A 46,724-nucleotide genomic window follows, 5' to 3' on the forward strand; every position below is an offset into this window, starting at 1 on the left:
CCCTTCAGTCGATGGCCTCGCGCACCGCATCCGATCCAACCGCGCAGCCCACGACCGGAGCCGACCTCGGGGCGGGGCAAGCCACGAAAGTGTAAGCACGCATGCAACATCACGAGCCGGGCGGCTGTCGCAGACGTTGTTATCGCAGCCGCCTAGTTCGGTTTCAAAAGCTAGGAGAAAAATTTGGCTACCGTCACATCCAAAGGGACCGTCGTCGTGCATCGCAGCCCGATTGACTGGGTCGTCGGCGCGCTTGTGATTATTGGCGCGCTGAACTGGGGACTTGTTGGTCTCGCGCAGATTGACCTTGTTGCAGCGGTTCTTGGTAGCGGCTCGTTTCCGGCAAGAGCGGTCTACGCGCTTGTCGGGGTCGCCGGGATTTATATGTTAGTGAGTGCCTTTCTCTGGCGAGATCAACGGCTCGCGAGTCGATAGGGTCGCAACGATAGCTCGTTCGATTCACCATTCACTATTTCAAGGAGGTCACGATGAAAGCGCTGACGTGGCATGGAAAGAAAGACATTCGCTACGACACGGTTCCCGTCCCGCAGATCGAACAGCCTCGTGACGCCATCATCAAGGTCTCGTGCTGTGCCATCTGCGGGTCAGACCTGCATCTGTTCGACGGCTTCATGCCGGGCATGGAATCCGGTGACATCATGGGTCACGAGTTCATGGGCGAGGTGGTTGAAGTGGGCGCCGAGAATTGTTCGCTAAAGATCGGCGATCGTATCGTTGTGCCCTTTACGATCACATGCGGCGAGTGCGATCAGTGCAAACGCGGTAATTTCTCGGTTTGCGAACGGACGAATCGCAATAAGGACGCGGCTGACAAAGTGTTTGGTCACTCGACCGCGGGACTTTTCGGTTATACGCACCTGACGGGAGGCTACGCCGGCGGTCAGGCGGAATACGTTCGTGTACCGTTTGCGGATACCACGCACGTCAAAATACCGGCCGGCCTTTCGGACGAACAGGTTCTGTTTCTTGGCGATATCTTCCCAACCGGCTGGCAAGCCGCTGTGAATTGCGACATCGAACCCACGGATACGGTCGCGATCTGGGGCGCGGGTCCTGTCGGACAAATGGCCATTCGCAGTGCCACCCTCCTCGGCGCGAGACAAGTCGTCGTAATCGATCATGTGCCTGAGCGCCTGGCCATGGCGCAGGCTGCCGGCGCCATCACCATCAACTTCAAAGATGAGAGCGTCCTCGATCGGCTGAAGGAACTGACGCAGGGCAAAGGACCTGAGAAGTGCATCGACGCAGTGGGTATGGAGTCGCACGCGACCCGCTCATTCGATTCGCTATACGACCGTGTAAAGCAGGCGGTCATGCTCGAAAGCGATCGACCCCATGTGCTGCGCGAGATGATTTATGTTTGTCGACCGGCGGGCGTGCTATCCGTGCCCGGCGTGTATGGCGGGCTCATCGACAAGATTCCATTCGGCGCGGCGATGAACAAGGGGCTGACCTGGCGCATGGGCCAGACACACGTCAATCGGTGGACAGACGATCTGCTCGCCCGAATTCAGGAAGGTCAGATCGATCCTTCCTTTGTCATCACTCATCGAGTTTCGCTTGCGGACGGACCCGACATGTATAAAACCTTCAGGGACAAGGAAGACGGGTGCATCAAAGTCGTCATGACGCCGTGATCCGCCTTAACCAAGTCACTTTCTTCATATTTGCAACACTTAAGCGAGGCTCACATGGCCAACCAGATTCCACCGCATTCCGATTCGTCCAGCAACGACCCCCAACAGAACGAAATTCTTGAAAAGGAGGCTAGCACAGCGCTCGAACAGGGAGATAAGGAAAAGATCGACCGAAAACTCGATGAACTCCACGTTTCAACGACCGACTCGGGTCGAGATCAATCGCACGACGAAGATACCGAGGGCTCAACCTCATCAAGTAAAAACCTTGATAAACAGAGCGAATGATCCCTTTCGTCCGGGTAAGAAACGGCCCGCTCGAAACAGGGGCGGACCTTTCCTCGCGAGTCGTCGAATTATTCACTCGCCGCCTGCGCATCCTTTGAAACCTCCAGTTTGGCAAGCTGCGTTAGCTTGTCATCAGTGGACTTCTCTTCAGCAAGCGTTTCCAGAAGAAGTTTGCTGGCGTCCGCAAATCCCAGCTGAGCAGCAAGGGTCGCCAGGGTGCCATAGGTCGCAATTTCATAATGCTCGACCTTTTGCGCGGCGCCGATCAATGCAGCATCTCGAATCGGCCCTTCCTCGAAATCTTCGATCTGCTCTTGTCCTTCTTCGACGAGCCCTTCCATCGCGACGCATTTGATCCGCTTGAGCTTGATCCCGCAGCTCTCGACAACTTGGTCGATGCGCTCGATCTGGCCACGCGTTTCTTCAAGGTGCGTTTCGAACGCTGCCCGGAGATTGGCGTTGTGGCTGGCACGGGCCATTTTGGGTAACGCCCGGGTGAGCTGCTTCTCCGCACTATACACATCCGACAGTGAGTGAATAAACAAGTCCTGCAGTGTCTTCGAGGCCATGGCGACTCCTTTGAACAAGAGGGGGAAAACAACGGGCTGTTGCGTGTGCCGCGATTCCAGTGCAATCAACGTTCCTAACTCGCCTGCTGTTGCAAGGTCGCGCAGCCGGCGCAGTGTCCCACCTCGGTACGGCGATTGCGCGTGCCCTGATCAGTGGTACCCGAAGGATCTACACAAGGAGACGACCATGAACGAATCACGCGCTGAAGATCGTATTGAGGAATTGGCGTATCGACTGTGGGAGGAAGCAGGTAGTCCGGATGGACGTTCGGATGAATTCTGGCACCAAGCGCAACGACAACTCGCTAAGGAGCCCGGCATCGGAAGTGAGGCAGAACGCGACGCAGTGAATCGTCGGCCTCCGACAAGCTAGTAAGAGCGCTATGCGCGCCCGTCGATGTGCGCCGGGCGAGTCAGGCCTTATTGGATGCCCTTCTTCGCAGCAAGTTGCTGCGCCATTTTCAAGTGTTCCTGAATCGTCGGCAGCGCCTTTTGAGCGGCCTTCTTCAAATCAGCGTTTTGACCTTCCTGTGCCTCTTTTTGGAATGCCTCAACTGCTTGCTGATGGCCTTCCAGACCCACCTTCTTGATGTACACTGCGTCGAATTCCTTTCCCCTGAGCGGCTTCAAGGCACTGATCACAGTCTCATCCGAGTTGTCCTTGGGAACTGTGACACCGTGCGGAGCTGCCATTTTCAACTGAACGGTCAGTTTCGTGTGATCCATCATCATGTGATGAGCAAAGTTTTTCACGTCCTTGTCTTGAGATTGACTCGTCGCAAGCTTCGCGGTATCGATTTCCGTCGAACTCGACTGAGACGCGGCCTGTACAAAAGCCTTGTCGGTCTGCGGAAGATCATTGGCTTGTGTAGTGCTGGCCGCTTGAGTCTGAGCGCTGCTCACGATCGGCGTTGCTGCGAATGCAGCGGCTGCAATGACTGACAGTCCAAAAGCGTGGTATTTCATGACGTCTCCTCGGGTGGTGTGTACAGACCGACACAGCAAGCGAAATGCCATGGAAGCCAGTCGCCGGCAAGAAGCGTCACGGCCGTCACTGCATTCGCAACATTCATAAAATGGCAATGCCGCATGCGTCCACGTCGCAACTCCTCGACGCGCGACCGAATTACTCATTGGCGCGGTCGAACCTGCAGAAGTAGTCGCCCCCTACTCGATTGAGCGATTGCCGCATTGGGCAAACGAGCATAACTACGTGGCAGGCTGCCGTTGTGGACGTCATCTAACTGCGGCGGGCGCACCGGCTATGTGCTATATGCCACTGGTATCGTGCCGATGGGTAGCCAACCTTGACCGTGCCTACAGAATGACCGCTGCCGAAAGTGAATGGGCCTTCCGCACGTCGCCGGGAACCGAGGCCAGCATCGCTGAATGGCCTCCTACTGCGTTATGCACAGCATGCGCATCGACAACATGGATAGACTTCGTCGCGTCGTCGGAAGCAGACGGCCAAGAGCCGCCCAAACGTATCGAGAAGCAGCAACGGTTGTTCTCGGAAGGGCTGGCCGGTGAGGACGGATGCCGGTCGGCGGGGTGGCGTGCTGCGGTGAGCGCAGAATGCCTCCAGCCCGGAGGAACCCGCATCGGGATCACGACGGTGTGCAGGGCAGGCACACGGTGAAGCGGGTGGTATGGCCGGTCGACTCGACTCCGATCGTCCCTTGGTGCGCGTTCACAATACAGCGGCATATGTAAAGACCCAGGCCCATGCCCGCTGCAGTGCCGCTACGGTTAGGAATGCCTGCACGTGTCAGTGGATCGAATAGCGTCGGTAACGCCTGCTCCGGGATCGGATTGCCTTCGTTGGAGACGACGAGCGTCATTCTTCCATCATGACTAGCGGCGTCCACGACAACGGGACCTGATCCATAGCGAACGGCATTCGTCACCAGATTGACGACCAGTTGGCCAAGCCGCCCGCCATCCCAGCGCCCACGAAGATCGCCTGCGACCTGCAAGTCGATATGCGCATCGGGGAAGGACGCACGGACCTCGTCCACCGCTTCGCTACAGATACGCCCCATGTCCTGCGGCGTGAAGCTGACTGGCATTGCGTCTCCCAGCCGGGAGCGCGTAAAGATCAGCAGATCATCAATCATCTTTCTCATGCGCATTGCGCCTCGCTGAACAAATGCGACCGCTCGCACGCTTGAGGGAGAGAGGGCATCGTCGCGCAGCAGCACTTCGCCCGCATTCAGTATGGCACCCAGCGGCGAGCGCAAGTCATGCGCCAACACGCCCGCGAACAGATCGCGAATGCCTTCAGTGCGGCGCGCATAGTGCCGCACCGATTCTGCGAGCACTTGGTCGATGGCTTCGTTGAAACGGATCATTTCCTGGAACGCCGCCGCGCCTGCGGGCGACGTTTTCTGCCAGCGGCGGAGCACGGTAGCGCGCAGCGCGCGGAACTCCGCAATCACATCGTTGATGTCAAATCCGTGAGAAAGACGATCCTCTGCGTGACATCGCGCGACGTGGTCGAAGCCAGACTCGGCCGTATCTTTGTCGCCGCGCGATTTGGTCCGCTGTTGAGCTGCACTCTGTCCCTCGCGCATGTCGACCGCGATCGCTGCCAGAATCTCGGCCGCTGAGTCGCGAAGCTGGGTCTCCGACAGCATGCTGTCCGGCTGGCTGAGCGCCAGGGCGTAGCTGGTCCAGTCGTCGATCAGACCTGGCAGATCACCCTCAATAAAGTCGGCTAGGTTCATCGGACCTCCAGTGGGTAACAGACAGGTTTGTGCGATCTCAAGCCGCGGCGGTTTTGCACTGGAGCCTAGCCGGGACAGCTGCCAGCGGGCAAGGTTCCATCTCCAAGTAAATCGGATGTCGCCAACGATTCTACTGGAAGCCGCTGTGCCACCGGCGTCGACTTATATAACCGTAATTAGCGGTTGACCCAAAAGCGCCATGGGTCGATGACCGGCTCATCTACATCTGATCGTAAAACTCGCCGCCCTTCACCTTGACAGGCACGATACTTACGGTCATTAGCAGCTGGCCGTGTCACCTTTGACGCGTCGGCATGACGTCGCGCGGTTGAGAACAGAGTTGGAGAGGCACGGCTCCTGATGGAACGTCAGGAGCGTTTTAACGCGGTGAACCCCGCCGTGATCTGGACCGAACAAGCGTTTGCTCCGACATCTCAACTCCTATAGGGAATTGACGTCAGCTTGGCTGTTCCTGTTGTTCGGCCAACACGCTGTTTCTGCCGACTCGCGGTGCACTTGCGATATCCGTCGCCGACTTGGATGGATTCCTTGCATAACCGCAAAGAGTGCTCCAACGGTTCAGCCAGAATAAAGACCAGGCGACCATCTCCGTAGAACAAAGAGATCTAAGATTCCATCGTGCGGACAGATTGCATACTGATTCCGTCCTCGCCACCGGCAGGAAGTCCAACCAGGCGGCGTACACGGGCAAGCGTAGCGCCGAATCCCGCAGGGGCTCTAAATGATTTCCGCGTACTTGTCGATACTTTGGTTTTTGCGGTCCAGCAGATTGAAGCCCCCGACTGCTCCAGCCGCCTCACTAGGTCGACATCCTCGTGACTTGCATAATGCTGGAACCCGCCTGCAAGCTGATACGCCAAGGCGGATACGCCGAGATTGGCTCCATGAATATGCCGGTGGCCTTCTTTTGGAAAGTAGACTTCGCTGAAATCCTGCCGGACAAACGTGTCTTCGGGGGTCCAGTCGTGCACATCAATTACGCCGCACACGGCATCCGATTGACAGGCAAGCTGGCTGGACAGCCAGTCGTTGGGTACCAGCGTGTCCGCATCAGAAAACGCGAGCCATCGCGCACCGAGTCCAAGTGCATATGCAGCACCTGCCGCGCGCGCAGCGCCCACGTTTCCCTCGAAAATTGTTAGGGTGATCACGGGAAACCGGGTCGCGATTCTTTCGGTTGCATCTGAGCATTGATCAGCGACGACGATAATCTGAACGGGCTCCCCTTCCAGCGCTGGATCAGCTGCAGCAGCCACTGCGGAACGCAGACACCGATGCAAAAAAACTTCTTCGTTATGGGCCGGAATGATGATTGCAAGCATGGTGGGTTCTCGTTGTTCGCTGGCAAGTCCAGAGCAAGTGCTGGGCCACCGACTGCAGGAGGGCAAAGCACGCTCGTCACAATCGCATCTGGACGAATCTCAAGATAGCCTTAACTGGCCTAGGCGGCTGATGGGGGGCGTAGCTAGCGTCGAAAACCCGCCAATTTCGATAGATGTCGCGTGGCTTGTCGGCGGGTTATCGGCCGGTCTGCCGAGCCGCGGGCGAAGCCTTGCTGGACCTCTCGGTGACTCGCTGCTCGAAGGTTGGTGATGCAGCCAAACGCTGGCAACGTTCAGCACGGATTCTGGGGCGGCGTGCCGAACAACTGGGCGGTTGCTTCCGCAAACTTTTGCGGTCGACTGCTAGTCGGCGCTGTCAAATCTTTTTTCGATCGATACAGGTCCAAACAGGCTTTGTCATGCCGCGTGGATGAGGGCTCGAATTCTAGGCAGCCACAGTCTTGAAGAATGCAGAAATCCTTGAATGGCCCGAGCCGCAAGCCCGGTAACTGGCCGCTTGTGGCCGCTGGCCGAGCACGTCGGATCGCGTCTTTGCATTGGCGCTCAATGATCGGCGTTCATCCACCCTGATGAGTCATTGACACGATCACTCGGCCCATTTTCGATGAAATCATCCTCGAAGCTCCGTCCGACCAAATCGTCGTAATGTGCGAAATCGCTACTGACGATGGCCCGGAACATTTGGATTAGCGCGTTTCCGTCCTGCAAATGTGCGACAACGACCCGGGCGGTTCGTAGAGATATCGATTCTCGGACGGGCGGAGCCGCACTTCCATCGCTCAATTCGAATGCGAAACGATGGATTTCTTCATGCCCTTCGGGCAACTTTGTGTAACCCCAAATCGTTGCTTTCATGCTGGTCGATTAACAAATTTTTTTTGGGGCTAGCAAATGGAGTGCCTGACGATAGACGCTCACGTCATTCACCTTCTCGCAGGCGCCCGCAGCGATCGCTTCATCGATGTTCTTGAGAGGCAGCGCCTTGTCGCCGCGCATCTGTTCGTCGGCGGTGATCAGCGCGATCGGGCCGACATCGACCAGACGCTCGTTGAGCGAGTTCGATGAGAAGCCGCCGAACACGACCGAGTGTGTGGCGCCGATGCGCGTGCACGTCTGCATCTCGACCGCGCCTTCCACCGACATCGACAGATAGATCACGACGCGGTCACCCTGGATCCTGTTAGCTGACGTTGGTGACGGCGCCGTAGTCGGCTTCGAAAATGATCGCGTGTTCGTTGCCGCGACCCACTTCGACATGACGGTCGAGACTGTTGCAGGATGCAGTCAGCTCGCCGTCTTCAAACCACGTGTAGAACGGCGCCTTCGCTTCATCCAGCACTTTGGTGAACCGAGGGCCTTGCGGACCTTCGTCGAGACAACACGGAGATTCGATGGCTCAAAGGCGTCGATGGAGAAGCGGGAATGATGAGACCTCTTGGCGTTCCAACAGAAGCTGCAGCAAACCAAATCGCGACGATCGGATTTCAAGTTGAGCGCGGGCGGACGCTCTTCGACGGCGGTATTGGTTACAGTGTATGCAATGCACACGTTCGTTTGAAGCTCCAGCCCACTTTTGCAACGTCAGAAGTCGCACGACGGTCGAGTTTCGTTTAGGTTTGTTCGACGCCTGCCCTCGACCAAAGGCTCACGAACCAACGACAACGCGTGTGGGCAGGCGTTGAATAAACCTAAACGACAAAGAGCATTCGGCTCGCCGCGTGCCCCGGAGGCTAACGCCGTCAGCCCGGCTGGTTTGTCATAAGTAACACTGGGAATGCGCCCAATAGTATGCATGCGAGCCGGTTCTGCCACCGTGCGCATATAACTAGGCGGGTGCATTGCCGTCGTTCAGCGGCTGATATTACCCACTTCGCTAGAACAAGCGGCGCGACTCAAATCGCCAACGCCGCATATTACCGCTGCAGATAATAGGCAGGCGTGTGATGACAACGCCTGAGAAGGCCCGGTTATCGTCCGTCACTTCATCGAAAACGGGGTCGGGGGAGGCGGACGAAAATAGGCATCTAACAGCGCACGGCGGAAGCGATCTAATGCCTGTTGATAGCGTTTCAAGACAATAAGGGATTCCACGACGAGAAAGTCGTTTCTTAGCCGGTCATCCACTCCTAGCGATTCCATCGCCACCATCAACCCGGCTAATTGATGGCCTGTCTGACTATTGGAAACCGATGCTTCCGAGAATTGCAGATTGAGACTTTGAGCGGCGATGAGAATTTCGTTTCGGTTCATACTCCAGTGTACGACTTAGCTTAATTGAACAGCCTGTCCGAAAGGGATCGGTTTACTCCACATAATAGGAACTCCGACGGCACGGGCGTCACTCATAACGCAGTGACCGCTTCTCTTCGTTACGTCATCTCGCTCTAGTACCCGGCGGGTGCCACTCCTGTAAGTGGCGTTTAGCGTGCTGGAGCCGGCCAGAAGACGGGAGATATATTGGTCGCGAAACAGCCAACGCATGGATAGCGGTTGGGCGACTGATTGTCGAGGGACACCCGTCGTCTGCGTGCCCGTGCGCTGGAACGGCCCAAAGTCCGATGACGGGCGCCCCCTTCCTGACGGCGATCGGCGGCACGCGACTCGGCCGGCCGTCGACCCAAAGGACTTCCGTGTCGCTTCTCGGTTGACCAACTTTCAATGCCGCTGATGCCGGAGAAATGCCTGCGCTCACGGCCGATGGTTTCGAGCCAAAAGTCGCGGCTTCACTATCAAACCATAACTCTTTTTCTGTAGCACCCGGACGGTTGCGTGCAGCCATCTAACAGCGACATCATCGGCGGCGAAAAGATGAACCGTCTTCGTGTTCGCGCTCGGTTACGTCTGCAAAAGTGATCGCCACACCGATTACCGCGCCTGTCTCCGAGAGATAGGGAAACACCTTTCGAAGAAAGCATCGGCCGCTGTCGTCGCTCATTGCCGCTTCGCGTGGCTCGCTTGCCTCGAGTACGAGGTGAATGTCAGCATAGAAACGCGGGTCGTGGAATACCGGGACGAGATCGTCGATCCGACGACCGGTATCGGTAGGCCTGAGCGGAAACACGTTCCGCATCGAAGGCGTGAACCACCGAAGCTTCAAGTCCGTATCGAGAAACATGGACATCACGGCCCCTGACAGCAGCACGTGGTTTTGCATGGCGAGCTGGGCGATATTTCTCTGCAGCGAGACGTTTGACTGGTTGAGGTCTTGGTTGCTGCGACTAAGCTCCTCATTCGATGCCTTCAGCTCTTCATTGAGGGCGAGCAGTTCTTCATGCGACGCATCCACCTCTTCACGCGAGATGCGGGCTTCGTTCTCCCAATCGACAGTCGCTCCGACGCCGAGATCATCGTGCAGGACGGAGGAGCCGCTTGCATCAGTTGCATCGACAGCATCGTCTTGCCGTATGAACGCTGCGAGTATGCGGTCCCATGAGGCGTCTGTTGACGTTTGGAGCGGGGTAAGTCGTATGCCTAGGCGTACGTCCCCCAGGAAATCGGCCTGTAGATTGCTCAACACCCTTGTTTCGTGTTCCGCCAGTACCTGCTGGATGGCGTGCCGCAGGGGTGCTGCCCATGCTCGTGGCACGAGATCGGTCAGATCGAGGGAGGGCGCGCCTGCGGGCAACCGTAGCAGGCCTTCGGCGTTACCGTAAATGCGCAGGACCCTGAATTGATCGTCTATGAGCACCGACGGAATGTCGAACTGCTCGTAAGCGAGGCGCAGCGCAGAAGAAGACAGCACTGCCTGATCCGGCACCGGTCTGCGCACGGACATTCGCTGTCGCCCTTCTTCCATCGGGCCGACCTTCCTGTATATGTTCCACTTGGCAGAGACAGCCGTGAAGCCCTGGACCTTGAGCGGGTGTGTCTCGCTCTTGCCGAGAAAGAGGACCCCCCCTTCCCTTAACGCTCCGTGCAGGACACGAAGTAATTCTGCGACCGTCTCTGGTTCGAGATAAATGAGGAGGTTGCGGCAGGTGACAAGGTCAAGACCTGAAAAAGGTGGGTCCGAGATCAGATCCTGCGGAGCAAATACAAGTTTTTCGCGCAGGAAACGTTTGATGCGAAGCGCACCGTCTACTCTGTAGAAATACCGGCTCTGACGCGCCTCCGTGACACCGGCCAATGACCGGGTGGGAAACAGACCACGACTCGCTTTTGCGACAAGCTCGGGCGCGGCGTCGGTCGCGAAGACTTGAAATTGAAATGGCTTCTCCCGTTCGTGGGCGAGCTCGTCGAGAAGCATCGCGACAGAGTATGCCTCCTGTCCCGTCGAACATGCCGGGGTCCATATACGCAATGTTCGTTGGTTATCGAATCTGGACACGAGTGGTCCGAGCACCTCGTCACGCAGGATTGGCCAAGCATCAGCGTCGCGAAAAAACTCTGTGACGTGTATCGGAATCTCGCGCACCAGTGATTCCAGCTCGACCGGATCATCTTCAATCAACAGTGCATAGTCATCGAAGGACCAGACCTGTCGAGCCTCCATGCGCTGCTGGATACGCCAAAGCAACGGCGCGGGCTTGTATCCGCCCAAGTCGAACCCGACGCGCTGGCGAACGAGGCCGATAATTCGCTCGAGCGTTTCGGACGTATCATTTATAGAGCTGGCAGATGGTTCGGGGCGAACATAGTCGTGGCGCGTACACGCCACGATTTGTTGACCAATGGCGGCAACAGGAAGAACATGATTGTGAATGCCGCGTCGTATCACCGCGTTAGGCATGCCATGGTGCAGCGCCGTGAGCGGGTCTTGAACGATGACCACGCCACCTGCCTGCCTGATGCGCGCCGCGCCGGCGGTACCGTCCATGCCTGTTCCGGAGAGAATGACCACGACCGGATGCGGCGTCTCGCGCTGCGCAAGACTTTCGAAAAAAGAGTCGATCGTGTCAAGGCCGGGGCGCCGGCTGCCGCCTTCCGCTGGTCTCGTGCGAAATATGTTGTCCTCAAGCGTCAGAACGTGATCTGGGGACGGAATGTAGACGCAGCCGGCCTCCGGCAGGGTCCCGTCAGCGGCGGGGAGAACAGGCAAGCGTGTCCATCTGGCGATGAGATGCGCAAGGCTGCTGGACTGTCTGGCCGGCAAATGCTGCAGCACCACCAGAGCGAAAGTCAACGAGGGCGGAAGCCCTTCGAAGAGTTTCTGCAAGGCGGTAATACCGCCCGCCGACGACCCAATAGCGACAATCGGTACGCCGTCTGCCCCTCCCTCGAAGAACCGCGAGTCGGCCATGGTCCCCTCCCGTAAAGTCGCTCGACTGTCCAGACGACTTCCTTGTCGAACGATTTTTTTGCCGCTTGCTGCCCAGTGCGGCGAGTCTTTTGTGTTCGAGGCGATTGGCGTTCTGCCACACCTCGACGCCATCGACCCGGTCACTGGGACCATTCTCCATGAAATCATCCTCGAAACTTTGTCCGACCAATCGATCGTAGTCTGCCGGCTTGCTGTTGGCGATTGCTTGGAACATCTGGATCAACGCATTGCCACCTGGTAGATGTGCGCCGACAACCCGCGCTGTGCGCAAAGAAACAGTTTACCGAACAGGCGGAGTTGCACTCCCGTCGTATAGTTCAAAGGCAAAGCGATCAACCTGCTCACGCCTTTCTCGTAGGACATGTCGCCGAACTGTGTCTTTCACCCTGGCGTCCTTCAATTTTTCCACGCTGGAGCTACCAACGGTCGTGCCAATAGGCACTGACTGAGCCACGGTCTATTCTATTAAGCGCGCGGTTTGGCGGTCTAGAGTCCACTGATGGCCGGTATGTCGACTAAGCGATTATGGCTGGACCGCGTTACAGACGCGTATCTGCGTCAAAGCCCTCGCGTTACGCCTTGATCTTCCAGTTGTTGTTCGCTACATAACGACCGTGCTGCCATGCCCGACGTTCGCAATCGTCCGACCGTAAGGATACCTTGGTCTCTCCGGAAAGCCGGCCGTCTCGGCAAGCAGACCTGGCGAAGGAGACGTTAACGAAATTGTTGACTCAGCAAAAGCACACCTTATGCTCCACCAAACGCAGACGAGAACCCACCGTGGCCAAGGACCCGACGACAGACGATGCGCGGCTTCAGCAAATCGATGAGCAGATAGTCGAAGCCTCAGAGCGCCGTCGATCATCAGCAGCGCCAGTACACCGAAAGCGATCATTTCTCACAGGCTAAAGGCGTACATACTAAATGTGCGGCGTTCCAATCGTGAATCTCTCCAATACCTACGTCTGCTACGCACAGCACTTCGCGATAACGCGCGAATCCGCGCCTTGCGAAAGAAGCCCATCTGACAAGTCGCACCGACAAATCCAACACAGTCCCGGCTTCGCCAGTTAGCGGTTCGTATATTCCCGATCCACATGGCTCAGACGAGCTCCGAGCGGAAGGACGGCAGCCGACACGAACGGCGATCGTTGCCGACTGGATCACGCAATCGCGGGTTTTTAGTGGCCAAACCAGAGGACGAGGCGTCGGTCGGCACCGAGCTTACGCCAGCCGTTTGTCACACATCGCGCCGACCGTGTTCGGCCGGGTATCTCGTGCCGTCTGAACGACTTGGGCACGCGAGTGGGCAGTCAGACTCCACGGCTCCAAGGCTATAATCGACACGTCCGTGGGACCATTTGCGCGCGTGTTTGGGAAGCATACGGAGTTCCTCGGTCGATGCATCGTACAGCGCCGAGAAGGACTCGCAGACAGCTTCTTAGCATCTCTAACGCTGTTAGTCGGGAGACGGTCGCAAATGCATACCGAGTTCCGTGAACTAAGTGCCGTTGAAAGAGCTATCAGTGAATGCTGCGAGCAGATTGCACGGGAGACCGATTGGCTCATGCAGCAGACAAAATTGGGGTTGGACCCTTCGTCATCACGCAAATTGCTCTTTGCATACCATGAAAGCCTGATGGCGCTAAAGTGCGCAAAGCAGCTTTTGGAAAGCCGGTGAGGGCTCGCCGTTTCGTCGAACTAACTCAACAGCAGATAGGGAATGATTCAGCGCAAATACGAATCGTTTGACGTCAGCATTTCGCATGCTCGGAGGCAAGGAGACAACAACTGGGCCTCCCCAGATGGCCTAGAACACCGAATGAAATTCTCGTCGCGATCCAACTCCTACACGCACAAATCGAAAGCTCGTTAGTGACTGAACATCAGTCGCGAAGCCGACTCTGCGAAATGATCGCCGCAACAGAGCTCTTGGAATGGACGATGTTCTGGCTCACGAACTTTCTTGGTGCGGTCTTTGATGTTCTAACGCGCCACCAAAGGGCCTTAGCCCGTCTCAAAACCGCACTGAAAGATTCGTTCTTTCGCTCACCTGGTCCGCCAGTCTAGCCTACTTCGTCGACTCCGCGACCTGCCGCGATAGTGTGTTCGATCGGGTTTCCTTTCGACCGCTCGCCAGTTGCCGTACCCGCATCGTCACGTGTTTCAGCGTCTTGTAGTTCACCGCCGTCCGGTCGTTTTCACTGGTGACAATCGCAACGGGCTGCGTCGGTCTATGCAGGATGGAAGCGGCGTGCGCGCCATTGACCGGGCGCAATCAAACCGTGAGGTGTGCGAAGCCGGCAGGTATTCATGGCGAACAGGGTCAAGTCCCTAAGTTCTGACAAAGATGCTGGATCTTGACGCTGACCTTAGCGGCCAGCTTCGGGCTGTCATGGGCCCTCCTGAATCCCCGAAAGATATTGTCCACCAAGGCCCTTCCGAAACCCGTGCTTACCACCTTTGGCATCAGCAAGATACCTGGACCGCGCGGCAGGCGATTGGAACCGCAATTTGCGCGTCGAGCATCCTCACGCTAGTCATCACGCAACTGCTCGACGGCCGCACGAAGAGAAAAAGAAGCGCGCGGCGGGCTCAGAAGGACGCCTCGCCGAAGACTATCCTGCCGCCGCAGTAGGAGCGATTGACTGACTGGGGAGGTTTTCATTGGTGAAGTGATTGGCCCAGAATCCACTCAGCCGTTACGGGGCGCGAGCCTTGTATTCCGCTGGTGCTCCAAGAGCGTTCCGCCTTCGCACGCTCGCGAGTCATGATTCGAGCTGGTGTAACGAGAGCAGTTGGGGCGCGGCATGTAAAGCAAGCGCTGACGGGGGAGGTGCGTAGGGGACGGCCGCTTCCGGCGTCGGCGAGCCGCTCGAACGTCTTTGCTCCTCTACAATGAATGACCGAAACTGGCGCCGACTTCGGAAGGCTGCCCGCTTCACGCCTATGCTGTGGAGCGGGCACCGGCTTAGGCCTGCACGAAAGCCAGCAGGTCAGCGTTCAACACGTCCGCATTGACGGTCAACATACCGTGCGAATAGCCGGGATACGTCTTCAAAGTTCCGTTCTTGAGTAACTCGATCGACTTCTTCGCCAAATCACCGATTGGCACGATCTGGTCGTCCTCACCGTGCAAAACGAGTGTGGGTACGGTTATGGCGCGAAGATCTTCTGTCTGGTCCGTTTCGGAAAAGGCCTTGATGCCCTCGTAATGTGCCTTTGCACTACCCATCATGCCTTGTCGTCACCAGTTCTGAATGACGCCCTGGTCTCCGTTCCGTCACTCGCAGCCAAGTTGCCTCACGCACTTGTGACCGATGATCGTGTCAAGCAAGTCCCCTATGACCCAAATCAGGTCTATGAGGTGGTGGGCACGTATGGATATCAGACTTCCATTGAATTTGCCAACGACGAGGTCGTCAAGGTGGTCTCTCTGGGCGATTCGATCGCGTGGCAAACGGTCCCTTACCAAAATCGGTTGTTCATCAAACCGGTCGAGCCGAACGCGGCAACCAACCTAACTGTCGTTACCGACAAGCGGACCTACTACTTCAAACTCACGAGCTCAAAGGCGCGAACGACGCAGACGTTTCTGGTGCGCTTCATTTACCCGAACTCAGCCTCGAACATGAACGCGAGCATGAGCGGCTCTGCCGGCGCTGCTGGATCCGACGCCAGTGCGAGCAATGGAATTGATCCTGCACGGCTCAATATTGACTATGGTGTTTCGGGAGACAAGATCGCGATTCCGCTCAAGCGCGCATTCGACGATGGACAGTTCACTTACTTCCTCTTCGACCAGAATGCTGAGATCCCGTCGTTCTACACGGTCGGTCCGGACGGCACCGAATCTGCAGTGAGTCCACGTCGGGAAGGCCCGTACATGGTCGTCAAGCGCACAGCGAGCCTCTTTACCCTGCGCAACGGCAATGCCCATCTGTGTGTGCAGAACAACGCGAATCCTTATCGCCGTGCTGACATGAGCACCGCTTCAGCGTTCAATGCTGAGGGACACTGATATGGTGGATCCGAACATCAACCCTGCCGAGGACCGCGAAGCAGCCGTTCGGGAGTGGGAAAAGCAGGCCAACACCTCGATGGTGGCCGACAACCGCAAAAAGCGGCTTGGCGGTGTCGCCATCGCTGCGATCGCGACCGCCGCGATCTTGGCGGTGTGGCTGGTCAAGCATAGCGGCAATGACTCGGCCAAAACTACAGCCAATAGCGAACTTTCCATCCCGGACCGAAAACCCGTCCCGAAGCTCAAGGATCAAGAGCCGGCCAGCGCTTCCTCCGTCACCGCTGCACCCGCGGCAACCCCGTCCAGCACCATGCAAGCCGACGACCCAATGAAGGCGCAGCGCGAGCAGATGGAGATGCAGCGTCGCGAACAAGCGCGACGTTTGCTCGAAGCGCGCATGAAGTCGGCCATCATTGCGCCGAACAGCGGAAATCAGCCTGCGGGCGTTCAGACACAGGCAGGGCCTGATGCAGGCGGTCAGGCGCGGCAGAATGCCGGGATGATCGGCGGTGGCTCGGGCGACCAAGGCCCCCAAGATGCGAATTCGCGCTTCGCACGCGCGGTGAGCGGCAATGGTGTCCCGGTCAGCATGGCAAGTCAAATCGACAATCTTCCCTACAAGGTTTTGCAAGGCGAGTTTATTGAGGCGGTCCTGGAACCTCGTGCCATCTCCGATCTGCCGGGTCAGCTGTGCGCGCTTGTGCAACGCGACGTGTATGGCGCACAGGGTCGGCTCAAACTGATTCCATGGGGCTCGCGCGTATGCGGCACGTACAACGCCGAACTGCGCAAAGGAAAAGATCGTCTCTTCGTCGTGTGGAACGCGCTGCGTCGACCTGACGGCGTGCAGGTCGCCATCGACAGCGCGGGCAGCGATCAGCTCGGTACGGCAGGCATGGGCGGTATCGTCGACACCCATTTCGCCGAGATTTTCGGCATGTCGGCACTTCTGTCCATCATCGGTGCCGGTGCGTCGAACGTCGGTGTAAGTTCGGGCGATCAGTACAACTCCGCCTCGCAATACCGGCAGTCGGTGCAGCAAGCCGCAGCCCAGTCGTCGCAACAAGTGCTTTCTCCATACATCAATATCCAACCTACCGTCACCGTGCCGGCAGGCTCGCGCGTACGTATCTATGTGAACAAGGATCTGGATTTCACGTCGATCTACAAGGATCAGATCGATGCGGCAAAACACCTCGACGGCGTGACGTTCATTCAGTGAGGAGGAGACATGTCGCAGATTGCCTCCTTTCGAGCCAAGCTCTCCTTGCTGGCGGACTATCTTGATGACAGGGAGGTCACCGAGATTCAGGTCAACAAGCCGGGCGAGCTATGGCTCAGAAAGAAAGACTTGTACTACGCTGAAAAAATCGAGGTGCCAGGACTCACGTATCAGTTGCTTTCGTCATTGGCCGATGTCACCGCTTCGTTCAAGAGCCTCGAAGTCGACCGGGAAAGCCCGATTCTGTCGGCCGAAGTTCCGGTCAATCTGGATGATGGCATTCCGGATTTCGAGCGAGGAACCTACCGGGCCGAAATGATCCTGCCGCCCGTCGTGCCGGAAGGGACCATCGCGATGACGATTCGTAAGCAGTCGCTGGTTCGGATGAGTCTGCCGAAGTATCTGGAACAGGGCGCGTTCCGATTCGTGAACGGCGAGGTGATCGATGAACCCTACTCCGATGCTCGGTTGCAGGAGATGTATCGGGCGAGGCAGTGGGACGAGTTTCTGCGTGGGGCGGTGTTGGCCCACAAGAATATCGTCATTTCCGCGGGTACTTATTGCGGCAAGACGACATGCCTGAACGCGTTGGTACAGGAAATACCTGCGCACGAACGCATCGTCACGATCGAAGACTCCCGAGAGATCGAGCCGGCGCAACCGAACTGCGTCCGACTGTCCTACGCGCGTCATCAAGCATCGGAGCAAGCTGCCGTGACGCCAACCACGTTGCTTCGCTCGTGCATGCGACTCACACCTGATCGCGTAATTATGGGTGAGATCCGCGGCCCGGAGGCCGTCGAATTCGTGAATATGCTCAACACGGGACACAAAGGCTCGCTCACGACTGTTCACACGGATTCGCCCGCCGAGATGTACGACCGGTTTGGCGAGTTGATGGACGGGCACACCTCAATGACCCGCGAGCAAATCATCGAGCGCGTCAGAAGGCGTATTGACGTGGTTGTGCAGTGGAAATACACCGAGCGCAACGGCCGCTACATATCGGAGATCGTTTATGCAGGCCCGTGACGTTCTATCCGTACTCGCCGCGGCCGGGGTGTTGCTCGCTTTCGCCCGGTTCGCCTGCGCTGAGACGACGGCGCCCTATCTACCGTTCGACAAGCTGGCCGCCGAATGCGCGCCGGGTGTTCACCCGACAACGCTCAGGGGTGTTGTTCGCACCGAGTCGGCTGGCAATCCCTTCGTGATTGGTGTCGTGGGTGGTCGACTTGAGCGTCAGCCGCGCAACCTGGCGGAAGCAGTCGCGACTGCGCGAGAGCTTGAGCGACAGGGCTTCAATTTTTCGATGGGACTCGGACAGGTGAATCGCTACAACCTTGCGAAGTATGGCGAACGCTACGAGACGATATTCGAGCCGTGCCGCAACCTTAAAACCGGCAGCGCGATTCTACGAGACTGCTACCAGCGCGCGAGGGCAGGGATTCCAGACGATCAACAAGCCCTGCGCGCGGCTTTCAGTTGCTACTACTCGGGCAACTTCACACGCGGTTTTCGGCCAGATCACGCGGGCCAGCGGAGCTACGTGCAAAAGGTGGTGGCGAACGCGACAGACACAGCCGAGCTCATTCCCGTTGTGCCGGCCGTGAAGCCAGATAGCGCTGATGCCAGCGTTACGCCTCAACACGCGGCAGCCCAGAAGCCAGCGAAGCGGACGGCCATGACGCCGCAATGGGTGATGTTTGCAGACGGTCAGTCGCAGCGTGACCAGGCCCCCGACTCACCGATCGAGAATGCCAACAGCGGGTCGGCGGTCAGGGTGCGGTTGGCAACGCCGGCCAACGGCTCGGCGGACAAAGTCAATCCGACGCGTTCCGCTCCCACGTCAGCGTCGAGTGCGACTCAGCCCATCTCCGTCCAGCGATCAACGACATCGCCATCGACTAGTACAGCGACATCAACTACGCAGCAGGCTGCGTCGTTCGTGCAGTTTGTGAATTAACGCTTCTCTCGCATACGGTAGAAGCGCTTTCGGGAGGAAAACCGATGAAAAGAGCCGTGATTGTCTTGCTCGTCCTCGGCGCATCAGTGCCGGCCCATGCCTCGGAGTACGGCTGCAAGGTGCTGCTGTGCTTGGCCAACCCTGCATCGAACGGCGGCCCCAAAGGCGTTGGCGAATGCGTGCCCCCGATCAATCAGCTCTATCACGACCTCAGCAAGGGGAGACCGTTTCCGAGTTGCGATCAAGCTGACGGGAATGATGGATCGAGCTACGCCCGGCAGGTCAATGACCCATACGATCCTTGCCCGGCGCCGCTATTGCCGGCCGAGCGCGGCGCTTATGTTGTCGAGGGCCATCGAAGATCAAGCAGTAACAAGGGAGGATGGTTTGGCGGCGATGGGACATACTCGCTGAGTGCCCCACCGCAACTATCGGAGTCATCGGTCGGTAACGGCTATGTTACGGGCGCGCGAGCCTGTGTCGGTCAGTCGATCGGCTCGTACACGACCGGCAGCTATGACAACACCTACACCGTGTACGTGTTCGACAAGGTGCTCTGGCAGCCACCGCAGAATCCGCGCGCCATCGACGTCTATATCGACAACACCTACCAACAGCGCGTGCGTTGGTAGCGGTGTCCGCTCGCGTATCGGTGAGTCACCATTGATGGGCCCGCGTATCGATGCGCCCGCATGCCGCGCGCGATGCCGGATCGAAAATAGTCGCGCCCGTATCAACCTCGAGGCGCACCGTCAATCTACAAACGGAGCACGATCGATGACCCGACCACCTCTTGTCCGTCTTGCTGATCTGATTGCCTACTTGGCGGTCGCCTTTTTTTTCCTGTGGTATGCAACCAACCTGATGCTTGTCTTGGCCACTTGGCCGGACCCTGGACGCTGGATCGCGATTTTGGTGGTCTTCGCCATGTCGATCTCCTGCACGATCAAGATAGGGCCGATTTCGCGGGCGTTGGTCGAATTTGGACGGACCCATCGGACCGATCGTAGGGCTAGCGGCTGGAGCTTGCTGATGCGTGACGAGTAGCTGTCGAAGCCCCGATGACACCGTTAGATAAGCGCGCATTCCGCGCGTCCGTTACCGAAGCGACCTATCTGAATCGACCATAGTCCAAAGGCTTGCGACCGTTTGTCGGCTGCCTGCGATGGTCCTCGGGCAGTTGACGTTGCAGCCCTTCCTTACCCCTGCCGTGCCTCCCGGCGGCGTACCCACACCGCGGCGTTGCAGTTCCCGCTCTCGCTGGATCGCCAAGGCCGTCGTCTTGTCGAATCGACGTGCGATCGCCGCCGGCAGCGATTTGACCGAGTCCGTGTAGACCCGCGCCTCGTATCGCGCCCGACTGATGGCGACGTAATACAAATTCATGGACGTCGTGCGGCTCTTGGTGTCGAGCGCGATCAACGTCCGGTCGTTGGTCAAGCCTTGTGAACTATGGACGGTCGACGCATAAGCATGTTCAAGATGAAGCGGTCGTCCGGTCGGCAGCTCAATTGATCGCACGGGGCGGCCGTCTCGATGCTCGACCGATTCGAGGCTCACCACACCGCCGATCACGCCGGCCACTCGCATGCGGTCACCATTCGTGAGGTCTCGACCCGCATCGTTTCGATTGATCCGCACGGTGTCGCCGACCGAAAGCTCAGCCCGCTCAAGGCGATAGACGCTCAGCTGCGTCACCTTGCGCGGATTGATCGTCGCCGTCGTACCATCTTGCCGAGATAAAATCAACGCGTTGCCGGGTAAAGCCTCTGACACGCGGTATGTTTCGCCGCGCACCAACCCCGCTTTCACGTAGTCCTTCTCGGGCTGAATCACCATACCGGGCTGATAGCTCGGTGCAAAGCGACGCTGCGCCTGCGTCATGTCGACGCGAGTCAGGGTCTCACACTCCCGCCCGTTGCCGGTGAGCGCCAGCGACTCGCGCACCATCTTGTTGATCTCGCGTCGAGCTTCGTTGGTGCCGGCGACAATCAGTGTGTCGCGGCGCTCAGCTTCGGTGAGGGCAATGTAATCATTCACGATCGCGCGGTGTCGTTCCATCGGCTCTTTCAACTCCTCGACGTGCTTGAGATGCGCGAGCGATTGGGTGACGCGTCTCTCTGCTGCGTGCTCGACCGCCGCCTTCAGCTCATGATCTTTCTGTCGCTGTATTTCGCTGATCCGTGCGGTCTGCATGCCATCGAGTTGAAGCTGGGCGAAAGGTTTTCCAGCCTCAATGGCCTCGGTCTGTTTGGTGTCCCCGATCAACACCATGCGCGCACCGGCTCTCTCGACCGTTCGCATGAGCTGTTCCATCTGGCGAGCGCCGACGACGCCGGATTCGTCCAATACGATGATCGTCTTGCCGTCAACGGGCTTATCCTTCGACCGAAGAAAACTCGCGAGCGTATGCGCTTCGAGTCCTTCGTTCTTAAGCGCCTTGACCTGATTGCCATATGGCGCGAGCGCGACGGTACGGTAGCCTTGTTGCGCCGTCTGGGCCGACGCTTGCTTAATAAGGGAGACGGCCTGGTTGATGGTGTAGGTCTTCCCTGTGCCAGCGTCGCCCTGGATGCCCACAAAGCGATTACCCGTGGCGACGATCGTTTCTACGGCCGAACGCTGCCCCGCATTGAGCGTGGAATGTTCAAGTGCCGACCTGACGGCGCCGATTTCCAGAATCGGCGCGACAGCCCGACGCCCGGTCCGTTCGATTGCGAGAATGGCCTTTTCACGGGCAAGGGCTTGTTGCGTCGTGTATCGCTTTTCGGCCGGCACGAGTGAGCCCTGTTTGATCGCATTGGCAACATACTGCTGCGCCTGCTTGTTAGACCAACACTTGAGCTCCTGCAGATAGCTTTTCCAGCCTGCAACAGACAGCGCGGGACCCTCCTTGCGCTCGGCCATCCGATAGGCCGGCACCGCCTCGATCAGCGCGCCCTGTCCGACCAATCGCTTGATCTCCGCGCGCACGTCGGTGGGGTCTGCCAATCCGACAGCTCGGCGCAGCGCAGTCGCCAATAGCTCGCTTTCACGCACGACGGCCTCACGTTCAGTCAGATGGTGAATGGCGTACTGCACCACTGCTTGTGCAGGCGTGAGGCTGGCCGGCAAACTCGTTGCGGCGACACGATTGCGCTCTTCCGGCTTAAAGACCTTCCCTCTGTCGCCGGCGACACCGTTGCTCTCCTTGCCGGTCATCCCATCGGCTGTCCCGTCGCGCGTGTGGCTGGCCTCTCCCGGTGTTGCGCGCTCTCGCCCACCGCTCCCGTCATAACTGCGTCCATCGAGCCGTGATTTTGGGCCGTAGTCAATGCCGAGGTCGCGGCTCTTCTCAACCCAGTATTGCTTCACGATCTCCCGGTCGGATTCGTCTTTGCGCGGGCGCGTGGCGAGCGCGATCACCTGCTTTTCGAGCGTGGTGGCACTCGCGCGCGTCTTACCCTCGTTGGCCAATGCCTCTTCAATCACGCGGCTACGTGCCGAAAACGCTTCGATCTGATCGCGGCTGATATGGGCCAACTCAAAATTGCCCTTGTCATCGACCAGGCGGATCGAGTAGCCGACCGCCTGCAGGCCTTTTGCCAGTTCGGCCTTGTAGATTGCATCGACCTCATGCTGGACGCGAAAAATATCTTCGTTCGCAAGCGCACGCCATGCGCCATCGGCGCGCCGCGTCAAGTTCATCACGACCGAGTGCGTGTGCAACTGAGGATCTTTCGCCCGGCTCATCTCATGCCGGAACTTGGCGATTGTCATGTTGCCGGTGCGCTCACGATAGCTCTTGCCCTTCACTTTCTTGCGAGCCTCGGCCAGCTGCTCGACCTGTTCGAGCGCTCGGGTCACGGCGCGGTCATGCGCAGCGGTCACTTCGCGGTCACCGGCCACGAGCGCTTGCATCGACACTGATTTCGGCGCCGAGAAAGTGAGATCGAGCCCCATGCGCTTTTTGCTGTCAACGGGGTCAAACGTCGTCTGGATTCGCTCGCCGTTGGGAAGCTGGCCGTCCAGGAGGCGCGAGAGCTGTGCCTGTTCGATCGGCCCCGTGAGCCCAAGGTGCCGCGCCCCTTCGCCCTGCCACTCGCCCGGATTCTCCTTGGCGTAGTAATCGTCGGCCGACGAGAAGTAATGGGCGGCCGCGTACTGGTTGTTGCCGCGAATCGGCGTCACATTGAGCATGGCGGTGCCTCCCTCACTTGATCTCGATTGCCGTGGCTCGATGCGGATACTTGACGTAAGGCAGCTTGATCTTGGCAATCGGGAAGTCTTCGCCGAACATGACGTAGCCCTCCAGGTCTTTCAGGAACGAGATCTCCGAATCCATCACAACCGGTTCCGGCGGACTCGTGACCATGTTGCGGCTGCGCCCTCCCCCACCTCCGCCTGCGCCACCCCCAGCGTTCGTCGTGATCTGGATTCGCTCCACCTGATGCTTGCCCAGAATCTCGCTCGCCTTATCGGTATTGAACGCGTTCGAGCCGCCAAAGATAAGGTAGTTTCGAAAACATCCAAGCAAGGTTCGCGCGGCGTCCTTCCCATAGGTTTCGTCAAGCTGGGCCCAATCCTGAATGGACGCGGCCATGCGCAGACCGTGCTTGCGACCCTTCGTTGCCGCCGGCACGAACGACTCGAGCTTGCCGAGCGACTCCAGCTCGTCGAGGAAAAGCCAAAGCCGGGGCGCCAGCGGCGCCGAGCTATTGGGGATGCTCATGATGGTGGCGCAGATCGTGTCGATCCACGTCGCCACGAGTGGGCGCTGCGTCGTGCGCATGTCCTCGCGCCATGTGATGAACAGGTTGCCTGCGTTCGGATCGTGCACCCATTTGTACAGCGAGAATTCGCCCTTGGACATGAACCGAAGCGGCCGCACGTACTTGTTCATCATGAACTGGATGGAGGCAACTGCCTTCTCCGCGTTCTCCCGAAAATAGCCCTGAGAATCGGTATTTGCCAGGAATGCCTGAATCACCTCGCCATCCTCGCGCACGAGGAGATTGACCAGCGCATCCTGGTCGGGGTTATTGGTCTCGACCAGCTTGCGCATGGTGTCAGCGAGTACGTCGCGCGTGTACGCGCACCACTGCTCGTCGGTGGGATCGATCTGCGGGGGAATGATGCTTCGCGCCATCCGGTCGAAGTCATGTATGCCCCGGATCTCGTTGAAGATGGTCCAACCCGCTGAACGTTGATCAAACGGATTGAGAATGGTGTCGCCTGGAAAACTGAACTTCGAATAAAAGGTGCCGTTCGGATCGACGACCGCCATCTTGTCACGGCGCTTCACGGCCGATGCGATCATGCTTTCCATTGCGACCGACTTACCGGCGCCGATGGTGGCGCAAATCAGCGTGTTCCGGTTCTCAAGATGCAACGGCATAGGCATCCGGCCGATCATGATGGGAGGCAAGTCGGCTCTGGCTAGACTCGACGCCCCGGTGTCTGCCGCGCGCTTCAGTTCGGCGCGAAGACGTCGGTTCTCCCGACGATTCGCCGCCTTCACCTGTTGCTTGACCCCGTGCCAGTTGGCCATGCGCGCACCGCGCAGCCATCGGTGATACCGGGCGCCGCGGAATCCGTCGTCGCCGTATTCGTGCAGTAGATACGCGGTGGTTGCCGCAAGGCCAAGACCGATCACCACCCCACTCGCAACGAGCGGATTGTGCGGTGTCGTATGGAGGGCTATGGTGAGCGCTTCCGGGAACGGGCGCAGCGGTACCTTTGCGGCGTAGGTTCCGGCAAGCCAGCCGGCAATGGGTAAGCTCACGCCAAAGAGCAGGGTCGCGTTCTCGGCTTCATGTTTCTGCATCGGCTTAACCCACGCTGGCCACGCCGGACCCGACCACTGCGTCACGGCGTCGGGCGAGCCACGCAGCCAGTATTTGCGCATCACACGCCGCATCAACGCAGTCGCGCTGCAAGGCGCTCAGCAGGGCATCGTGCAGCCGGTCGCTGATGCTCGGCGCATCGAGCGCCGCCTGAATGTCCGAGTCGATCTGCTCAATCGGTTCTGACATCACGAATCCTCCGTGAATCGGGTGACCAGCGAAGCGAATTCTGGAGACGAGGCGGCAAGTAATTCCGTGGGCATCCCGGCACCTGATACAGCGTTCTCGCATGCAAGCACGAGATCGTTGAAATCGCCCGACGTCGCCTTTTTGCGCATCAAGAAAAGCAGCGCGGCCAAAAGCGTATGCGCGGATTTCTGGCTACGTTCAATTTCCGCTAGTCGGCCGATGAGCTCCTGCCGTTCAGCCCACGTTTCCATGCTGTCGCGCGCCGCTTCGCGCTGACTATCACGACTCATCGCTTTGTCACGAATATATTTCGACAGGTGCTTATAGCCCGCGATTGCCGCCGCTTCTTCGACTCTGCGGCGATCCTCCTCTGAAAACCAGACCGGGATCGATTTGCCTGTGCTCATGCGTCGTTATCCCCTGTTGTTAAATTTAGAGTAACTCAATCTTCTAACCTATAGTATTGTCTATAGGTATCAAATGAGCAAACACATAGCTCTCCTGTGATTTCCTATAGCAACGCTATAGAGCCAAAGTAGTGTCACTTTCTCTGTGAGCCTGGTCATATCAGGGTTTGCACTCCCTCAGGGGGTGCGTGATGTGTATTGAGATTTCTGGCCTGTTAAGGACAGGGATCTCTCAGGGTTAAGGGCGTGAAAATCAACTAGCCCGAAGGGCGTAGGCGAAGTGGATGCAATCCAGTTGCAATCGAGTAGCACAGAGGTTGCAAAACAGATGCAAGTTGGTAGCATGAAGAATGCGTGTGAGATGCAGTAGGAGTGCGTATCAATAGCTTGGAGGATGCTTGAATGCCGCAACGTGACGTGGTGCAGGCTTTGACGGCGCTGGAGCCGAAAACCAAGGCGGCGAAAGTACGTGAAGTAATGCCACTGATAGAACAGAGGATCTCAGCAGGCGTGCGGATCGTGGATGTTCTCAGGGCCCTGAGAGCGAACGGAATCGATCTGACCGAAGCCACATTGAAAAGCTATCTCTACCGATACAGGCAGAAGCAACAAGTCGAGCAAGACAGTGCGGGACAGAAACTTCCGGCTAATGTCCAGCAGCCTCATGTCCAGCAATCCAGCGCCACCGAAGCAGTGTCACAACGGCACTACTCTGACTCATCCTCGATAAGCGATTCAGATTTATCGACGCACGCGTCCCCACACGGGCCCCCACACGAACCGATGTCGATGCAAGAGCTTGACCGTCTGATGAAGCCCGACCCGGATGAACAAGCCGAAAAGTTGGCACGTTACGAACGCCTGGCCAAACAGCAACGAAGGAGCCGCAAATGAAAGTCGCCGTCATCAACTTCAGTGGAAATCCGGGCAAAACGACGCTGGTCGATAACCTCCTCGCGCCGCGCATGAACGCGCCGAAGTTTGAGGTCGAAACGATCAACGCGGGATCGTCCGGCACTGGCGCAGAGCGCCTCAAGGGGAAGGACTACGGAGGGCTCCAAGAGGATCTGATGACGCTCGACTCGGCCATCGTCGATGTCGGGGCATCCAACGTCGAAGAGTTCATGAAGCAGATGAGCCAGTTCGACGGCTCGCATGAAGAGTTCGACTATTTTGTCGTGCCAGCGGTGAGTGAGAAGAAACAGCAGATCGACACGGTCAACACCATTGAGACACTGGCGGGCCTCGGTGTCCCGGCCAAGAAAATCCGCGTGGTGTTCAACAAGGTCGAGCTTGAAGATGCGAATGATGTGCCGCGCCTGTTCAGCACGGTTTTTGGTCTTCATGCGGAACGCAGATGCTTTACGCTCAAGCCGGAAGCAGCAGTGTTCAGAAACGAGATTTTCGAGCGGCTGCGTGTCCTCAAAAGGACCGTCTCTGATGTCGTCGCGGATAAGACGGACTATCGGGCCATGCTCCGCGAAGCGACCGACGAAGACACCAAGGCTCGAGCAGTCAGCATGATCTCGGCGCAACGACTGGCGAAGTCGGCGCACAAGAATCTGGATGACGTGTACAAGGTTCTGTTCAAGTAACGGAGAAGGTCATGAGCGGCAATGTATCCACCGCGCGCGAAGCGCTGATGGCGGAGCTACTGCAAGATGCCGACGCGCTCGTGCGGCGTTTTGAGCAGGTCGACGAAGCGTTATCTGGCAAGATCGAGCGGGCGACCACCGACGCGGCCGGCAAAGCGTTCCTGGCCGCGAAGCTCAATTTCGAGTCAGTCATCGAGCAGAACGGTAACAAGCTGATTGAGGCCGGCCGCTTAGCGGCCGCGCAGATCGGAAATCAGCTCAACGGCGGCGCCGCGCAACTTGTCGCCGCGAATGCCGCGCTTGAACGCAAGGCTCGTCGGTTCGTCGTTCTGCTGGCCGTGTTCGCATTCATTGCTGGCATCGTGGGTGGCTTCATCGGCGGTAAGCTCGCGGCCGGCGTGTGAGGGACAGGGACGCTCCGTCGAATGCCCTCTCTCAATCGCCGCCGGAATTTGCAGGTACTGCCTTGAGTTGAGACCGCGTCCGAGAGTTTATCCGGCGGCGTTGTTCGTCAAGCTCCGGCTGCGTTATCGGTCTATATGCATTGATCGCTGCTCAATCGTTTGGCTGAACCGCAGGCGGCAACATCCTATCGTCATATGTCGAGCTTCCGTTAGGTTCAGTTCTCGCCGTTCGCCGAGGTAATTACGGCTTTCGCGACATGACACGCGGCGCAAAGCCGCTCTACGAGATGTTCGTTCCGGCCGTTCGGGCAGGCCAACGCGCGTACGAGATCGTCGGTGCGCAAAACCATTCTCTGCAGACTTTCGAGCATTGCCGGTGAGGCTTCGCAGAGGAGCCAGGCGGGGCGTCCGCCGTAACGCATAAAAGCCCCGTCGAGGGTGACACCCTCGGCAATGCTCCGGCCGTCATCGTCAGTGATTGAGACGATGCGCGCGCAAGCGGCGCTGCTGCGGTCGCGCTCGGTGCAGATTTCCGCCGGGTCTCGATGCTTAGCTACGGCGATCGCCTCGGCTGCCGTCGGCGCTTCGATCTGGGTCCTGCCGTAGTGCGGAACATTGACGGCATAAACAACGGTGAAGTTTCTCACGAGTCCATCTCGTTATTTAGAGAAATCGGTCCTCGGCCTGGACCGGTGCGCCCAGGCCTCTCGGCGATGCCCTCACGCTGCTTGTTGTTCGTTCTCGTCTTGCAGGGAGAACAGGAACTCGCAGGCTTTTTGCGCTTGGCTGGCCGCCGTGAAAATCGCCCTTTTGTCGGCCTTTAGAACCTTGAGCCAGTGGTCGAGGTACGCGGCGTGATCTTCACGGACTGCCGGGGTGAGGCCCAGTTGCGCACATAGAAAAGCGGCGCCCATCTCGGCGATCAGTTCTTCGGCGCTGTACGCGTCGTCGCCGAAACGCTTGCCGAGCTGGCGGTCGAGGCGGTTTTTGTGGCTGGTCCAGTGGGTGATCTCGTGCGCCTTGGTGGCGGCGTAGCTTTGCGCCGTGTCGAATGACTCGGGGATGGGCAGTTGCACGATGTCCTGTGCGGGCGCGTAGTAAGCCTTGTCGCCGCCGTGACGGATGACAGCGCCGGTCTTGGCGAAGAAGGCTTCTGCATGTTCGATCAGCTCGAGGGGCTCGCTGTCGGCGGGCACCGGTTCCGTGCGGTAATCCGCGGTCAGGTTCTCGATCTGGTCGACGTTGAACACGGTGTAGCCCTTCATAAAAGGGATCTCGCGTTCGATCTCGTCGCCATTGTCGTCGGTGTCGGTCTTGGCGACTTTGTTGGCGTAGACCACGAGGGTGCCATGCTCGCCTTTACGGACGTTCGCGCCGAGCGCCTGTGCTTGCTTGAACGTCATCCAACGGTTGGATTGAAAGCCTTTCTCGAGCTGCTCGCCCCAGAGAAGCAGAATGTTGATGCCTTGATACGCGAGGCCGTTGTGACGCACCGGAAGCGTGATCCGGCCGCCGGCGTTGCCGCCTTTCCAGGGCTTGACCCATGGCCTGACGCCTTGCTCGAGGTCGGCAATGATCTTGTCCGTCACGCGGCCGTAGACGTCGGGGAGCGGGGTCTTCGTTTGGGCTTTCATGGTCTTTCCTTTAGGTCTCGGGGTGGATGTGCTGGGGTTGCGCACATGCACCCGACGACCGTCGGGCGACGACCGGGGAGGCAAGCTGCAAGGGCTGGACGCGGGGAGGGGGATCACCCGGGATTTTTTCAGCGCGTTACCGAAAAAATTTTGGGGATACCCCGCGGCCAGGGCGAAGCCATCTCCCTTGCAGTGCGCTAGGGGCAGAGCCCCTTAGCGGGTTCTCCTGGATGAGTCTTTTAAGTGGGTGTTGCGAAAGGGATCGTTACCGAATGGCCGGGACTACAGGCCCGGGGAGCGAAGCGAGTAGAGCCCGGTCCGCGTGCGCGGATCCGCCCATTGCCGGGAGGTAAGCGACCTACGGTGTGAATCGGCGCTAGACGGTTAGTTGCGCAATCGGTTTCCATGCCTGTGATCGAAGACGGCGAACTGGCAAACATTCGCATGGGCACGCTGATTTCGGCAGGCACTACGGCGGACATCGTGAACACTACGACCGCCTTAATGTGGTGTCCAATCTCGCCGTCAGCAGATCCCTCAACTCTTTGGCTGTAGTTGAACGCGGCGGGCGGCAAGGCCCCGGGGACGTGAGGCACTGGACTGGCCCGATTATGAGAAATACATGGGTGCCAAAACGCAACTTCAAGCTATCGCAAAGGCTTGATAAGTTACCCGCCAAGATCGAATGGCATGCACCGGCTTCAGCCCGTCTTAGCGGTGCCTCACCTCCCCTTCTTGGGCTTCCGCATGGAAGCCGCCCCACAACTTCAACTTCTTTCGAGATATTCCCGCAAAAGCTCCGCGGTTGGGACGCTGCGACGCGTCAGAACCTGCAGAGTTAACTTGCGTTTACTTTTCACAACGACTAATCTTCGAACCATTCGACCGGTTAGGTCGAAACATTCTGAATCGGTCCACTGGACGCTACAGGTAGAACGATGGACACCATCAAAAAGCTTAAGGCGGGGAAAACGACGGGCGCTGATCTCATGCACCTGGCGAAACTGTCGGACGGCATGCTGCAGAAAATCCGCGATGAGATGCTCGAGCCCTTCCCTCGTAAAGTGCCGCCCATCATCTCGTCTTCTCGACTGCAGGAGATGTGTGATATCGATAAGCAGCGCATGGGCTACGTGCTCAAGAAAGGCGAGCTTCCCGCAGGCACGCAAGCCAAGCCCGGCTCCCCGCGCCAGTTCACGGTCGAGGAGACGATTGCATGGATCCGCTCTGAGCGCAATCCCCTCCCCCGCAACGGTCCGGCGAAGGTTATCGTTGTGGCGAACTTTAAGGGTGGCGTGACAAAAACCACGACCTCGACCCTTCTCGCCCAAGGTCTTTCGATGCGTCGAGGTCGCCGCGTCTTGCATATCGATCTTGACCCGCAGGGAAGCGCAAGCACGCTGTATGGCATCAATCCCCATGCTGAGGTCGATTCATCTCAAACCGTCATGCCCTTGATCGAGGCTTATCTCGAGGGCAGGCCGTTCGACATGACCACCCTCCCCGTCCCGACTTACTGGCCCAACGTAGACATTATTCCGTCCTCTACCGAGCTGTTCAATGCGGAATTTATGTTGCCCGCACGAGCAGCCAGCGATGGAGAGGTTCGCTTCGAACAGGTTTTGCATGACGGATTGGCGCAACTGAAGGATACCTACGACTACATCATCGTCGATACCGCGCCGACCCTTAGCTACCTCACAATCAACGCGATCTTCGCGGCCGACGGAGTTATTGTGCCGGTCGTGCCAGATATGTTGAGCTTTGCCTCGATGGTGCAGTTTTGGCACCTGTTCGGCGATCTGATCAACGGGATGCAAGCGTTCGACGATGGTCGGGCCAAGGAATTTGACTTCGTCGACGTCCTTGTTACCCGCATGACGTCAAAGCCCGCCGCCCAGATCCTCCAAGGCTGGATTACCCAGATCTATGGTTCGCGCGTCGTGCCTATTGAGATTCCTGAATCGGACTTGGCGCGCAATACAAATATGCGCTTCTCGACCTTCTACGATCTCGGGCCAAATGATGTCGGAGCCGAAACGCTTCGCCGAATTCGCACTCCAGTAGATCAGTTGGTCGATCGCGTAGATGACAAGGTGTGCGCCATCTGGGCACAGGAGGAGTAACAATGGCCTCATGGATGAAGGAACAGGCTGCTCGGGCCAAGAACATTCAGGTGACGGACGAGGACAAGGAAAAAGCCTTGGACGTCCAACCCGTACCTGCTCGCACAGCGCCGGGCCAATTGATGCAGTTGCAAGCGACCGCGGAACGGCAACGCAAAGAGATCGCCAATCTCAAGATGCAGTTGGACAAGGGTGCACGAGCTAAGCGCCCTATCTCGAAGCTCCACGAGGTTCCTGGACGCCGTCGTAAGCTTACCGCCGAGCAATACGCCGAACTTAAAGCAAACTTGGCCAAGCATCCGCTCGTGCACCCCGTAATCTTGGAGGCACGCGAAGACGGCGAATGGAATATCAACGCTGGCAACAACCGCGTTGCGATTTATCGAGACTTGGGTATCGAGGAGATCGACTCAATCGTCTCCGAAATGGAGCCCGATCAGGCCGAACGGCTGGCCTTCTTTTCCAATCTCTTCGCTCCCTCGCTTTCCGACTACGAGAAATACTGGCACTTTCAGCGCCTTCAAGAAGCTGCAGACGCCCTAACCCAACAGGAGCTGGCCACTGCGGTTGGATTGTCGGAATCCCACGTCAGCAAGATCTTCGCATTTGACGGGTTGCCGGCCGAGGCAAAAGCCGCCCTCGAAGAGCGCCCTGAAAGACTGGGCGCCGACGCCGCCGCTCAGCTTTCGCGCGCGCACTCAGAGGGGCGAACGAGCGAAGTCGTCAAGGCTGTTGAGCGCTTGGTTAAGGAAGAGCGTTACACGCAGAAGGAGGCAGTTTCGAGTGTGCAGGCTAAGCCTGCAAAGAGCTCCCCTCCCGCCGAGACGCTAATCGTTAAGCAAGGCAAGAAGAGCTACTGTGAGATCACCACGCGCGGCGGCGTGATTGGTGTGCGACTGAAGGTGGATGCAGAGCGTGCAAACGAATGGGCCAAGGAAATTCAAGCCCTAATCGAGTCGAAATTGAAACCATGACTTTCGGCACGAAACTCATTTGCAATCAGTTACTTAGAGTTTCCGCCAAGTTTTTCTAGATGTAACCCAATTTTCTAAGCCTCTGTTTTTATTGACCTTTCGTGACGAAACTAAGACCGATGCAAACCTAAAGCCTGAAAGACAAAGGCCCCCAGCTGGAAACTGAGGGCCTTTGCGTAAGTGGGCTTGGCTGGAAATCCTAGCACCACACTCCCCGGCTGGAAACCGGAAAGGGTACAACGCTCTACCCGGAGTGTAGCGCAACACGATCGACAGTCAAGCGAAACCCATCCATTCACTGAAATGGACCGCTAGACATGTCTATCGCGCAACGCTTCGTTGCTGGCGAGGGTGAAGCACACCCTGAAGATTCAGCCGCCCTCACCGCTTTTCGCTGCGACTCGACCAACCTGCCCTGGATTATCTTCCGGGCGGCGTTTCGCGCCGCGCACATCGAACAAATTCCGCCGCGGGCTCGCGCGGTGCTCTCTGCCCTCGCTCGTACGGTCGACGCGATGAAACCGTTCGGCGCCATCTTCGCGCGCCGTGAGTTGCTCACGGGCCGCGCGCTGCAATCCATGCGCACCTTCTATCGCAGTCTCGACGATCTCGAGGTCGCCGGACTCATCGAGCGTCGGCCGCAGGGCCGCTATGTCGAAGCCGGATTGTTTGGCCGCGCCTACCTTCATCTCACTGAACATGCCGCGAGCCTCCTCGGCCTCGTTGAGCCTTCGCGGACGCACGAGAACAAACCCGCCCAGGCGCCCTCATCAACTACACCCGCCTTGGCCCAGCCTTCTTTGTCTGTACCGTCTGCCAATGTGGCAGACGGTGGAATATATAAGGATCTAAGCCCTTCTGTTTTTCAAAAGAGACAACCGGGCCAACTGCCTGCGGACCTTCAGCGCCTGCGCACCCTGGGGGTTTTTGATTTCTTGATTTTCAAACTCATGCGCGAGGCGCGTGAGCACGGCAAGCGCCTCTCCGATGTCGTGGAAGCCACTTGGGATCACCTGAAGCTCGCCAAGGCGCCGATCAACTACCTGCGCGCCCTGCTCCGCAATCCGGTCGACTTCGCTCTCCAGGTGCGCCGTCGGACCGCCGACCACCATGCCGAGCAAGCGGACGCGCAGCAGCGCGCGGACGCCCAGGCCCTTGCCCTCCAGCATGCCGGCCGCACGTTCATCGACGCGGACAGTGCACGCCAGTTCGTGATCGGGGCCGGGGGTGACTCTTTGACGATCTTCAGCCTCACGGAGCGCATTGGCCGCCAGGCCGCCGGATGGATGCCGTCGTTTGCGACGGCGCTCGCGTCCGGGAAACTTCGTCCCGCCACTGCATTGGATCTCGAACGCTTTGCCCATGCGCAACGGGAAGCGCTGGGCAAATCCCAGGCTTGCGCCACACCGTTGGCGCACGCGAAGCCTCCGGTGACGGGTGCCGTGCGGGAGCACATCGCCGAGCTGCGTCAGCTCCTGAAAGCACGGGTAGCGGGCGCGTGAGGTGGCGCATTGTGGCAGTCATCTGGGCGCCCGCCTGAATCGCCGCGGCGTCGCGCGACAGCAACGAACGCAGGGACGAGCACGACACGTGGACCAGGCCGACTCGATCACCCCAATCGAAATGCAACTACCGATCGTGTCCACAAAACTCCGCACATTGCCGGCATGCGCAGGTGCGAAGGTTGCTCGAGAACCCACTCCCAAGATGGCGATCGAGGCGTCGGGACGGAACGATCTGAGCGAGACGACGGTGTGAGCCGAACGGGGCCTCAACGTCGAGCGCATGCGCAAGAGAGGCGAAGCAAGTCGCTGACGCGGAGCACCAGGCCGGGCGGCGAACGACGCCAAGGACCAGAAGCGGATGTTCATCGATGACCGCTGAGCGAGTACGCATGTTGGTCTCAAGATGTCCGCCGTCCCTGCGCCGATCATTCGCGCCGCGTGCTCATACGCTAGAGTCGGCAGGCGGACGATGATTGCCTAGCGTCGCACGAACGAAATGCCGGGCGAAGCCGACGTGGCTCCTCGTCCTGGGCAGAGCGACTACGCGAATTTTTTCGCGATGCTCACTCCTAGAGCGGCCACATGCGCACGACCTCTGCAGCCGTCCCAGCCGACCAACAGCGGTCCAACGCGCCGCACAAGAAGCCACACTGTCGAAGAACCATTACGGCGATCGCGCCATGCAACATCGCCTGTCGCGTGTGCGGCGAATCAGCGCTTTCAGACCAAGCGCGGGCGTGCCGGTGCGGCGTTCCGGAAGCCTTGCCGGCCGGAGCCAGAGATCGCGAGACGGGGTTGGAATGTACAGTGGGTCGGTCCGCTGATGTCTGCCGGCGGTGCACATCTGGCGATCTGACGATAAGCGCCGATGCTCGACGGCGTGGCCAGTGATCGATCGGATCACGCGAGCAGCGCGCTCCGTGCTCGGTTCATTCGCGCCGACCGGCGGGGGAGGCGCGTCGCCTGCGCCTCGCGGTGGGTCCAAAAGATCCGGGCGCGCATCGAGTGGTCGATCGAAGACCGCGCACGGCAGCCGTTCATACCTTTTTCGCGCGGCATGGGGGTGAACTAGGGGCGCGCCGAGCGAGTTCGCCTAAGGCGCACGCAATGGCATTCAGACTGATTATTCGGAAGGGGCCGCGTCTTGATCTTCTCGGTTGCCTAGTGCGTGGCAGCTCGTCAAGATAGCATCCGGCGCTCGCGAGGGTGGCGCCGTCTTCAACTTTTTAGGTCAACAAAAATGGCAACTGGTACGGTCAAGTGGTTCAAGGACGACAAGGGTTTTGGCTTCATTACGCCCGACGGCGGCGGTGAGGACTTGTTCGCCCATTTCTCGGAAATCCGCACCGAGGGTTTCAAAACGCCCAAGGAAGGGCAGAAGGTGACGTTCGACGAGAAGATGGGTCCGAAGGGCAAGCAGGCAGCGAATATCAAGCCGGCGTAAGCACCGACGGAAAAATGGGCAGTCATCGTCCGCCAGGCGCCGACGATGTTCGCCCATCGCACCGTCTCCGGCCCGGCGAATCGCGCTCCGTTCGCGTGCGTTCTTCACCGGCCGAGCCGCGCGGCGAGACAGTATGCCCGATGCAACCAGAAGCTTTACCCCACCGACAGCCCGATGCCCGTGGATCAATCCTACGGACTCCTCCATTTCTTGCGGCTTCATGCCTGCCTAGCGGTTGCCTTGGTGTGAAACATTGCCGCGGAAATGACATTCCAATCTAAGCGATTGTTTTAAAACGTATTCAAGGAAAAAACGCGGCGAAATCGCGCATTGTTTCACGCTCCCACCTTTCGGCACGCACCTCACTCCACCGTTTTGCGGCCCGTCGTCGCTCAACATGCCTGTCGGGCGTTCGTGCGTATCAAACAAGACGAATTCTGTGCTCATTGATACGTTCGGTAGAAATTGGTTTCTTGGCGTGGTAGGCATCCACACGGCCGACTCAGTGGCCGATGGCCGCCGCGGGCAGGGGAGAGGATCGCGCGCTGGACACGAAACAGTCGAGCCGGTCGCGCGCCAAGATGAACATGCCTGGGCGCGTTTGCGAGCCGACGATCCGACTGGCGCAGCACTGCCTCGAAAAGCGGGATGTCGTGGGCGTCGAGTGTCCAAGCCCGCGAGCGTTCGGCGCGTTGCAGAACGCATTCCATGGCCGCCTCAGCGCGCGCGTAGATGATCAAGTCGGCGTCGCCAAAGCCCGCGTCCTGAACATAGTAGGCGAGATAGATCACCCGGATCAGTTCATTGAACAGATACGCAGACCCGGCGCCCCTTTGCCACGCGGCAAAGGTCAGATGGTTCACCAGGAAGATTTCTCGCGCCGCGTTCTCCGGCATCGGCAGCAACATGGCTTTGGTGAGGGGTTTGCGCAAGGACGCACGGGAAAGTTGAGAATGTGGGCGGCGAGAAGGGTGCGGCAAAAGAACATCGAGGAGAATTCCGCGTGATGCGAAGTTCTGCGAATCCTAACAGTGCTTCAAGGCGACGTCTGTGGCTCTCCCCGCGCCGGCAGCCGACGACCTCGGTTTGGAATGGATTCCGTCATTCCTGTTTAGCGAGCCCCGATCCGGGTGTGAACTGTGGCGCTCGGGAGACCGGGCCGCCCGATTCCTATTCGAGATGTAGTTGGGGATCATGGTCGCGGCGCGTGCCCTATTCGCTGTGTGTAAAAAGACGGGGCTCGTCTTGGCGCAGCGTTTTCGAGCGCCTTCGACTGTAGCTTGCTGCGAAGTGAAACCCTGAGGACATGATGGTCAGGATTGAGTTGGAACTGGACGATAGCGTGCATGCCGCCCTGCGCTCGGTGGTCGCGCGCTGCAAAGCGGCGCAAAAAAGCAGCGGCGGGGTGAACACGCACGGCGAACTGAACGTGAAGAAGCTGCTGACACTATTGGCGGAAGATGCCGCGATGATGCAGAGTCGACCGGGCTCTTGGGAGGCTTCGACGATGCAGCAGGTGCTCGACGCGCACGGCTATCCGTCCTGCAACGAGTCGTGAGATGCAGCCGGAAGCGGGGAGGGCGCAGGCTAGCCGGGCCGTTCGCGGTAGAACCGAGAACGCCAGAAGTCGGGGCGTCGACAACCTTCTTCTCCTTGACCGCGCTCGCTGTTTTGTCTTCGCGGAGCGCTTGGAACGCCGGGTACCGCACCTCACCCGAAGGTGTCCACTCGAGGAACGAGACCTCGGCCACGATGTCGGGCGTCAGCCAATGGAACACTCGCTTTTCATAGACGCCCGGGAGAAGCGAAGGAACGCCAGACGTCGCCCCGTTGAGGTGCGAGAAGCCGCCGCCGACGAACTCGCGTCGCAAGTTCCACTTGAGCTTTTATCCAATCGTCGATCGCCCTGAGCGGTTCGGCGCATTGACCCGCAGGGCACCGTCTTTGGCGTCTGAACCCGCGTGGTTCGTGCGTCACGCCAGCGACCCATCTCACCCGCCCGGTCGCGCCGGCCGCGGCGCGTCCTTCTCATCGTCGCCCTGCGAACCTTCGATGGGCGGACGCAGCGGCAGCATGGTGTTGCGTATTCAACCGGTCGATGCCCGCCATCTGAAGTGGAGCGTCGATGCGCTTCAAGGCCAAACTCAAATCCAGCGCACACGGCGGCGAACATTCGTCGTCGCTGAGCACAGTCATGCCGTGGTGAACCGTGAGCGCATACCGCGCCCGCAGCAATGCATCGACGAATTGAGCTTCGTGCTCCGCTTGTTTGATGAATGCAGCCGTTCTCATGTTGACGCCCTCCGGTCCAGAGCGACGCAAAGGGCGCGCGACCGGAAATAAGACTTGCAAACAACGACTAAGGGTTTATACTAGGCTTTGTCTCCTCCACGTCTCGACCGGTGTGGATTCAGCCCGCTCCTTTGGCGGGCTTTTTGTTTTGCGCGCCACGACCGGTCGTTGTTCGGTTCTTCGGCCCTTCTTCACCGCGAGGTTTGTCCGGCGAAACGTCGTCTTCCACGTTCTCGGCGGAGTGAGCCGCGGAAGTCGGCCAACCTGGGTCTCGCATTCAGCTGGCAAAGCGCCGTTCGGCCCAGCCATCACGTTGCATTCGGGAACCGCTGCTCAGGTGCTCGTGTTCATGTGAGCCCTCTTGTAAAGAGAAGACCTCCTTATGAGCGCGCGCCTATACTGGGCGCTCGGTGCAGAGCACGTCGCCCATCGTGTTTGACGCGGATGACCTCGTTTTTGAGCGGTGCGGCGCCTTGCCCAACTCGCGGCAGGGCGCGTTGATGTACCCGACATCAGAACGAGTGACTCCGTGTACGCGCTCACATGCAAATGGAATCCATGGCAAACCTCGAACGGAAGGATAAAGAGGCCACCGCCGTCGCCCGCGTCGCCGACGCCGCTCGAGAAGTACAGGCCGCATCGATGGCCCTTGAGGAGCGCTTCAAAGAGTCAGCCCACGCAGCGGCGCCGACGCTACAGCTGGCGCGTCTCACCGCGGCAATGAACGAACTGAAAGCGGCTCGCGATGCCCTCGACTCTCTGCTCGCCGAAAGAAGCGCTGTAGAAGAACCTCGTAAGCGCGACGCGTAAGGCGCACGCCGTCAGGCGGCGCGGCCTTACACCTCCTTCTACAGTCGTTGAGCACCGGCCTACGGTGGGAATGAGTCGTTCGAGACAGTGGTCAACGGTGCTGCTTTTAAGTATTCATTCGTCGCGGTGACAATCTAAACACGGACGCCTCAGTTTTAATTTGCAATCCTGATAATGTCTATTATCGGGATAGCGTTTCAGGGGTAGGATTGGGCTTCTGCAAATTACCAAACAGGGGAGAGGGCCGTGGGACAAGCTTTTCCGCCGGATGAGCCTGACTCGGGCCACGATCCGGACCGCGGACCGGACGACGGCTCAGGCGACGCCTGCGACGAGCTGCCGGATGCGTACGTCGCGCGCCTCGTGCATGACTCGAACAGGTCGTCACGGCGAGCCGCCGAACTATTGCGATCCGCTATGCCGCCCACGGCGTGACCTTCCCGGTGCCGCCGACGCCGGACCGCGCCGAACTCATGGTGCTGACCGCGCTGGTGCAGACCTACGGCGTCGCGGTGTTTCGCGATGACTTAAGTGCCGTGCGGCAGCGCCTGGCGGAATGCGGTGCCGTGGTCGTACTGCAGCAGACGGTGTTCGGCGATCGCCCGGGCCGGGGCATGCAGCGCTACGGCGGGGGATCCGTCGTGGGCGTCGCTGCGCGCCTGCAGGAAGCGCGGCCGCTGTTTGAGACGCTGTGCGAGCAATTTCCCGAGACCTTTCTAATTCAAGCGCGGGCGCTGCTGACGCGTGTCGCGCGGCGATCATTGCCGCCGAGGCCACCGAAGCCGAAGCCACCCGAGGCGCCGCTCGAATCGGAGGGCGGAGAGCGCGACGATGCCTAAGCACGGTCAGCAAGATCGGCACGATCAGCATGACGCGTCGGCTCGGTCGGACCAAAAAGCACCCCCCGGTGCCGCCCTGGAAAAGCTCACCGCCAAGACGACGCGGCCCCCGGAGAAGCTCACCGAATCACTTGCCCTCGAGCGCCGCTACACGACCAAGGATTTCACGGCGCTGCGCGCGTACGTGCAGCGCATCCCGCCCGCGGTGATCGCGCGCACCTATTACGATCCCGCCGAAGATGCGCACGCGGCGACGCCCGGCGCGATGGAGCGGCATCTCACCACGATGCTCGACGCCCTGGTGCGCTCGCGCTCGCGCACGGCTCAAGCGCGCTCGCCGAGCACCTGCGCGCGTCGATCCGGGAGAACGGGCGCCCATTGCTCACGGCGGTGACGTTCCGCATGGTGACCGAGGCGGCGCAGCTGGCCGCGCTTGCCGCCGCGGGCTGATCATCCGATCGGCGCCTGGTTGCGTCCGCGCGTGGCACGGCGCCTGAAGGGCGAGGGCCTCGCGACGCTCGGCGAGCTGGTCGCGTTCTGTAATCGGCGCGGCGGCAGCTGGTGGCGCTCGATTCCGCGCATCGGCCTCGGCCGGGCGCGCGCGATCGTGAGCTGGCTGCGCAAACAGCAGGCGTCCCTGCAACTCACGATCGAAGCCGACGTCGACTCCGAGGAACGGGACGGCATCCCGTTGATCGCGGCCGACCTGGTCGAGGTCGTACCGGCCGCCAAGGTGACGGGAAGCGGCCCAGGCGGTGGTCCAAGCAGCTTAGAGTCTGCAAGCCGGCTGACCTTGGCGCCGCTCGAGCGCCTCGCCGTGCCGCACGCGCTCTCCGGCGCGCATGGGGAAAACCGCGCGACCGCCTTCTGTTATATCCAGGCGAACCACGATCTCGAAGCGGTGCGCGCGTATCTGAACCGCTACCGCGATCAGCCTAAAACCTTGCGCGCGTACACCAAGGAACTCGAGCGCTTCCTGTTGTGGTCGGTGGTGCTGCGCGGCAAGGCGTTGAGTGATCTGCGCGTGGACGACTGCGAGGCCTACAAGGACTTTTTGAAAAGCCCCGATCCGCGCTTCGTCGGCGAGCGTTTCCCGCGGCACTCGCCGCGCTGGCGACCCTTCGCCTTGTGTCACTCATCTGCGGCCGCCGACGGTCAGGCATCACTGTCCGCGACGCTTTCACCCGATTCGCAGCGCTATACCGTTCGGGTGCTGCGTACGGTGTTCGCTTGGTGGGTGGACGTGCGCTATCTCGCCGGCAATCCGTGGAAGGCGGTCAATGATCCGGTCGTCATCAAGCGCGAACGCGCGTTGAAGATCGAACGCGCCTTGCCGGCCGGTCTGTGGCGCAAGCTGCGCAGTGAACTCGATGCGCGCTCAGCAGAAGATAGCGGGGCGACGGCCGACGATGGGCAGTGGCGCATGGACACGAACATGCGTCGAAACGGCGTCCAGTGGCGCGCCGTGCGCGCGGCGATCTTGTTGATGGGCGACTCGGGGCTCCGCCGCGAAGAAACCGCAAGTGCCCGGCGCGAGGAGCTGCGCCCTTCATCCTTTGGAACCCCCGGGCGACCGGTCTGGGAGCTGACCATCGTCGGCAAGGGCCAGCGCGAACGCACGGTACCGGTGAGCGTTGCGACGCTGAACGCGCTGCGCGCGCATTGGCGCGATCGGGGGCAGGATTTCGACGGCGCGACCGGAGAAGGCAGACAGAGAGGGCCGCTGCTGAGCCCCGTCCTCATTCCGTGGACCGACGCGTCACGCCGGCGACATTGGGCCGGGCAGGGCGCGCAGAGTGGGAACGGGCAGCCTGCGAATGAAGCGGGCTATACCGCAGACGGACTAAACCGGCTGATTAGTCGGATGGTCACCGAACTGGTCGAGACGATGGATGACCTGAGCCTGGATGAACGCGTGCGGCTCGGGCAGTCGAATGCGCATGCGTTCCGCCATACCTTCGGCACACAGTCGGTCGCCGACGAGGTGCCGGTGGATGTCGTGCAGAAGGTCCTCGGTCACGCATCGCTGCAGACGACGACCATCTATGTCCAGGCCGAAAAGCAGCGCGTGGTCGAAGAGATTGCTGGGTACTATGCTCGACTGGGTTGCAAGTGACGTAGCGGCATCCTCGCTGCCTGTTATAGTCGCACCCGCTCGACTCGAAAATACGTAAAAGATGCACCTAACCTGAAATGACGACGACCAGCCAGAATGATGCGGCGAGCGGGACGATGATCGATCGCGAGGCCGGAGACAAGAAAAAGGGCGACCGATTCCAGAAGCTAAGAGCGTGCATCCGGTTGCTAACAGAGATCGGCCTCGATGCAAATAACCGCGTGTATTGTGCGATCGAGCTGCTCGAAGATTCCGTATTGATCAGTGAATACGGTGCCGATGCCGCGAGCATCGAGGAGAACAAAAATTACGGTTCCTCGCTGTCGTTCAATTCTGCAGCGGTCCGCAACACGATGGTCGCCTTCATCGACTTGGATTTCCGCTTCCTCGGTGACTCCGCGATTCGCTTCAGTTTTTACGCCTCCGCAAATGCGGGAGATGAGCGTTTCGACCGTGCTTTGTTCGAGAAGGCGGGACTTGCATCGCAAGGGAAGACATCAATCTTGAAGAAGCTCTGCGCAAATCAGCCGCTCTCCGAAGATGAGCTAGCCCTTTGCCGAGAATCCATTCTTGACGAATACAGCAAGCAGTACGCGGCCATTGCCGGACACGGCCGCCTCGCCTCGATCACTGCGTGGACACCCGGGCAATTCGGACAGTTTCTGTCGCGGATCGAATGGATAGTGACGACAGATGGCAATCAAGAGTTGGAAGATACCGCTGTCGAGTGTGTTAAGAGATGCCCGTTTTACAACTATCGTCACGAAGGAATGGAGTCGCTGATTGTCGGGGCTATCTGCAGCGAATTCGAGAAGCGCTCTGAACACAAAATCCCGATGGGTCGGCTCCTCAGTACTTCGGATATCGAGAACGTATTCCTGCGCGCTCATGGACTGCAGGCGCAGGGGAAGCCGCTTGACCCTGCACACAAGAACTGGGAAGACATTGAAGTATCTGATATGCGTAACCTTGAGGAGAAAATTGAAGCCGTTACTTCAAGCTATCCGGACAAAGGCATGCGCCGTCTCAAGAGACGCGTCGGCTTGGCGAAGGACGAGGCGAGGCTCTGGCAGCGAGAGTATGTATCGCTACGGCGTCGTGTGTACGACATCTGCGAAGACATCCTGGACGCGAAAGTGGCGTCACGCACATCCCCGCTGACCCCTTCGGAGATTGATGAGATCCTCGACCTGCTGACGGCGCAGTCTATGGAAGAATTGGCGCGTCTCAACAGGACGTACCATTACCGTATTCAAGACGAGAGCACATTACGAGGGGCGATCCTGTCATTGTTTGATGAATGTTACCTGGCGTTTGACTGACATGGACAAGCGAGATGCGGCCAAGCGGCGATTGAACTTCATCAGCGGCGAAGACTTTTATTTCTTAACTTATGAATTGCTTTTGATCATCGATGTCATGACAAGCGTCAACGGCTCGTTCAAGGATCATCGAAAGCTTTCGTACCTAGTGCAGCTGGCAGGGGATGAGAACGTAGTTCGCATCCTCGAGCGATACGACGATCGACCCATCGCCAACGCGGAGGACCGCGAGCAGCTCTTCACAACTTTCGCAAACGGCGAGCTCAACAAGCGCGAGATTTTCAAACTTGTTCTCGCACTGGAAAGACGCGGATTTCTCATGGTGCAACGGGCCAGCATCCCCGAGGTCGTAGACGTTCAGCTCAACCGATCGGCTCTACCGGCACGGTTCCTTGACAATGACGTCTTTGACGCAGACCGAACTCGGATACAAAGGTTGAAGAAACTTGTTCCGAGGCTGTCTACGCTTAAGATTGAGACATTTCTTGAAAAAGTATATGGAACTCGCGGAGTGAATGTATGGGCGCTCTGAAGATTCTTCAGGTAGGGTACCAAGGTGACAGGTACGAATTCGAGTCTCCCGAATTTGGGGAGAAGATCACGATCATCGAAGGGCCGAACGGCAGTGGCAAATCGACCTTTTTCAATCTGATTTACTTCGGTTTGGGAGGGAAAGTAGACGAATTCGATCTGCGTAGCAAAGAGCGCCACGCGGAGATTACAGGCGATACTAACAACTTCGTTTACCTAAAGGTCAGCATCAACCGGGTCGAATATTCGCTGGTTCGAAAGCTCGGTGAGAACCTGATCACCGTCAGAGCGCTCAGTCCCACGGGACCAGAAGCTGAAACGGGTGCTGATACTTATCCGATCTACCGGCCTGACGCAGAGACGAAGGTATTCTCTGATTGGGTACTCGAAAAGCTGGGCATTCCGGTTGTCGAAATATTCCAAGGCGGCCGGAACTTCAAGTTGAACATCACTGATCTGATGCGCCTGATTTACCACAATCAGGCACCGGATCCGCACGGGATATACAAGCCTGCAGACAACAGCAACTTCTTGTCTGATTCGTTGGAGGTCAGGCGCGCGATCTTCCAAGTGCTCGTTGGAAAGACGCTGCTCGCGCTCTATGACGCCATGGGCGATCTGAAACGTTCGGAGCGGGAACTAGATGCGGCGCGGGCAATCCTCTCCGAATACCAAAAGGTCGTCGGAGAGGTGCTGAAAGCGCGCGCAGGCGCGACGGTGCAAAACGTCCACTTCTTAAACAGGCGCATCGAAGAAATCGACGCGCAGTTGGAAAAGCTTTTGCGCGCGAGATCAGAACGAAGGTCCCGGGTCGAGCCAACTCAGCTGATGCAGTCGGTCGACGCGGACCGGCGCCGTCTTGGCGAGCTTGTGTCAAGACTTCGACACGAACGCGATGCGATGGAACTCATGATCCGCGACAAGGGACGTCTAAGCAGCGTAGTGACTTCGATTCGAGACGACATGGATCGGGTCAGCAAGGTCATTTTCACTCACGAGCAACTAAAGTTGTTCTCGAGTGATACATGTCCCTATTGTCTTAACGCCGTGTCACGGGCACAGGGGCATTGTGTTTGTGGGAACACAGTCGATGAGAACGACTATCAACGTTTCTTCTATAGCCCGACTGAGTACGTCGACATCTACCGGGCAAAGAAGAAGTCCTTGCAAACAATGCTGTCCACGATCGAAGATACCGATGTGGAAATTTCAGAGAGCCTAGAAAAGCAGGCGGCGCTAGAGAAGCAAACGGCCGAGCTCACTGAGCACATCGAAAAGTCGTTTTCGTTGCCGCAAATGGAAGCAGACGAAATCCAGGCGGAGCAGCTCGAGGAAAAGATTTTCGACCTGAAAAACGAGCAGAACGAGCTTTTTCAGGCGCTGAAGATGGAAGAGAAGGTCGAAGATCTACAGCGAACATTCAACGCAAAACGAGACATCTGGTCGGCTGCAGATCGATTAGTGAAGCAGCTTCAGTTGGCGTCGAAAGAAGAGCTCGCTGGACGGATTGCAGGATTCAACGAGATCTATAACGACTTCATGACGAAGGTGCTGGCTGAATGTCGCACCGCGCGAATCGATGAAGACACGTATATGCCGGTGATTAATAACGGTGAGTATCGCGAAGCGAGCGCGGACGTTTCGAAGAGATTTCTTTACTATCTCGCCCTTCTCTGGATGTCGCTGAAGCATGACATGCCTTTTCCTCAGTTTCTGTTGATCGACACTCCTGAGACGGCAGGAATCGACAAAGATAACCTCGTGCTCATGCTCCGACAAATGAAGCTATTGGATGAGGAGCGCAAGGATTATCAGATACTGCTGTCAACCGGAGTGGGTAAATTTCCACCAGAGTTTCAGCAGCATGTCGCTATCAGGTTGCGGAAAGATGCCAAGCTGCTAAGGGAGCGCCCGATGAACAGCAGTAAGAGCGAATAGGAAGGTGTCGGCCGGCCTGGGGCAAACGCTCAGGCCTCGGTCGGCTCGCAGCACGATCACGTCCGACGGTCGAAGGCAACGGAGGACTTCGTGTAAATGAATGGCCATTGCCGGACGGCTGGACAAGCGCTACTTTCAACCTCGGGCCGAGGCATACAGTCGAAAGTCTTGCACCCGAACCCGAACAAGCGTCATTTTGCGAGAGGATTCACGAACAAGCCTGTGCTGGCGAACCGTCAGAAAACCCTGTTGACACAGGCTATTGCGATATAATAGGAGCTACTGAAACGCAAGAGGCGGAGGGTTGCGATGGCGGAAGCGTTGAAAACGGTGACAGCTCAACTGCCCGTGAATCTCGTGGACAGGATGGACGACATGGCAGCGCGCCTGGACCGTTCGAAGCAGTGGATTGTGCGCAAGGCGGTAGTGGCGTATATGGCTCGCGCCGAGCGCGAACGCCAGATGATCCAGGAAGCCTTGGACGACGTTGACTCAGGACGTCTCGTGTCGATGGAAGCCATCGAAAGCTGGGCGGATTCTCTGGGCACGGACGACGAACTGCCTTTGCCGAAGGTTGGCGACAACTGATGGCGATTACCGTCCTGTTCACAAGCAAATCGGCGTCCGACCTGCTAACGATTTACCAGTTTGAGAAGAAGATCAACGGCGCAAAGAAGGCGCGCGAGATCGTGAAAGCGCTGAACGCCGAAGCCCGATCACTGAGCGCGAATCTGCGGCATCGGATAGGTGAGGAACTGGACGGCTGGGAAGGTCCGCCGGCGCGGGAGGTTCACAAGGACATTTGTTTGCAGGGAGATTACGAGATTCACTACGAAATCATGCCTGCATACGAACCAGTCCCAACCAGCATCGTCATCCTCAGGGTATGGGACACCCGGCAGGAGCGATGAACTAAGGGCCGCAAGGGCCCTTTTCCTTTTTGGAGCAGGCGTGGCGTCCGCCGAAAACTTGACGGAGCCGCTAAAGGTGGCGATTTACGATGTACGCGCACCGGAATCCGCGAAAGTTTTACCGCCTCGTTAAGCCTGCGCTTAAATGTCGGCAGACAAAAGTCCCGACGAGCCGTGCGAGGCGTTGTTGGACCTGGCGGCGCAGCAGCGCACGTCGTTCGAAAAGGCGGAGGCAACTTTTCAAAGCTTTGCTGGCGCGCGCTTTCCCCGGCTGACAGACTAGTTACCATGAACAAGACGATCCCTACGCAACGGCATATACCGTGAGCTCGGTGGCGGTTAGCTCACTTCACGTTTGTTCGCTGGTTTCGAGGCTCGCGTCTCGTGCCCGGCGGGTGTTGACATAACGCCGTCGTGTCGCTCGTTGCATCACTGCGCGTTTGTGCTTTCCGGTCAACGCCATAGCGCCGGCGTCGGAGCCTCATCCACACGGTTATCCCCGTAAACTGTGGATAAGTGGCCCCTTCAGTCACACTCGAAACCACGCGGCTTGCGATCGCTCCAATAGCGACCTCCTGACTTCCGGAGTCGACCACAAGGGGTCATTGGCAGAGCGAAAACCGGTGCCAATTAAACGACGGCAAAATGCTATGACTAGAAGCTACTGCGGCTGTGATGACATGCCGTGTCTAAGGCAACGCTGAACAAGCCGTTGTATTTATCAAATTGGGCGCGAACACAGGTGGGCTTATCGTGAGTGAAGCTTTGCCGCTGCATTTTCTTGCCCA

At 58.6% G+C, this 46,724-nt stretch carries 43 protein-coding genes and 3 pseudogenes (1 of these 46 running past the window's edge); 28 read left to right on the top strand and 18 right to left on the bottom strand.

Features of this window, described 5'->3' with window-relative positions; all coding sequences use genetic code 11:
- The 4 genes from QCE63_RS34700 to QCE63_RS34715 all read left to right on the top strand — a co-directional run.
- Positions 1 to 95, top strand: partial view of a manganese catalase family protein gene (locus QCE63_RS34700; RefSeq protein WP_309839687.1) — the 3' portion only. Its footprint begins 781 nt before the window's first position; the window shows 95 of its 876 coding nt (coding positions 782–876); the start codon falls outside the window, past its left edge; the stop codon is at positions 93 to 95.
- 88 nt (positions 96 to 183) lie between these two features.
- Positions 184 to 435, top strand: a complete 252-nt coding sequence (locus QCE63_RS34705) for a DUF378 domain-containing protein (RefSeq protein WP_309839688.1) — start codon at positions 184 to 186, stop codon at positions 433 to 435.
- Between the two features lie 53 nt (positions 436 to 488).
- Positions 489 to 1,658, top strand: coding sequence for a zinc-dependent alcohol dehydrogenase (locus tag QCE63_RS34710; protein ID WP_309839689.1), 1,170 nt, complete (start codon positions 489 to 491; stop codon positions 1,656 to 1,658).
- Positions 1,659 to 1,712: 54 nt separating this feature from the next.
- Entirely contained in the window at positions 1,713 to 1,946 is a 234-nt protein-coding gene (locus QCE63_RS34715) for a hypothetical protein (protein ID WP_309839691.1), read from the top strand.
- 68 nt (positions 1,947 to 2,014) lie between these two features.
- On the opposite strand, the gene QCE63_RS34720 is transcribed toward QCE63_RS34715, so the two are convergent.
- Positions 2,015 to 2,515 (bottom strand): ferritin-like domain-containing protein, encoded by a 501-nt coding sequence (locus QCE63_RS34720; protein ID WP_309839693.1) that lies wholly within the window; start codon positions 2,513 to 2,515, stop codon positions 2,015 to 2,017.
- A 187-nt stretch (positions 2,516 to 2,702) separates the two neighbouring features.
- Here QCE63_RS34720 and QCE63_RS34725 point away from each other — a divergent pair, with 187 nt between their 5' ends.
- Positions 2,703 to 2,888, top strand: coding sequence for a DUF2934 domain-containing protein (locus tag QCE63_RS34725; protein WP_309839695.1), 186 nt, complete (start codon positions 2,703 to 2,705; stop codon positions 2,886 to 2,888).
- A 47-nt stretch (positions 2,889 to 2,935) separates the two neighbouring features.
- On the opposite strand, the gene QCE63_RS34730 is transcribed toward QCE63_RS34725, so the two are convergent.
- The 8 genes and pseudogenes from QCE63_RS34730 to QCE63_RS34765 all read right to left on the bottom strand — a co-directional run.
- Positions 2,936 to 3,481 (bottom strand): DUF4142 domain-containing protein, encoded by a 546-nt coding sequence (locus QCE63_RS34730; RefSeq protein ID WP_309839696.1) that lies wholly within the window; start codon positions 3,479 to 3,481, stop codon positions 2,936 to 2,938.
- 641 nt (positions 3,482 to 4,122) lie between these two features.
- Positions 4,123 to 5,241: a sensor histidine kinase gene (locus QCE63_RS34735; protein ID WP_309839698.1), complete on the bottom strand. Its 1,119-nt coding sequence runs from the start codon at positions 5,239 to 5,241 to the stop codon at positions 4,123 to 4,125.
- Between the two features lie 626 nt (positions 5,242 to 5,867).
- Complete coding sequence (locus QCE63_RS34740; protein WP_309839700.1) at positions 5,868 to 6,584, bottom strand: glycosyltransferase family A protein; 717 nt, start codon at positions 6,582 to 6,584, stop codon at positions 5,868 to 5,870.
- 564 nt (positions 6,585 to 7,148) lie between these two features.
- Positions 7,149 to 7,460: a hypothetical protein gene (locus tag QCE63_RS34745; RefSeq protein ID WP_309839701.1), complete on the bottom strand. Its 312-nt coding sequence runs from the start codon at positions 7,458 to 7,460 to the stop codon at positions 7,149 to 7,151.
- Between the two features lie 45 nt (positions 7,461 to 7,505).
- Positions 7,506 to 7,953, bottom strand: a pseudogene (locus QCE63_RS34750) (acetyl-coenzyme A synthetase); the annotation flags it as partial.
- Between the two features lie 629 nt (positions 7,954 to 8,582).
- A complete protein-coding gene (locus tag QCE63_RS34755) occupies positions 8,583 to 8,855 on the bottom strand; it encodes a hypothetical protein (protein ID WP_309839703.1) in 273 nt (90 codons plus the stop codon).
- A 541-nt stretch (positions 8,856 to 9,396) separates the two neighbouring features.
- Positions 9,397 to 11,844, bottom strand: a complete 2,448-nt coding sequence (locus tag QCE63_RS34760) for a CheR family methyltransferase (protein ID WP_309839705.1) — start codon at positions 11,842 to 11,844, stop codon at positions 9,397 to 9,399.
- Between the two features lie 2,992 nt (positions 11,845 to 14,836).
- Positions 14,837 to 15,136 (bottom strand): annotated as a pseudogene (locus tag QCE63_RS34765) (alpha/beta fold hydrolase); the annotation flags it as partial.
- On the opposite strand from QCE63_RS34765, the gene virB9 reads away from it, so the two are divergent.
- From virB9 to QCE63_RS34795, 6 genes are all read left to right on the top strand, one after another.
- Entirely contained in the window at positions 15,122 to 15,886 is a 765-nt protein-coding gene (virB9, locus tag QCE63_RS34770; protein WP_404990243.1) for a P-type conjugative transfer protein VirB9, read from the top strand. The pseudogene QCE63_RS34765 and the gene virB9 overlap by 15 nt on opposite strands.
- Before the next feature lies 1 nt (position 15,887).
- Positions 15,888 to 17,111: a TrbI/VirB10 family protein gene (locus tag QCE63_RS34775; protein ID WP_309839708.1), complete on the top strand. Its 1,224-nt coding sequence runs from the start codon at positions 15,888 to 15,890 to the stop codon at positions 17,109 to 17,111.
- A 9-nt stretch (positions 17,112 to 17,120) separates the two neighbouring features.
- Entirely contained in the window at positions 17,121 to 18,143 is a 1,023-nt protein-coding gene (gene virB11 / locus QCE63_RS34780; protein ID WP_309839709.1) for a P-type DNA transfer ATPase VirB11, read from the top strand.
- The gene (locus QCE63_RS34785) at positions 18,130 to 19,074 is read left to right on the top strand and encodes a lytic transglycosylase domain-containing protein (RefSeq protein ID WP_309839711.1); all 945 of its coding nucleotides are present in this window, start codon (positions 18,130 to 18,132) and stop codon (positions 19,072 to 19,074) included. Before virB11 ends, QCE63_RS34785 begins: the two co-directional genes overlap by 14 nt.
- 44 nt (positions 19,075 to 19,118) lie before the next feature.
- Positions 19,119 to 19,706 (top strand): hypothetical protein, encoded by a 588-nt coding sequence (locus tag QCE63_RS34790; protein WP_309839713.1) that lies wholly within the window; start codon positions 19,119 to 19,121, stop codon positions 19,704 to 19,706.
- A gap of 145 nt (positions 19,707 to 19,851) precedes the next feature.
- The gene (locus tag QCE63_RS34795) at positions 19,852 to 20,121 is read left to right on the top strand and encodes a hypothetical protein (protein WP_309839714.1); all 270 of its coding nucleotides are present in this window, start codon (positions 19,852 to 19,854) and stop codon (positions 20,119 to 20,121) included.
- Between the two features lie 51 nt (positions 20,122 to 20,172).
- Here the strand turns inward: QCE63_RS34795 and mobF are convergent, their stop codons facing one another.
- Genes mobF through QCE63_RS34815 form a run of 4 tightly spaced genes read right to left on the bottom strand, consistent with a single transcriptional unit; the run spans position 20,173 to position 25,495 of the window.
- Positions 20,173 to 23,253 carry a MobF family relaxase gene (gene mobF / locus QCE63_RS34800; protein WP_309839716.1) on the bottom strand — a complete coding sequence of 1,027 codons (3,081 nt, stop codon included), beginning with the start codon at positions 23,251 to 23,253 and terminating at the stop codon, positions 20,173 to 20,175.
- Positions 23,254 to 23,266: 13 nt separating this feature from the next.
- The gene (locus QCE63_RS34805) at positions 23,267 to 24,880 is read right to left on the bottom strand and encodes a type IV secretion system DNA-binding domain-containing protein (protein WP_309839717.1); all 1,614 of its coding nucleotides are present in this window, start codon (positions 24,878 to 24,880) and stop codon (positions 23,267 to 23,269) included.
- A 4-nt stretch (positions 24,881 to 24,884) separates the two neighbouring features.
- Positions 24,885 to 25,088: a hypothetical protein gene (locus QCE63_RS34810; RefSeq protein WP_309839719.1), complete on the bottom strand. Its 204-nt coding sequence runs from the start codon at positions 25,086 to 25,088 to the stop codon at positions 24,885 to 24,887.
- Positions 25,088 to 25,495, bottom strand: a complete 408-nt coding sequence (locus QCE63_RS34815) for a hypothetical protein (RefSeq protein WP_309839721.1) — start codon at positions 25,493 to 25,495, stop codon at positions 25,088 to 25,090. Before QCE63_RS34815 ends, QCE63_RS34810 begins: the two co-directional genes overlap by 1 nt.
- Before the next feature lie 402 nt (positions 25,496 to 25,897).
- On the opposite strand from QCE63_RS34815, the gene QCE63_RS34820 reads away from it, so the two are divergent.
- Genes QCE63_RS34820 through QCE63_RS34830 form a run of 3 tightly spaced genes read left to right on the top strand, consistent with a single transcriptional unit; the run spans position 25,898 to position 27,494 of the window.
- Positions 25,898 to 26,389: a conjugal transfer protein TraD gene (locus QCE63_RS34820; RefSeq protein WP_309839722.1), complete on the top strand. Its 492-nt coding sequence runs from the start codon at positions 25,898 to 25,900 to the stop codon at positions 26,387 to 26,389.
- On the top strand, positions 26,386 to 27,090 hold the full coding sequence (gene stbB, locus QCE63_RS34825; RefSeq protein WP_309839723.1) for a StbB family protein: 705 nt from the start codon (positions 26,386 to 26,388) through the stop codon (positions 27,088 to 27,090). Before QCE63_RS34820 ends, stbB begins: the two co-directional genes overlap by 4 nt.
- 11 nt (positions 27,091 to 27,101) lie before the next feature.
- Entirely contained in the window at positions 27,102 to 27,494 is a 393-nt protein-coding gene (locus QCE63_RS34830; protein WP_309839725.1) for a hypothetical protein, read from the top strand.
- A 215-nt stretch (positions 27,495 to 27,709) separates the two neighbouring features.
- Here QCE63_RS34830 and QCE63_RS34835 read toward each other — a convergent pair whose 3' ends face one another.
- Together QCE63_RS34835 and QCE63_RS34840 are read right to left on the bottom strand one after the other, a co-directional pair.
- Positions 27,710 to 28,141: a hypothetical protein gene (locus QCE63_RS34835; RefSeq protein WP_309839726.1), complete on the bottom strand. Its 432-nt coding sequence runs from the start codon at positions 28,139 to 28,141 to the stop codon at positions 27,710 to 27,712.
- 72 nt (positions 28,142 to 28,213) lie between these two features.
- Entirely contained in the window at positions 28,214 to 29,128 is a 915-nt protein-coding gene (locus QCE63_RS34840; RefSeq protein ID WP_309839727.1) for a zincin-like metallopeptidase domain-containing protein, read from the bottom strand.
- A 938-nt stretch (positions 29,129 to 30,066) separates the two neighbouring features.
- Here QCE63_RS34840 and QCE63_RS34845 point away from each other — a divergent pair.
- The 4 genes from QCE63_RS34845 (at position 30,067) to QCE63_RS34860 (ending at position 35,177) form a co-directional block, all read left to right on the top strand.
- Entirely contained in the window at positions 30,067 to 31,254 is a 1,188-nt protein-coding gene (locus QCE63_RS34845; RefSeq protein WP_309839728.1) for an AAA family ATPase, read from the top strand.
- 2 nt (positions 31,255 to 31,256) lie between these two features.
- Positions 31,257 to 32,228 (top strand): ParB/RepB/Spo0J family partition protein, encoded by a 972-nt coding sequence (locus tag QCE63_RS34850; protein ID WP_309839729.1) that lies wholly within the window; start codon positions 31,257 to 31,259, stop codon positions 32,226 to 32,228.
- A 317-nt stretch (positions 32,229 to 32,545) separates the two neighbouring features.
- Positions 32,546 to 33,730, top strand: a complete 1,185-nt coding sequence (locus QCE63_RS34855) for a Replication protein O (RefSeq protein ID WP_309839730.1) — start codon at positions 32,546 to 32,548, stop codon at positions 33,728 to 33,730.
- A gap of 1,243 nt (positions 33,731 to 34,973) precedes the next feature.
- Positions 34,974 to 35,177, top strand: coding sequence for a cold-shock protein (locus QCE63_RS34860; RefSeq protein ID WP_309839731.1), 204 nt, complete (start codon positions 34,974 to 34,976; stop codon positions 35,175 to 35,177).
- Between the two features lie 443 nt (positions 35,178 to 35,620).
- Here QCE63_RS34860 and QCE63_RS34865 read toward each other — a convergent pair whose 3' ends face one another.
- Positions 35,621 to 36,109: a hypothetical protein gene (locus tag QCE63_RS34865; protein WP_309839732.1), complete on the bottom strand. Its 489-nt coding sequence runs from the start codon at positions 36,107 to 36,109 to the stop codon at positions 35,621 to 35,623.
- A gap of 374 nt (positions 36,110 to 36,483) precedes the next feature.
- Between QCE63_RS34865 and QCE63_RS34870 the strand changes: the two genes are divergently transcribed.
- Entirely contained in the window at positions 36,484 to 36,735 is a 252-nt protein-coding gene (locus QCE63_RS34870) for a hypothetical protein (RefSeq protein ID WP_309839763.1), read from the top strand.
- Between the two features lie 124 nt (positions 36,736 to 36,859).
- Here the strand turns inward: QCE63_RS34870 and QCE63_RS34875 are convergent.
- Positions 36,860 to 36,955: pseudogene (locus tag QCE63_RS34875) on the bottom strand (hypothetical protein); the annotation flags it as partial.
- Positions 36,956 to 37,205: 250 nt separating this feature from the next.
- On the bottom strand, positions 37,206 to 37,469 hold the full coding sequence (locus tag QCE63_RS34880) for a hypothetical protein (RefSeq protein WP_309839733.1): 264 nt from the start codon (positions 37,467 to 37,469) through the stop codon (positions 37,206 to 37,208).
- Positions 37,470 to 38,012: 543 nt separating this feature from the next.
- Here QCE63_RS34880 and QCE63_RS34885 point away from each other — a divergent pair.
- The 9 genes from QCE63_RS34885 to QCE63_RS34925 all read left to right on the top strand — a co-directional run bounded on the left by QCE63_RS34885 (position 38,013) and on the right by QCE63_RS34925 (position 45,936).
- The gene (locus QCE63_RS34885) at positions 38,013 to 38,279 is read left to right on the top strand and encodes a hypothetical protein (protein ID WP_309839734.1); all 267 of its coding nucleotides are present in this window, start codon (positions 38,013 to 38,015) and stop codon (positions 38,277 to 38,279) included.
- A 431-nt stretch (positions 38,280 to 38,710) separates the two neighbouring features.
- Positions 38,711 to 39,118 carry a hypothetical protein gene (locus QCE63_RS34890; RefSeq protein WP_309839735.1) on the top strand — a complete coding sequence of 136 codons (408 nt, stop codon included), beginning with the start codon at positions 38,711 to 38,713 and terminating at the stop codon, positions 39,116 to 39,118.
- Positions 39,111 to 39,512: a hypothetical protein gene (locus QCE63_RS34895; RefSeq protein ID WP_309839736.1), complete on the top strand. Its 402-nt coding sequence runs from the start codon at positions 39,111 to 39,113 to the stop codon at positions 39,510 to 39,512. The genes QCE63_RS34890 and QCE63_RS34895 overlap by 8 nt, the downstream gene beginning before the upstream one ends.
- Positions 39,513 to 39,551: 39 nt before the next feature.
- Positions 39,552 to 41,234 (top strand): site-specific integrase, encoded by a 1,683-nt coding sequence (locus QCE63_RS34900; protein WP_309839739.1) that lies wholly within the window; start codon positions 39,552 to 39,554, stop codon positions 41,232 to 41,234.
- A gap of 77 nt (positions 41,235 to 41,311) precedes the next feature.
- Positions 41,312 to 42,556 (top strand): hypothetical protein, encoded by a 1,245-nt coding sequence (locus tag QCE63_RS34905; RefSeq protein WP_309839741.1) that lies wholly within the window; start codon positions 41,312 to 41,314, stop codon positions 42,554 to 42,556.
- A 1-nt stretch (position 42,557) separates the two neighbouring features.
- Entirely contained in the window at positions 42,558 to 43,088 is a 531-nt protein-coding gene (locus QCE63_RS34910; RefSeq protein ID WP_309839743.1) for a hypothetical protein, read from the top strand.
- On the top strand, positions 43,076 to 45,025 hold the full coding sequence (locus QCE63_RS34915) for an AAA family ATPase (protein WP_309839744.1): 1,950 nt from the start codon (positions 43,076 to 43,078) through the stop codon (positions 45,023 to 45,025). The genes QCE63_RS34910 and QCE63_RS34915 overlap by 13 nt, the downstream gene beginning before the upstream one ends.
- 309 nt (positions 45,026 to 45,334) lie before the next feature.
- Positions 45,335 to 45,613, top strand: coding sequence for a ribbon-helix-helix protein, CopG family (locus QCE63_RS34920; RefSeq protein ID WP_309839745.1), 279 nt, complete (start codon positions 45,335 to 45,337; stop codon positions 45,611 to 45,613).
- Complete coding sequence (locus QCE63_RS34925) at positions 45,613 to 45,936, top strand: type II toxin-antitoxin system RelE/ParE family toxin (RefSeq protein ID WP_309839746.1); 324 nt, start codon at positions 45,613 to 45,615, stop codon at positions 45,934 to 45,936. The genes QCE63_RS34920 and QCE63_RS34925 overlap by 1 nt, the downstream gene beginning before the upstream one ends.
- Positions 45,937 to 46,724 lie beyond the last annotated feature (788 nt).

It is taken from the genome of Caballeronia sp. LZ065 (genome assembly GCF_031450975.1).
In the GTDB taxonomy this organism is placed as follows: domain Bacteria; phylum Pseudomonadota; class Gammaproteobacteria; order Burkholderiales; family Burkholderiaceae; genus Caballeronia.

Coding starts and splice junctions, on each gene's coding strand:
- QCE63_RS34860 (WP_309839731.1), top strand. CDS start 34,974: ATGGCAACTGGTACGGTCAAGTGGTTCAAGGACGACAAGGGTTTTGGC.
- QCE63_RS34805 (WP_309839717.1), bottom strand. CDS start 24,880: ATGCAGAAACATGAAGCCGAGAACGCGACCCTGCTCTTTGGCGTGAGC.
- QCE63_RS34815 (WP_309839721.1), bottom strand. CDS start 25,495: ATGAGCACAGGCAAATCGATCCCGGTCTGGTTTTCAGAGGAGGATCGC.
- mobF (WP_309839716.1), bottom strand. CDS start 23,253: ATGCTCAATGTGACGCCGATTCGCGGCAACAACCAGTACGCGGCCGCC.
- QCE63_RS34740 (WP_309839700.1), bottom strand. CDS start 6,584: ATGCTTGCAATCATCATTCCGGCCCATAACGAAGAAGTTTTTTTGCAT.
- QCE63_RS34720 (WP_309839693.1), bottom strand. CDS start 2,515: ATGGCCTCGAAGACACTGCAGGACTTGTTTATTCACTCACTGTCGGAT.
- QCE63_RS34810 (WP_309839719.1), bottom strand. CDS start 25,088: ATGTCAGAACCGATTGAGCAGATCGACTCGGACATTCAGGCGGCGCTC.
- QCE63_RS34905 (WP_309839741.1), top strand. CDS start 41,312: ATGACGACGACCAGCCAGAATGATGCGGCGAGCGGGACGATGATCGAT.
- QCE63_RS34790 (WP_309839713.1), top strand. CDS start 19,119: ATGAAAAGAGCCGTGATTGTCTTGCTCGTCCTCGGCGCATCAGTGCCG.
- QCE63_RS34830 (WP_309839725.1), top strand. CDS start 27,102: ATGAGCGGCAATGTATCCACCGCGCGCGAAGCGCTGATGGCGGAGCTA.
- stbB (WP_309839723.1), top strand. CDS start 26,386: ATGAAAGTCGCCGTCATCAACTTCAGTGGAAATCCGGGCAAAACGACG.
- QCE63_RS34885 (WP_309839734.1), top strand. CDS start 38,013: ATGCAAATGGAATCCATGGCAAACCTCGAACGGAAGGATAAAGAGGCC.
- QCE63_RS34725 (WP_309839695.1), top strand. CDS start 2,703: ATGAACGAATCACGCGCTGAAGATCGTATTGAGGAATTGGCGTATCGA.
- QCE63_RS34870 (WP_309839763.1), top strand. CDS start 36,484: ATGATGGTCAGGATTGAGTTGGAACTGGACGATAGCGTGCATGCCGCC.
- QCE63_RS34915 (WP_309839744.1), top strand. CDS start 43,076: ATGGGCGCTCTGAAGATTCTTCAGGTAGGGTACCAAGGTGACAGGTAC.
- QCE63_RS34735 (WP_309839698.1), bottom strand. CDS start 5,241: ATGAACCTAGCCGACTTTATTGAGGGTGATCTGCCAGGTCTGATCGAC.
- QCE63_RS34745 (WP_309839701.1), bottom strand. CDS start 7,460: ATGAAAGCAACGATTTGGGGTTACACAAAGTTGCCCGAAGGGCATGAA.
- QCE63_RS34760 (WP_309839705.1), bottom strand. CDS start 11,844: ATGGCCGACTCGCGGTTCTTCGAGGGAGGGGCAGACGGCGTACCGATT.
- QCE63_RS34730 (WP_309839696.1), bottom strand. CDS start 3,481: ATGAAATACCACGCTTTTGGACTGTCAGTCATTGCAGCCGCTGCATTC.
- QCE63_RS34785 (WP_309839711.1), top strand. CDS start 18,130: ATGCAGGCCCGTGACGTTCTATCCGTACTCGCCGCGGCCGGGGTGTTG.
- QCE63_RS34850 (WP_309839729.1), top strand. CDS start 31,257: ATGGCCTCATGGATGAAGGAACAGGCTGCTCGGGCCAAGAACATTCAG.
- QCE63_RS34845 (WP_309839728.1), top strand. CDS start 30,067: ATGGACACCATCAAAAAGCTTAAGGCGGGGAAAACGACGGGCGCTGAT.
- QCE63_RS34925 (WP_309839746.1), top strand. CDS start 45,613: ATGGCGATTACCGTCCTGTTCACAAGCAAATCGGCGTCCGACCTGCTA.
- QCE63_RS34910 (WP_309839743.1), top strand. CDS start 42,558: ATGGACAAGCGAGATGCGGCCAAGCGGCGATTGAACTTCATCAGCGGC.
- QCE63_RS34880 (WP_309839733.1), bottom strand. CDS start 37,469: ATGAGAACGGCTGCATTCATCAAACAAGCGGAGCACGAAGCTCAATTC.
- QCE63_RS34755 (WP_309839703.1), bottom strand. CDS start 8,855: ATGAACCGAAACGAAATTCTCATCGCCGCTCAAAGTCTCAATCTGCAA.
- QCE63_RS34820 (WP_309839722.1), top strand. CDS start 25,898: ATGCCGCAACGTGACGTGGTGCAGGCTTTGACGGCGCTGGAGCCGAAA.
- QCE63_RS34715 (WP_309839691.1), top strand. CDS start 1,713: ATGGCCAACCAGATTCCACCGCATTCCGATTCGTCCAGCAACGACCCC.
- QCE63_RS34895 (WP_309839736.1), top strand. CDS start 39,111: ATGCCTAAGCACGGTCAGCAAGATCGGCACGATCAGCATGACGCGTCG.
- QCE63_RS34710 (WP_309839689.1), top strand. CDS start 489: ATGAAAGCGCTGACGTGGCATGGAAAGAAAGACATTCGCTACGACACG.
- virB11 (WP_309839709.1), top strand. CDS start 17,121: ATGTCGCAGATTGCCTCCTTTCGAGCCAAGCTCTCCTTGCTGGCGGAC.
- QCE63_RS34855 (WP_309839730.1), top strand. CDS start 32,546: ATGTCTATCGCGCAACGCTTCGTTGCTGGCGAGGGTGAAGCACACCCT.
- QCE63_RS34920 (WP_309839745.1), top strand. CDS start 45,335: ATGGCGGAAGCGTTGAAAACGGTGACAGCTCAACTGCCCGTGAATCTC.
- QCE63_RS34840 (WP_309839727.1), bottom strand. CDS start 29,128: ATGAAAGCCCAAACGAAGACCCCGCTCCCCGACGTCTACGGCCGCGTG.
- QCE63_RS34795 (WP_309839714.1), top strand. CDS start 19,852: ATGACCCGACCACCTCTTGTCCGTCTTGCTGATCTGATTGCCTACTTG.
- QCE63_RS34775 (WP_309839708.1), top strand. CDS start 15,888: ATGGTGGATCCGAACATCAACCCTGCCGAGGACCGCGAAGCAGCCGTT.